The organism is Streptomyces iranensis (assembly GCF_017874715.1).
GTDB classification, from domain to species: Bacteria; Actinomycetota; Actinomycetes; order Streptomycetales; family Streptomycetaceae; genus Streptomyces; species Streptomyces iranensis.
On the sequence record NZ_JAGGLR010000007.1, the window covers coordinates 346029 to 402408 of the forward strand.

The following is a 56380-nucleotide window of genomic DNA, read 5'->3' on the forward strand; positions in this document are numbered from 1 at the left end:
CCGATCACAGGCTCGTTCCCCGGCGGTAGTGTGGGCAAGTACGCACTAAATAGTGCGTACTTACCTTGAGGTCAGTGGGGGCGGGCGGGGCTTTGGGAAAGCAGCCTTATGTCTGTGGTCTGGACGCGGCCGTAGATGTGATCGACGGAAAGTGGAAGGTCCTGATCATCTGGGCGCTCAATCACCAACGGTGCCGTTTCGGGGAATTGCGGCGGCTGGTTCCGGGCGTGAGCGAGAAGGTGCTGACGCAGCAGCTGAGGGAGTTGGAGGGGGACGGAATCGTCCACCGGGAGATCCACGACGTGAAGCCGCCGAAGGTGGAGTATTCGCTGACCGAGCTGGGCGACGAGCTGAATACGGCGCTGGGCCCGCTGGGCGCGTGGGGCAAGCGACGGATGGCGGCACTGGAGGAGGCGGGGCGGGGCTGACTCCCGTGCCGGACGGGCGGGTCGTATGCCTCCCGGCGGCGGGCCGTATGCGCCCGGCGGCGGGTCGTATGCCATCCGGCCGGGGCGGCCGTTCCGGCCGGATCGCGGCCCCACTGCGGAATCTCTTTTCCAACCGGCCCTCCACGGGGTAGTGGTGTGGAGATCACCCCGCTCACTTGGAGGCCCCGTGACCGACAGCGCTCCCCGGAGCCAACCACGCACTCCCTGGCGAGCCGTGTTCGGCGGCTCGATCGGAAATCTCGTCGAGTGGTACGACTGGTTCGTCTACGCCAGTTTCGCCACCTACTTCGCCGGAGCCTTCTTCCCCAAAGGCAACGACACGGCGCAGCTCCTCAACACCGCCGGAATCTTCGCGGTGGGCTTCTTCATGCGTCCCGTCGGCGGCTGGCTGCTGGGCCGGTTCGCCGACCGGCGCGGCCGCAAGGCGGCGCTCACCCTGACGGTGACGCTGATGTCGGCCAGCGCGCTGCTCATCGCCATCGCCCCGACCTATGACCAGGTCGGCTACTTCGGCGCGTTCGTGCTGCTGGTGGCGCGGCTGCTGCAGGGCCTGTCGGTGGGCGGTGAGTACGCGGCCAGCGCCACCTATCTCACCGAGGCGTCCCGGCCCGGCGGCCGCGGCTTCGTCTCCAGCTTCCAGTACGTGTCGATGACGGCGGGGCAGCTGATCGGCCTCGGTCTGCAGATCCTGCTGCAGCACACCATGTCCGATGACGCTCTGCACTCCTACGGCTGGCGCATTCCGTTCGTCGTCGGCGCCGTAGGGGCGGCCGTGGTCTTCTGGCTGCGGCGCAATCTGCTGGAGACCGAGGTCTACACGGAGGAGGACGCCCATCAGGGCCAGGAGCGGGGGACGATCGCCGAACTGCTGCGCCACCGCAAGGAGGCGGCGCTGGTCATCGCGCTGACCATGGGCGGCACGGTCGCGTACTACACGTACACCACCTATCTCACCAAGTACCTGTCGAACACGGCCGGGATGAGCAAGTCCGACGCCTCGCTGGTGAGCTTCTGTGCCCTATTCCTGTTCATGCTGTTGCAGCCGCTGGCCGGATCGCTCTCGGACCGGATCGGGCGCCGTCCGCTGCTGATCACCTTCGGCATCGGCTCAATGCTCTGCACCGTCCCCATCATGACCGCGCTCTCGCACGCCGACAGCTTCGCCGGGGCGCTGCTGCTCTCGCTCGCGGCGCTGGTCATCGTCACCGGCTACACCTCGATCAACGCCGTGGTGAAGGCCGAGCTGTTCCCCACCCATGTCCGGGCGCTCGGGGTGGCCCTGCCGTACGCGCTGGCCAACGCGCTGTTCGGCGGCACCGCCGAGTATGTGGCGCTGTGGTTCAAGAAGGGCGGTGCGGAGTCCGGGTACTACTGGTACGTCTCGGCGTGTGCCGCGGTCTCGCTCGTCGTCTACCTCACCATGCGGGAGACCCGGGACGCCGCCCTCTCCCGGGGCCGCGCCGACGACCCGGCCGCCCCGGGGAAGCAGCGGACGACGGCGGTGTGACGGGCCGAGGGGCCGGTCCCGGCGTCAGCGGCCGACGGTCACGCTCATCTGGGCCCAGACCACCCGTCCGCCGTTCACGCCCGGCCGGTCCCCCCACGCGTCGGCCAGGGCGCGGACCAGCGCGAGTCCGCGCCCGCACTCATCCTCCAGACCGGCCTCCCGCGGTGTGGGGACGGCCGGTCCGCCGCCCTGGTCGGCGACCTCGACATAGAACATCCGCCGCTCATGGGCGCGCAGCACACAGAGGATCTGCTCGCTCCCGGTGTGCACCAGGGCATTGGTGAACAGCTCGGACATGACCAGCTCGGCGGCCTCGCAGACATCCTCCGTAAAGCCCCACTCCGGCGCCCGGGACCGCACCCGGTGCCGGGCGATCGCGACCGAGGCGCCTCTGGCGGGCAGCTGGAACCTCTCCTGACGGAGGGCGGAGTCAACGCTCCCGGAGCTCGGGTGGTGGGCCATCGTCGAGCGCTGACGCAATGCCACGGCCATGTGCCTTCCGTCCGTCCTACCTGTGGGGGCGTGAATGCCGTACGTGAATGCCGCAAGTGCGCGACACAGCAGCCACGTTGGACCGGTCACACCCGTCACTATCGTTGCTGCGAGCATCAGTTGGCAAGGCGCGATCTGCAAAATGCAGAATAGCCAGCGCACTCTGTTGCCCCCACCTCGTACGTGGCACACTGATCCTGACAAGACCGTCCCAGGAGGTACGACGTGGGTGAAGCGCGGTCTGCCCCGACCGTCGGGCAGATGGTCCTCGGCATGCGGCTGAGGGACCTTCGCGAAAAAGCCGGCGTCAGTTACGACGTGGCTGCCAGGGCGCTGCACGTCAACCAGACCACGGTGCGCAGGATGGAGAAGGCCGAAGTCGGCCTGAAACTCCCCTACGTCGAGAAGCTGCTGCAGACCTACGGCGCCGGGCAGCAGGAGATCGACTCCTTCCTCGCGCTCGCCGAGGAGGCCAACCGGCCCGGCTGGTGGCACCGGTTCCGCGATGTGCTGCCGGACTGGTTCAGCCTCTATGTGAGCCTCGAGGGCGCCGCGAGCCGGATCCGCGCCTATGAGCCGCACTTCATACCCGGACTGCTGCAGACCGAGGACTACGCCCGCGCGCTGCTCTCCATCGGCTTCCCGCACGGGTCCGACCAGGAGCTCGAGCGCCGCGTGGCGCTGCGGATGGAGCGTCAGGAGCTGCTCAGCCGCCCGGACGCGCCGCATCTGTGGGTCGTGATGGACGAGACGGTGCTCCGTCTGTCCATCGGCGGGCCCGCGGTGATGCGCGCCCAGATCGACCATCTGATCGAAACGGTGCAAAGACCGAACATCACCCTTCAGGTGGTGCCGTTCTCCGCCGGCCCTCACCCGGGCATGGGCGGACCCTTCCAGCTCTTCCGGTTCCAGATCCCGGAACTGCCGGACATCGTCTATGCCGAGGGCCTGACCGGCGCCGGCTATCTCGACCAACGTTCCGATGTGGTCGCCTATCTGGAAGCCCTGGACCGCATGGGTACCCAGGCCACACCGGCGCGGCGGACGGAGAACTTTCTCCGTGGGATTCGCAAGGAGCTCTGACTGTGGATCAGGTACATGTGTACAACGGCATGCCCGCCAAACATTTGGGAACCGAAGGCTGGGCCAAGCCCTGGAGCGGCCCCAACGGCGGTGCCTGCGTGGAGGTCATGCGGCTGAACGACGGGCGGGTGGCCCTGCGTCAGTCGACCGATCCGGACGGCCCCGCCCTGATCTACACCCACCACGAAATCGAGAAGTTCATTCAGGGTGCCAAGGCCGGCGCCGCGGACTTCCTGCTCACACGCCCAGAAAACCTGACCACCTCGGCGGGTACCGCACCGGAACGGAGGGCCGCGTGACCGACAACGGGCTCGCCCCTGACCAGATCGACACCACCAAGCCGCACCCGGCTCGGATGTACGACTTCTACCTCAACGGCAAGGACCACTACGAGGTCGACGCGGAGGCCGCCGGGCGGGTGCTGGAGGTCTATCCGACGGTCCGGCTCAACGCCACCGTCAACCGGGCCTTCATCCACCGCGCCACCCGCTGGCTGGCCCGGGAGGCCGGGGTCCGGCAGTTCCTCGACATAGGCACCGGCATACCCACCGAGCCCAACCTCCACCAGGTGGCCCAGTCGGTCACCCCGGACGCCCGGGTGGTCTACACCGACTACGACCCCATCGTGCTGGCCTACGCCCAGGCGCTGCTCGTCGGCACCCCCGAGGGCCGTACGGCCTATGTGCAGTCGGATGTGCGCGATCCCCAGCGGATCATGAGCGCCCCCGAGCTGCATGAGACGCTGGACCTGGACCAGCCGGTGGCGATCTCCGTGAACGCGCTCTTCCACTTCATTCCGGAGCAGGACAAGCCGTACGAGATCATCCGCGAGCTGATGGCGCCGCTGGTCCCGGGCAGCTTTCTGATGCTGACCCACTCCACGCATGACTTCTCCGAGGAGACCTGGCGGAACGTCATCCGGGTCTACAAGGAGAGCGGGATCTCCTTCACCACCCGCTCCCAGAGCGAGGTCGGGGCCTTCTTCGACGGTCTGGAGCTGATCGACCCGGGTGTGTCGGAGCCCCACCACTGGAATCCGGACCCCGAGGACCGGCCGGAGGACATCCGCAGCGCGGACATCAACATGTGGGCGGGAGTGGCCCGCAAGCCGTAACGCCCGCGGCGGGCTGCTCCCCTCCCCGCCCCTTCCCACAACTGGGGCTCCGCCCCAGCCCCCGGGTCGGCCGACCCGGGTGTGCGCGGGGGCGGCCCGGCCATCCGCTGTGTCGGCGTGCCGATGGTGATCAGCACGCCGGTGCAGGTGTCCACGGCGACGGCGGTCGGCTCGTCGGCAGGGGGACGGCCGGGGCTTCGCGGCGTGGTGTTACGGCGCCTCGGTGGCGTCGCCGACCGTGAAGCCCAGTATCGCGCCCCCGCCCGGCCGCGGCCGGGCGAAGACGGTGCCGCGGTGTGCGAGGGCGACCTCGCGCACGATGGCCAGGCCCAGCCCCGAACCGGGCAGGCTGCGGGCGCCGGGCGCGCGGTAGAAGCGGTCGAAGACCCGCTCGCGGTCCTCCTCGGCGATGCCCGGACCCCGGTCGAGGACCTCCACCCGGCGGCCGCTGATCACCACTTCGACGGGCTCGGTGCCGCCCTGGTCGAACTTGGCGGCGTTCTCCACCAGATTGGAGACCGCCCGTTGCAGGGTGGCCGGGTGGCCCGTCAGCCGGGTGTCGCCCTCGGCCCGTACGGTGATCTCCCGGCCGGTCCGGCGCCGGGCGAGGGTCACGGCGGTGGTGGCCACCTCCTCCAGCGAGACCTCGGTACGGGGTTCGTCGTCCCGCTGCCCGGCCGCCAGGTCCACCAGCTCGTTGACGAGATCGGTCAGCTCCCGGGTCTCCCCCGCCAGATCCGCCAGCAGATCCTCGCGTGCGGGCCCCGGCAGTTCCTCGAAGCGGCGCAGCAGGGAGATGTTGGTGCGCAGCGAGGTGAGCGGGGTGCGCAGCTCGTGCCCGGCGTCCTGGACCAGCCGCCGCTGGTCGTCCTTGGAGCGCGCGAGCTGTCCGAGCATGCCGTCGAAGGCCCGGCCGAGGCGGCCCACCTCGTCGTCCCCGGCGACCGGCACCGCCACCTCCATCCGGCCGGTGGCGGCCACGCTCTCGGCGACCCGGGTCAGCCGCACCAGCCGCCGGGTGATCCGCCCGGCCAGCCACCAGCCGGCCAGCCCGGCTGCCAGGATGACGGCGACCACGAACAGCGCGGTGCGCTTCTGGAGCTCGCGCAGCAGATCCTCGGTGTCGCTGATCTGCTGGGCCACCTGGATCGCGCCGGTGCCGTCGCCCACGGCGACCGTGGCCATCCGGTACTGCTCCCCGCCGATGCCGATCTCGCGCCGTACGACGGTGCCCGGGGTACGGGAGGCGGCGGTCGTCCGGTCGTCGTCGACCACCGGCAGCGGGGGCTTGCCCGCGTCGTAGACCGTGCCCCGGCCGTTGATCACCTGGACGTCCATCCGGCTGATCCGGCGCAGATCGTCCCGCAGGTCGTACGGGACGGGCCCGACGGACTCCGAGGGGTACTGCCGCAGGATCACCTTCTCGCTGCGGACCTCGCCGCGCAGATCGCGGATGATGTCGTCGAACGCCGACTGCTGGTCCACCCGTACCAGCCCGGCGGCCGCGTCATAGCTGAGCCCGCCGACCAGGAGGGTGACCACGGTGGCCGCCGCCGAGAACGAGAGCGCGAAGGTGGTCCGCAGACTGGGCCGGCCACGGCGGAGCGGGGGGAGCCGCACCATCACTCCTCCCGCAGGCTGTATCCGACCCCGCGCACCGTGTGGATCAGCGGGGCACGCCCCTCCGGATCGACCTTGCGGCGCAGATAGCCGATGTAGACGGCGAGGTTCTTCGAGCCGGGGCCGAAGTCGTAGCCCCAGATGCGGGCGTAGATGGTGGTGTGGTCCAGGACGATGCCCGCGTTGCGGGCCAGCAGCTCCAGCAGGTCGAATTCGGTACGGGTCAGCTCCAGCTCCGTACCGCCGCGCCAGACCCGCCGGGCCGAGGAGTCCAGGCGCAGATCGGCGACCTCCAGCACCCCGTCGATGGCGGTGTCCTCCGGCGCGGCCGGTTCGGCGGGGGCGGCGCGGCGCAGCAGCGCGCGCAGCCGGGCGAAGACCTCCTCGATCTCGAAGGGCTTGGCCACATAGTCGTCCGCGCCGGCGTCGAGACCCTCGATCCGGTCGGCGGTCTCGACCCGCGCGGTGAGCATGAGGACGGGGGTGCGGTCCCCCTCGGCGCGCAGCACCCGGCATACCTGGAGTCCGTCCACGCCCGGCATCATCACGTCCAGTACGACCACGTCCGGGCGCTCGCGGTGGACGGCCGCCAGCGCCTCTATCCCGTCGGGCACGGCGGTGACGCGGTACCCCTCCAGGGTCAGGGCGCGTTCCAGGGCCTGGCGGATGGCACGGTCGTCCTCGGCGAGCAGCACGGTGTTCGTCACACCCCGAGTCTGCCAAGGCCACAGTGGTGCCCGCGGCGGGCGGGGGTCCTGAGCGGGGCTTCTTACCCCGCTCTCACCTTCTTCACGCGGTGGACTTACCGGACCTCGGCAAGGTGTCGACCAGCTTCCGGGGGAAACTCGCCCCGGCGACGCACCCGGCCGGAGAAAATACCGCATGAAGATCGCATTCCTGCTGCACAACGCCTACGGGATCGGCGGAACGATCCGGACGACCATGAACCTCGCGACGGCGCTCGCCGACCGCCACGAGGTCGAGATCGTCTCGATGATGCGGCACCGCGAGACGCCGCGTTTCGCCCTCGACCCGCGGGTGCGGCTGGTCCCCCTGGTGGACACGCGTCCGGAGAGCGCGGACGCGAAGAACCCGCTGTTCTTCGAGGCCAGCCGGGACTTCCCGGCCACCGAGAAGCGGATCAAGCAGTACAACCGGCTGATGGACACGCGGGCCGCGGAGTATCTGCGCGGCTGCGACGCCGATGTGATCGTCGGCACCCGGCCGGGGGTGAACGTCTACATCTCCCGCTTCGCCCCGCGTCGCGCCCTGCGCATCGCCCAGGAGCATCTGCGGTACGAGGCGCACAGCAAGAGGCTGCGGGCGGAGCTGGCCCCGTTCTACCGGGCACTGGACGCCGTGGTCACCACGACGGAGGCGGACGCCGCGGTCTACCGCAAGAAGATGCCGATGCCGGGGGTGCGGACCCTGGCGATACCCAACAGCGTCCCCGAGCCCGGCGTGGCCCCCTCCGCGGGCACCGAGCCGGTGATCGCGGCGGCCGGGCGGCTGGTCCGCGGCAAGCGCTTCGACCTGCTGATCGACGCCTTCGCGGAGATCTCGGTGAAGTTCCCGGCCTGGCGGCTGCGGATCTACGGCGGGGGCGCGGAGAAGGAGCGGCTCGCGGAGCACATCGAGCGGCTGGGCCTGTCCGGGAGCGCGGAGCTGATGGGGTCCCGCTCGCCCATCGAGGCGGAGTTCGCCAAGGCGTCGCTGGTCGCGGTCGCCTCGGACGCCGAGTCGTTCGGGATGACGATCGTGGAGGCCATGCGCTGCGGGGTGCCGGTGGTGAGCACCGACTGCCCGCTCGGCCCCGCCGAGATCATCAAGGACGGGGTCACCGGACGGCTCGTCCCCACCGGGGACAAGCACGCGCTGGCGAGCGCCCTGATGGAGCTGATGGGCGATGCCCCGGCCCGGCGGGCGATGGGCGCGGACGCCCTGGAGGGCTCCCGGATCTATGACCCGGAGCCGATCGCCCGGCGCTACGACCAGCTCTTCGAGGAGCTGCGCGCGAGCCGGTCCGCCCGCCTCTGGGATCGCTACCGGAGCGCCGCCCGCGCCCGTCTGCGGCGGCTGGCCCGGCGCTTCGGCCTCTCGCCCGCCCGCCGCACCCCGGCGGCGGGCCACAAGGCGAGCGCGTGACCCCGGGCCGGACCGCGCCGAGCCGGGCGCGGGGGTGCGCGCCCCGCCGTCCGGCGGTGCCCCGCCGTTACCAGGACGTCGGGGCGTAGTCCTTCAGGAAGCAGCCGAAGAGATCCTCGCCGTGCTCGCCCCGGACGATCGGGTCGTAGACCCGCGCCGCTCCGTCCACCAGGTCGAGGGGGGCGTGGAAGCCCTCGGCCGCCAGCCGCATCTTGTCCGGGTGCGGGCGCTCGTCGGTGATCCATCCGGTGTCGACGCTCGTCATCAGGATGGCGTCGGACTCGAACATCTCGCGTGCGCTGGTGCGGGTCAGCATGTTCAGCGCGGCCTTGGCCATATTGGTGTGCGGATGGCCCGCGCCCTTGTAGCCCCGGCCGAACTTGCCCTCCATCGCGGAGACGTTGACCACGTACTTGCGCCGGGCGGGCGAGGCGGCCATCGCCGGGCGCAACCGGCTGACCAGGATGAACGGCGCGGTCTCATTGCACAGCTGGACCTCGAGCATCTCGACCGGGTCCACCTCGTTCACCCGCTGCACCCAGGTGTTGCTCGGGTCCAGGTCCGGCACCAGCCCGCCCGCGTCGATCGCGGTCCCGGCCTCGATCCGGGCCGGTGACGCGGAGCCGCGGTTGAGGGCGAGGGCGGTGAGGTCCTGCGGGGTGAGGGCGCCGTCCCGGGGCGCGCGGGGCGCCGGCAGGGCCGCCTGGGCGCCGCTGCCGAAGGCTCCGAGGACCATGGACTCGGGGAGTGCCCCGGCGGGGAGCGGCGCGGACTCGCCCGCTATCAGCTCCGCGTACGCGTGCGGGGTGCGGCGGACGGTCTGGGCGGCGTTGTTGATCAGTATGTCCAGCGGGCCCGCGGCGCTCACCGCGTCGGCCAGCGCGATGACCTGGGCCGGGTCGCGCAGATCGATGCCGACGACCTTGAGCCGGTGCAGCCACTCCCCGCTGTCCGGCATGGTCTTGAAGCGGCGGATGGCGTCGACCGGGAAGCGGGTGGTGATGGTGGTGTGCGCGCCGTCACGCAGCAGCCGCAGCGCGATATACATGCCGATCTTCGCCCGGCCGCCGGTGAGCAGGGCACGGCGCCCGGTGAGATCGGTGCGGGCGTCGCGACGGGCCCGGTTCTCGGCGGCGCAGTCGCGGCACAGCTGGTGGTAGAAGGCGTCGACCTCGACAAACCGGGTCTTGCAGACGTAGCAGGAGCGGGGGCGCTCCAGGATGCCCGCGATCTCCGTGGTGACGGAGCTGGTGAGCGCGCGGCCCAGCGTCTCGTCGTCGATCCGGTCGGCGGCGCCGGTGGCGGTGGCCTCGGTCACGGCCTTGTCGTTCGCGGTCTTCGCGGCCCGCCGCTCCTGGCGCCTGCGCTGCTTCACGCTGCGGTAGATCCCGGAGGTGGCCCGGCGGACCATGACCGCGTCGGGGTGGTCGACCGGCAGCCGGTCGAGTTCCGCGAGGACGCTCAGACAGGTCGCCAGCCGCTCCGGGTCGATGCCCGGCTCCTCGGCCGGGGCACGCTCGGCCCGGCCTTCGTCAATCACCGTCATCGCCGCTGCCGCTTTCTGGTTCGCCTGTTCCCCTGGACAACGGCGAAACTTTACGGAAGCGGGGGCGTATGCGCCAAACCGCGCCCGGCCTCACCCTCCGGGCTTGCGGTACGCATAGCCGCCGGTCGGCGCCGGGGTGCCCGCTCCGGCCGGGTGCCCGGGGTCCGTCGTCAGCGCGCGGATCACACCGTGGTCCGGGGAGAGCGCACAGGCCGGGTCGGTGCGGGCGGCGTCGCCGGTCAGGGCGTACGCCTGGCAGCGGCAGCCGCCGAAGTCCTCCGCGCGGCGGGAGCAGGTGCGGCACGGCTCGCGCATCCAGTCCTCGCCCCGGTAGCGGTTGAAGGCGCCCGAGTGGTCCCAGATCCACTCCAGGGGGTGGTCGCGGACGTTGGGCGGGTCCAGGTCCGGCAGGCTCGCGGCGGCGGGGCAGGGCAGCACGGTCCCGTCGGGCGCGACGGTCAGCGAGACCGCGCCCCACCCGCCCATGCAGGGCTTGGCCACGCCGTCGAAGTAGTCGGGCACGACCCACACCAGGTCGGTGGCGCCGCCCAGCCGGTCCCGCCACCGCTGGACCGTGTCCCGTGCCCGGCCGAGCTGGTCGCGGGTGGGCAGCAGGGCGTCGCGGTTGCGCAGCGCCCAGCCGTAGAACTGGGTGTTGGCCAGCTCGATCCGGTCGGCGCCCCAGTCCAGGCCGCGTTCGATGATGGCGTCGAGCGCGTCGAGGTTGTCGCGGTGCAGGACGACGTTGATCCCGAGCGGCAGTCCGGCCGCGCGCACCAGCGCGGCGGCCCGTTCCTTGGCGGCGTACGAGCGGTGTCCGGCGATCCGGTCGGAGGCGGCCGGGTCGGCGTGCTGCAGGGACAGCTGGACACTGCGCAGCCCGGCGGCGGTCAGCGTGGCCAGCCGGGCGCCGTCCAGGCCCACTCCGCTGGTGACGAGCTGGGTGTAGATCCCGGCGGACTCGGCGGCGGTGACGATCCCGGCCAGATCGCCGCGCAGCAGCGGTTCCCCGCCGGAGAGATGGGTGTGCACCACGCCCAGCTCCCCCGCCTGGCGCATCACCTCCGTCCACTCGGCGGTGGACAGCTCCCGGGAGCGGCGGACCAGCTCCAGCGGGTTGGAGCAATAGGGGCAGTGCAGCGGGCAGCCGTGGGTGAGCTCGGCGAGCAGGGCCCAGGGGCGGGGCGCGGCGGTCATCGGACCCAGCCCTCCCCGCGCATCCGGTCGAGGAAGGCGGGGACGTCCTCGGCGACGGGCGCACCGGGGAAGCGGCTCCGGAGTTCCGCCACGATGGCGTCGAGGTCGCGGTCGCCGTCGCACAGCCGCAGGATCTTCGCGGCGCTGCCGCGCAGCACCACCACCCGTTCGGGCAGCAGCAGCAGATCGGCGTCCCGCACCCGGTCGTGGCGCAGGCTCACGGCGGAGGACAGCGCGGGCCGCCATCCGGCCGGGGCGGGTCCGGTGCCGGTGCCGGGGCCGGTCATGTGCCCTCCCCCTGGCCGTCCTTGGTGTCGGCGTGGTCGACCGCGTCCAGCAGCGACCACAGCACATCGCATTTGAAGGCGAGCGCCGCCACCGCGCGGTCCTCGTCCTCGGGGGTCCGTGCCCAGGTCAGGACCAGGTCGAGGGCCTCGGTGCTGTCCCGGCGCCCCTGGCCGACCCGGTTGCGGAAGTAGGCCAGGCCCGCGCGCTCGATCCAGGGGTAGTACCGCTCGAAGGCGTCGATCCGGGTGAGCATGATGCCGGGCGCGGACAGCTCGGTGAGCGAGGCGGCGACCGCTTCCAGCGGGCCGCGCAGCCGGCAGAAGTTGACATAGCCGTCGACCGCGAGCCGTACCCCGGGCACCACCTCATCACCCGACAGCAGCCGGTCCCGGTCCAGGCCGGCGGCCTCGCCGAGCCGCAGCCATCGCTCGATGCCGCCCTCGCCGTCGGTGGCGCCGTCGTGGTCCTGGATGCGCCGCAGCCACATCCGGCGCAGCCGTGAGGTGTCGAGCTTGGCGGTGATCAGCGCGTCCTTGACGGGGATGTGGCGCTGGTAGTGGAAGCGGTTGAGGATCCAGCGGCGCAGTTCGGCGGGGGTGAGCTCGCCCGCGTGCATCCGTACGTTGAAGGGGTGGCGGTCGTGGTAGCGCTCCTGCGCGACCGCGCGCAACCGCTCCTCGAGCCGTGTCCGTGGGGTGCTCACAGGTCGATCACCATCCCGTCGGCGGCCACCTCGACGCCCAGCCTCGCCAAGCCCGAGTGCTGGGGCGCGGCAGGGTCGTTGAGGGGGTTGGTGTTGTTGAGGTGGGTGTACAGGGTGCGCGCTCCGAGTGCGGCGAGCCGGTGCGCCGTGCCGTCCGGTCCGTCGATCGGCAGATGGCCCATGGCGGTGGCGGTACGCGAGCCGAAGCCGCTGGTGAGGGGCTCGTCATCGGACCAGAAGGTGCCGTCGACGATCACGCAGTCGGCTTCTTCGGCGGCGAGTTGGAAGGCGTCGGGCCAGGCGGCGAGCGCGGGGGCGTAGAGGAGGGAGCGGCCGGTCGCACGGTCGGTCAGCCGCAGGGCGACCACCCAGGCGTCGTCGTCCGGGGCGTCGAGTCCGGCCGCGTAGCGGGGGCGTTTGGCGGAGACGGGGACGGCGCCGACGGCGATGGGCGAGCCCTCGGCCAAGCGCTCCGCTGGAAGTGCCGCGATGCGTCGTTGGCCATCTGCGGCGCCGTCGTGGCTGGTCGCGCCCCGCGGCGGAGCCGGGTATCGATACGGCCCCGCGCCCCTTCGGGGCGCTGCCGAACCGTAGCGGACTTCCTCCGACCTGCTCAGCGGCCGGTCCCCGGGGCCGAGGGGGCGCCAGTCCAGCCGGGCGTAGGGGGTGAGGACCTCGCCCAGGTGGAGCCCGGTCAGCAGGGCGTGCCGCACCGGGGCGGTGGCCAGGATCTCGATGCCGTCCGCCTCGCGCAGCCGGGCGATGCCGAGGGTGTGGTCGAGTTCGGCGTCGGTGAGGATCACCCCGGCCAGCGGGGTCCGGCGCGGTTCGGGCCCGGGGTGCAGTTCGGGGCAGTCCTCGACCTGGTCGCCGAGGTCGGGGGTGGCGTTGACCAGATACCAGCGGCCTTCGTCGGCCTGGACGGCGAGCGAGGCATGGCGGCGGCGCCACCCCGGGTGGGCGCGTGCCCCGGAGCATCCGGGGCACGCGCAGTTCCACTGGGGTACGCCGCCACCCGCCGCGGTGCCGAGCACGCGCACGCGCATGGCGGGGAGCTCAGCGGGCGTTCAGCGAGTAGGCGGTGACCTCCAGCGCGGTCTCCACGACCACGTAGTCGGGCGTCTGCCAGGCGGTCTCGCCGGCCTCCGTACGGGTGCGGTCCGCCGCCTCGGGCGCCGTGCGCGGTGTGGTGTCGTTCATGGCTTCGGCCTGCCTTCCATCTGGGTGGGGGATAAATCAACGGGACGGGGCGGACGGGCCGTCAGCGGACGGTCCGGATCCGCGGTGCCCCGCCGTCGGTGGTGGTGCGGCCGCTCCCGGGGTGGGCGGATCCGATGCGCACCTCGTCCAGCGGCGGCTTGCGATGGTGCCTGGTGGTGTGGCGGCGCGATCTGCGGCCCATGAGGGCTCCTTCTCCGAGCTGTGAATGCCGAGGGAGGGATGGAGCGTGGTGATGTTCCGCTCTGTTGCAGGGTTACCAGCTGTCCGGGTGCGGTCAAGAAGCGTGCACCAAAAAGGTCATCCGACCTCTGATGGGTCGACAGCCCATGACGGGCGAAATCGACCACGTGGCCAACTTCCTGGCCCATACCAATCCTTGACGCCCCAAGAGACACCTCCTACCTTCCGCGATGCACTGGCTCCTCCCGCCGAATCTGTTGACGCATTTGGAAACCTTCCTTACAGTTCCCCGCATGTGAACGGGGATCAGACAGGAGAACGCGATGAAGAGGTACCGGAACACCGCCGCCCTGGCGGCCGCCACCGCACTCGCCGCCGGACTGCTGATCGGAACGGCCGGCACCGGAACCGCCGCCCCCGGGCGGGCCGATTCGGCTCCCTCGGACATCAAGACCGTCTCGTCCGGCTGGAGCATCCCCTGGGGGCTCAGCTGGCTGCCCGACGGCTCGGCGCTGATCACCGAGCGCGATTCGTATCTGCTCTACAAGCTCACCCAGTCGGGCACCAGGACGCAGGTCGGCACGGTGCCCAACGTGGTGACCACGGACGGTGAGGGCGGGCTGCTGGGCATCGCGGTCTCCCCGAACTGGAACACCGACCACGCCATCTACCTGATGCACACCGCGTCCGACGGCAACCGCGTCGCCAAGATGACCTACGACGGCTCCTCGCTGGGCGGCTACAAGGCGATCGTCACCGGCATCAAGAAGAACAAGTACCACAACGGCGGACGCCTCAAGTTCGGCCCGGACGGCTATCTCTACGCCACCACCGGCGAGGCGCAGACACCCGACCTCGCCCAGGACAAGAACTCCCTCAACGGGAAGATCCTGCGGATGACCACGGACGGCAAACCCGCCCCGGGCAATCCGTTCGGCACACTCGTCTACTCCTACGGCCACCGCAATCCGCAGGGCATCACCTGGGACCCGCAGGGCCGGCTGTGGGAGGCCGAGTTCGGCAACAGCAAGTACGACGAGCTCAACCTCATCGAACCGGGCAAGAACTACGGCTGGCCGATCTGCGAGGGCGAGTGCTCCACATCGGGGATGACCAGCCCCAAGCGCCAGTGGGCGACCGGCGACGCCTCGCCCAGCGGGGTCACCTACGCCGACGGCGCGATGTACCTGGCCGCGCTGCGCGGTGAGCGGCTGTGGCGGATCCCGGTGGACGGCACGAGCGCGGGCACCCCGAAGGCGTACTACACCAGCTCCTACGGGCGGCTGCGCACCGTGGAGACCGTACCGGGCAAGAACACGCTGTGGCTGTCCACGACGAACGCGGACAACAACGGCGGGGAGCCGGACGGCGCGGACAAGGTGTTCCAGGTCGAGTTGAAGTAGCGCCTTCGCGGGTGGGCACGGTCGCGGTCCGCCGGACCGCGACCGTACGCCCGTGTCAGTGCGCCCGTGTCAGTGCGCGAGCCGCTCGTTCATCAGCAGGAAGGCGCCCAGACCGTGGAGGTCGTTCGTATTGCGCTTGCGGCCGAGGTAGTAGGCCAGGTCCCCGACGTTGGTGCCCTCGCTGATGTCGGTGATGTTCGTCAGCCCGTCGGAGCCGACCGACACCTTCTTCAGTACGCCCTGATAGCCCCTGCGGACCGCCGAGGCGTATCCGCCGCCGCTGATCCAGCCGTGTTCCAGGGCGGCGTGCAGCATCAGGGTGTACATGCTGGAGGCGGAGGTCTCGGTCCAGTTGCCGGGGTCGCTCGCCTTGTCGACGACCTGGAACCAGCGGCCGGTGGCCGGGTCCTGGTAGCGCGCGAAGCCCTTCGCCAAGTGCCGTATGTTGCCCAGCAGTTCGGCGCGGCGCGGATGGTCCGCGGGGAGCAGCTCCAGCACCTCGACATGGGTCATCGCGGTCCAGCCGATGGCCCGTGCCCAGAAGTGGGCGGAGGTACCGGTGCTGGGGTCGGGCTTCCAGGGGGCGTCGCCGTCGGCGTCGTAGGCGTGGTAGATCAGGCCGTTGGCCGCCTTGAGGTGGCGGAAGTACGCCGAGAGGTTCCTGGTGACTTCCTCGTACGCGTAACGCTGGTCGCCGTAGGCGATGCCGTAGCGCAGCAGGAACGGCTGGGCCATGAAGACCCCGTCGCCCCACAGTTCGTTGGTCTTGCCGGTGGCGTGCCACATCCCGCCGTCGGCGGTGCGCGGATAGGTGGTGATCCGGTCCCGGATCTGGTCGGCGGCGGTCCGGTAGCGGGCGTCGCCGGTCTCCTGGTGGAGGATCAGCAGCAGATTGCCGGACTGCATCGCGTCCAGGTTGTCGAAGGTCCGGCTCATATGGCCGTCGGCGTCGACGAAGTTGTCCACCCACCCCTTGATGTACGCCAGGTACGAGGGCTCCTTGGTCCGCTGGTAGACGCGGTAGGCGCCGAGCAGGAACAGCCCTTGGGTGTAGCCCCAGCCGCCGAGGGTCTTGGGGTCCGGTTTGCGGGCGATGGTGGAGTCCACCACCGCCCGGGACCAGTCGGCGGGCGCCGCGTCGGCGCCCGCCGTCGGGAGGAGAAGGCCGCCGGTGATGCCCAGTGTGCTCGTGAGCAGGGTTCTGCGACTGACCACTGCAAGCTCCTTGGGTGTCAGGGCGCTTCAAAGAGCGCCATGTACACGCCAAGACTACCGCGAGTACCGACGAATGCTCCGTACCGGTGCAAAAGTGGAGGAAAGCCGAGGATCCGCCGCACCCGTCAGCAGCCCGGCCACCAGCCGGCCGGTGGCGGGCGCGAGCATCAGCCCGAGCATGTTGTGGCCGGTGGCCAGCAGCACCCGGGGATGGCCGGGCACCGGGCCGATCAGCGGCAGTCCGTCGGGGGTCATGGGCCGCGGCCCCACCCACTCCTCCTGGCGGTCGTCCCAGTCGGCATGGCGCAGATACGGGCGCGCGGCGGCCACGATGGCCTCGATGCGCCGCTGCCGGAACCGGTCGGCGTCGCGCTCGAACTCCATCGTCCCGGCGACCCGGACCCGCTTGCCCATCGGTGCGAGCACCACCTTGGCCGCGCCGAGGTGGACCAGGCGGGAGGGCGGCGGCTCGGCCGCCACCGAGAAGCTGTAGCCCTTGCCCGCCACCAGGTCGACGTCCTTGCCGAGCCCCCGCACCAGCTCCCGCGATCCGATGCCCGCGGCGATGACCACCGTGTCGGCGCGGAAGGTGCCCGCCGAGGTCCGGACCTCGGTCCGGCCGGAGCGGTCCACGACGGATGAGACACGCGCGCCCTCGACCAGCTCCACCCCGTCGCTCCGCAGCCGCTCGGCGAGCCGGTCCACGAAGAGCGAGGGGTCCAGGGACCACTGACGCTCCACCACGAACCCCGCCCGCGCGCCCTCGGTGAGCGAGGGCTCCGCCTCCGCGAGGCGGGCCCCCTCCAGCACACCGCCGGGCGCGATGGGCGCGTCCAGCCGGCGGAAGGCGGCGAGCGCCTCGGCGGCGTACTCCCGGGAGGGGAAGGCGAACAGGAAGCCGTCCTTGTGCGCCGCCCCGTCCACACCGGCCGCCTCCAGCTCCTCGAAGAGCCCGAAGGTGCCCCTCGCGAGGGCGCCGAGGGCGGCCGCCCCCCGCGCGTGGTGGCGCGAGGTGGCCCGCGTCCCGAACCGGACCAGGAACCGCAGCAGTTCGGCACCGGCCGGGGGGTGGATCGCCAGTGCGCCGTCCCGGCGGTGCAGCCCGCGCAGCGCCGTACCGATGACACCGGGCGCGGCCAGCGGTTCGACCAGGTCGGGGCAGACCTCCCCGGCGTTGCCGCGGGACGCGCCGCTGCCCACCCGGTCGCGTTCGACGACGGTGACCCGCAGCCCGGCGCCACTGAGGTAGTGGGCACAGGCCAGGCCGACTACTCCGCCGCCGACGATCGTGACCGTGGCGGGCGGGGTGTCCGGAAAGGTCATGAGGGCTCCTTCACCGCGGGGGACGGTGGGGTCGAAGTGGTGTCACGGCGGGCACGCGATCGCCCGCGGGGGCGGTGGTCCGTATCCGCCGCACTGGCGTCGGCGAGGGTGAGCCCGCTGGTCTCCGGGGCGAGGAGGTACGACGTTCCCCAGCCGATGGCGCAGATCACCGCGCCGAGGAGCATGGCCAGCCGGGTGCTGTGGTCGAGGACGACGGGCGCTCCCCAGGTGCCGATGGCGGCGCCGACGCGGCTGATGCCGGTGGCGAAGCCGTTGGCGGTGGCCCGGACCCCGGTCGGGAACAGCTCGGAGGGGTAGATGGCCTGGAGGCACTGGCTGGAGAAGCACGCCACGCCGAAGGCCGCGAAGAGGACGATCACGACGGCCGGTGAGGGGTGGGCGAGGGCCGCGAGGCCGAGCAGGGGGATCGCGGAGACGCCGAAGCTCCACAGGAGCAGGGTGCGCCGCCCCTTGTTGATGACCAGGATCCCCGAGAGCGAGCCGAGCACGAAGAAGATCTGCACCACGACCGAGCCGAGGTAGGAGTCGTTGCCGTCGGCCAGTCCGAAGGAGGACAGGATGGTGGGTTCGTAGGTGGTGATGGCGTAGATCGGCAGCAGCTGACACGCCCAGAAGACGCTGACGAAAACGGTCCGCCGCAGATAGGCGCCGCGGAAGATGTCGCCGTAGCGGGTGCGCGAGGCGGTGTCGGCCTCCAGGTCGTCCAGGCTCGCTCCGGGGCCGAGCATCTGCCTCAGCACGGCCTCCGCCTCCTGGCCGCGGCCCTTGCTGAGCAGCCAGCGCGGGGACTCGGGGGTGCCGAAGCGCAGCAGGAGGATGAGGACGGCGGGTATCGCACTGCTCGCGAGCATCCAGCGCCAGTCGTCATGGCCGGAGGACAGCATCGCCCAGCCGACGACGTACGCGACGGCGGCGCCGACCGACCACATGGTGACCATGATGACCAGCAGCGGTCCCCGGGAGTTTCGCGGCGCGAACTCGGAGGCGATGGTGCCCGCGATCGCGAAGTCGGCACCGATGGCGATGCCCATGAGGAAGCGCACCACGGTGAGCTGCCAGGGATCGGTGACGAAGAACTGGGCCGCGGAGAGCAGGATGAAGGCGGCGATGTCGAAGAGATAGACCTTCTGCCGCCCGACCCGGTCGGTGACATAGCCGAAGACCAGGCCACCGGCGAACATGCCGACCAGGGAGGCGGAGCCGATCACTCCGGCGTCGAAGGAGTCGAGGTGGTAGTCGGCGGTGAGGAGCGGAAGCGCGACGCCGATGATGCTGAGGATGTACCCGTCGCAGAACTCGCCGCCGCCGGCGTACAGCGTGATGAGCCAGTGCGTGCGGGTGGGGCGGGACTTCTCCAGGGATGCTGTGCTCATGGCCGTCTCCTGAGGAGGGCTCCTGGGGAGGAGGGGACGGATGGCCGGGCGGTGCGGGGCGCCCGGTGGTGTTGACGGAAGACGGTAGACAGCGACGGGCCCCCGGTCATCGTTCGAAGCGTACGAAGACATCGACCTGAAAACGGGTGGGTCTGTACGATCCGCCCATGGACCATCTTGGCGGCCCGCTCGGCGGCCCTCCCGTACTGACGCCGGAGCTGGCGCAGGAGATCGCCCGCGACATCGGGCGGATCACCGGTTTCAATGTACTGATCACCGATCCCGGGGCGGTCGTCATCGGCTGTGGCGACCTCGCGCGCGTCGGCACCGTCCACGAGGCGTCCCTGGAGGTGGTGCGCACCGGGCGCCCCGCCACCCACAGCGCCGAGCAGGCTGGCCGGATGCGGGGCGTACGGCCCGGGATGAGCCTGCCGATCACCGTCGGGGAGGAGGTGATCGGCACCGTCTGTCTGACCGGGGTGCCCGAGGAGGTGCACCGCTTCGGCCTGGTGGTGCGGCGGCAGACCGAGATCCTGCTGGAGGAGGCGGCGCTGCTGCGCTCGCGGATGCTCCATGAGCGGGCGGTCGACGACTTCGTCCGGGACATCGCGCTCTACGACCCCGAGGTGGTCGGCCCGGAGGCGGTGGCCGCCCGCGCGGTCGAGCTGGGGCTTATCCCCGGGGTGGCCCGGAGCGCGGTGCTGCTGGAGGTGCGTTCGGCGGGCGTCCCGGACCGGGCGGACGAGGGCCCCGCGCCGGTGTCCCGGCTGACGGTGCTGCGGACGGTGCGCGAGGTGTTCCGCGACCGCCAGGACGTGGCGGGCGAACAGACCGCGGGGCGGTACGCGGTGCTGGCCGCCGCGCACGAGGGGCGCGCGGCCCCGGAGCGGCTTCCCGAACGGTGCGAGCACCTGCTGACGCTGCTGGCGGAACGCCATGGTCTGGACGGCCGGATGGCCGTCGGCGAGCCGGCGGCCGGGGCGGCCGGGATGCACAACTCCTATCGCGACGCGGCGACGGCGCTGCGCACCGGACCGGCGGTCTTCCCCGGCGAGCGGGTCTTCGTCGCCTCGGAGCTGCGGGTGCCGCAGCTGCTCGGCTCGATACCGCCCCACGACCGGGCCCGGTTCACCGAGGCGGTGCTGGGGCGGCTGCGCGAGCAGCCGGACTGGCCGACGCTGCGGGAGACGCTGATCGGCTGGGCGGAAGGCGGCCTTTCGCTGGTCCGGGTCGCCGAGCGGCTGCACATCCACCGGAACACCCTGCTCTACCGGCTGGAGAAGATCGGGAAGTTGTCGGGCCGCCGGGTGCGCGAGCCCGGCCAGGCCATCGAGATGTATCTCGCCTCCCTCGCCGACACCCTCCGGGAGGGGGTCAGGTGACGTAGGCGGTCTCCGCTACGTGGCCGAAACCGGACGCCTCTGCGGGCGGGCCCACCCCCCTCGACGCCCCGGCCGGTCGTGTCAACCACCGACCGGCATAAGCCACCGTCACACCCCGTATGCGATCGGGACAATGCGTCACCACAAGACCGTCCGCAGGCAATAGTCTCGGCGTACAGGACGTGGCTGAGGAGGCGCCCATGGGGACCGGGGAACGCGAGCAGGCATACGCACGGGCACGGCAGGAGGCCGAGCGGCTCACCGCGAACGGCATCCAGGCCATCGCGCTGACCTGGGTGGACAACGCGGGTCTGACCCGGGTGAAGTCCGTGCCCACCGCGCGGCTGCCCCACGCGGCGCGGCGCGGGGTCGGGATGTCCCCCGTCTTCGACGTCTATCTCGTGGACGACTCCATGACCAACAGCCGCCATGTCGGCGGCCCGGACGGCGATCTGCGGCTCCTCCCCGACCTGGACCGGCTCACCCCGCTGGCCGCGCAGCCCGGCTGGGCCTGGGCCCCGGTCGACCGGTACGACCAGCGAGGCCGGGCGCACCCCGTCTGCCAGCGGCTGTTCGCCCGGCGGATGGCCGAGCGGGCGCGGGAGCGGGGGCTGACCGTGCGCATGGGGTTCGAGACCGAGTGGGTCGTCACCACGGGCGACCCGGACCAGGACCCGCCGCGGTACCCCACCGCGGGCCCCGCCTACGGCATGGCGCGGGTGGTCGACCTCGCCGACTACCTCGCCGATCTGCTCGGCGCGCTGGACGCGCAGCAGGCCGAGGTGCACCAGCTCCACCCCGAGTACTCCCCCGGGCAGTTCGAGGTGTCCCTGGCGCCCGCCGATCCGGTCGGCGCCGCCGATCTGGCCGTACTGGTACGGGAGACGATCCGGGCGTGCTCCGGGCGCGCCGGGCTCAACCCGATGTTCGGCCCGGTGGTGGACCCGGGCGGGGTCGGCAACGGCGCCCATCTCCATCTGAGCCTGTGGCAGGGGGACCGCAATCTGTGCCGGGACGGCGACGGGCCCGACGGCATGACCGCGACGGCCGAGGCGTTCCTCGCCGGGGTGCTGCGCGAGCTGCCCGCCCTGCTCGCCATCGGCGCCCCCACCCCCGCGAGCTACCTCCGGCTCGAACCCTCCCGCTGGGCCGGGGCGTACCAGTGCTGGGGCCTGGAGAACCGGGAGGCCGCGGTGCGCTTCATCACCGGCGCGCCGGACGACCCGGGCGCCTCCAACGCCGAGATCAAGTCCTTCGACCCGGCGGCCAACCCCTACCTGGTGGCGGGCGCGGTCATCGCCGCGGGCCTCGGCGGGCTGGACTCCGGGCTCTCCCTGCCCCCACCCGTCTCCGGGGACCCGGCCGTCGAGGGACGCGAGCGGCGGCTGCCCACCTCACTGCTGACGGCGCTGGAGCACTTCGAGGACTCGACCGTGCTGCGCGAGGCGCTGGGCGATCCGCTCTTCGAGTCCATCGCCGCGGTGCGCCGGGCGGAGTCCGCCCTGTTCGAGAAGTCGTCCCCGCGCGAGATCGCCATCGCGACCCGGAGGCGGTACTGACCGATGGAGGCCGCCGAGCAGACGGATCCGACCGAGCCGCCGCTGCCGCCCCTGGTGGACCACCACTGCCATGGGGTGGCCCGCTCCGAGCTGGGCTCGGCCGAATTCGAGGCGTTCCTGACCGAATCCGACGCGCCCGCCGCGCTCGGCACCACCTTCTTCGACAGCCAGCTGGGGTTCGCGGTGCGCCGCTGGTGTCCGCCGCTGCTGGACCTCGAACCGCACTGCCCGCCCGCCCCCTACCTCGCCCGGCGGCGCGAGCTGGGCGCACGGGAGGTGACCCGGCGGCTGCTGAGCGCCGCCGGGATCAGCGAGTTCCTGGTGGACACCGGGCTGCCCGGCAATCTGACCACCCCTCAGGAGCTGGCCCTCGCGGCGGGCGGCACCGCCCATGAGATCGTCCGTCTTGAGCAGCTGGCGGAGCGGATCGCGGACACCTCGCTGACCGCCGATGACTTCCTGACGGGGATGGCGGACGGGATCCGGGAGGCGGCCCGTACGGCGGCCGGTTTCAAGTCGGTGGCCGCCTACCGCTACGGCCTGGACTTCGAGCCCGATCCGCCGGGCCCCGGCGCCGTCCACACCGCCGCCGAGCACTGGCTCGCCCGGCGCGCCCAGGGCGGCACCGCCGCCGCCCGGGTCAGCGACCCCGTGCTGCTGCGCCATCTGCTGTGGTCGGCGGCGTACACCGGGCTGCCGCTGCAACTGCACACCGGGTTCGGCGATCCCGATCTGCGGCTGGACCGCTGCGATCCGCTCGCCCTCACCGACTTCATCCGCGCCGTGCGCCCCACGGGCTGCACGCTGATCCTGCTGCACGGCTATCCGTACCACCGCGGCGCCGCCTATCTGGCCGCCGTCTTCCCGCATGTGTACGCCGATGTGGGGCTGGCCCTGTCGCACACCGGGGCGCGGGCCGGGGCGGTGCTCGCCGAGATGCTGGAGCTCGCCCCGTTCGGCAAGGTGCTCTTCTCGACCGACGCCTACGGGCTGCCCGAACTGTATGTGGTGGGGGCGCGGCTCTTCCGGGAGGCGCTGACCGGGCTGCTGACCCACTGGGTGGCGGAGGGCGCCTGGTCCCGCCGCGACGCCCGCCGGGTGGCCGCGCTGCTGGGCGCGGACAACGCCCGCCGCGTCTACGGCCTGGGCACCCCGGCCCCCCGCGAGGGGTAAGCAGGTCAGAGGAAGTCCGCTACGGTTCGGGCGGCGCCCCGAAGGGGCGCGGGGCTGTGTCGATGTGCGGCTCCGCCGCGGGCGCGACCAGCCACGACGGCGCCGCAGTCGGCCGACGACGCATCGCGACACTTCCAGCGGAGCACTTGGCCGCCCCGGCCCCGCGGCTCACGTGCGCGGCCTGCCCGCCCTTGGCCCGGAGAGCAACGGGCCGCCGCCCCGCGCGGGTACGGGGTCAGCCGCCCATTCCCCCGGCCCCGCCCCGCGCCCGGACCCCGACCGCGACCCCGACCGCGACCGCGCCAAAACGCCCCACCCCCGCCCGGCGGCCGACCGGGCGCCGACGCGCACCCGGAGATGGCGGCCGACGCCAGACGCGGAGGCCGCCGCCGCGGGCCACACCCGCCGCACACCGCGTACGGACCGGGGCGCCCACGCCCCCACCCCCGGCAGGGCGCACACCCGTGCGCGCCCGAAAGGCAGCGGCCCAGAACGCGGCGGCCGACGCGAGGCGCGGGGCGGCCGACGCGCGACGCGGATGACGCCCGGCCCCGGGGCGCCGCGTCTGTACGCGGCGGAACCGGGGCCCATGCCATGCGCGGAGCGCGTACGCAGTACCGTGCCCGGAACGTACTCGACCGTAACCGGAGGAGATCGCATGCGGATCGCCGGCACGACCGTCCTGCTCACCGGGGCCACCGGCGGCATCGGCCAGACACTGGCCCGCGCGTTCGCGGCCAAGGGCGCCAAGCTGCTGCTCACCGGGCGCCGTGAGGAGGTGCTGCGGCCGCTGGCCGAGCGGCTGGGCGGCCGGGTGATCGTCGCCGATCTGGCCGAACAATCCGATGTGGAGCGGCTCGTCGAGGAGGCGGCGAACGCCCAGATCCTCATCGCCAACGCCGCGCTGCCCTCCAGCGGCCCGGTTCTGGACTACCGGCCCGAGGAGCTGGACCGCGCCCTCGATGTCAATCTGCGCGCGCCGATCCTGCTGTCGCGGCTGATGGCGCCGCGCATGGTGGAGGCGGGCTCCGGCCACCTGGTGATGATCGGCTCGCTGTCGGGCCGTACGGCCTCCCCCGGCGCGGCGCTCTACAACGCGGCCAAGTTCGGGCTGCGCGGTTTCACCCTCGGGCTGCGGCAGGACCTGCACGGCACGGGGGTCGGGGTCTCGCTGGTGCAACCCGGATTCGTGGGCGACGCCGGGATGTTCGCCGACGCGGGCACGTCCCTGCCCACCGGTGTCCGTACGATCTCCTCCCGGCGGGTGGCGGCCGCGACGATCCGGGCGATCGAGCGGAACCGGGCCGAGGTGAACGTGGCCCCGCTGGAGCTGCGCCTGGGCAGCGCCATCGGCGGGCTGTTCCCGAGCATCGCCGAGCGGGCGCAGCGGGGCGCGGGTGCCGGTGAGACGTCCCGTCAGCTCGCCGACGGGCAGCGCGACAAGCGATAGCGCCCCGCGCGCGCCCGCACACCACGGTTCTGTGCGCGGGCCCGGGGCTTCGCCCCCGACCCCCTGCTGTCCGTGGTCCAGGTTCACCCACACCGTCTCGTTCGACGGCCCGAGATCCGGTGTGCTCGGCGGCGCCGAGCTGCTCGGTGGCCCAGCGGAGGGCGATGAACCAGAAGGCCGGCTCGCCCTCGATCCGCGCCCCCGATCCGTCCGGCGCGGTCGGCCGCACCCAGCGGACATCGCGGTGTCATCGGCCTGTCCGTCAATGACCCGCCCGCGTACAGGTCATTGACACCGCCCAGCCCCCGTGCCAAAGTTTCGCGACCCTGGTCGACAACGTTGTCAGACGGAGGTGCGTCCCATGCGGTCGCTGATCGGTGGAATCCGTGCGCGCGCTGCGGGCACGCTCGCGGGCGTGATGACGGCGGCCCTGCTGGGCGGCGGTCTGCTGGGACCGCCGGGCGCCTCGGCCGCCGCGGCCGCGTCCCCTCCGGCCGACCCCACCTCGCTGGTCCATCCGTTCGTGGGCACCGAGAACTTCGGCAACACCTTCCCCGGGGCGAGCGCCCCGTTCGGCATGGTCCAGGTCAGCCCGGACACCGGCGGCCAGGGCGGCTACGACTACGACCAGAGCGCCATCCACGGCTTCAGCCAGACCCATCTGTCCGGTGTGGGCTGCGGGGTGGCGGGCGAGCTGCCCATCATGCCGACGACCGGCGCGGTCGACGACGTCGACCCGGAGCACTACCGCTCCACCTACAGCCATGACGACGAGGAGGCCACCCCGGGCTACTACCGGGTGGGACTGAAGTCCTACGGCATCGACGCCGAGCTGACCGCCACTCAGCGCACCGGCTGGCAGCGCTACACCTTCCCGGCCACCGGCGCGGCCAACGTGCTGTTCAACACCGGCAAGGCCAATCAGAAGGTCTTCGGCTCCGAGATCCGCGTGGTCGGCGACCGGACCGTCGAGGGCCGGGTGGAGGCCGGGAACTTCTGCGCCGGGAAGGACCGGCACACCGTCTACTTCACCGCCACCTTCGACCGCCCCTTCGCCTCCTACGGCACCTGGCGCGGCTCCACCCCCACCCCCGGCTCCCGCGAGGCGGCCGGCGAGGGCGGCAACGGCGCCTGGGCCACCTTCGACGCGACCCAGGACCGGGATGTGGTGGTCAAGGTCGGGCTGTCGTACACCGGCCCCGAGGGCGCCCGGAAGAACCTCGCGGCGGAGACCGGGGACTCCTACGACTTCGACGCCACCCGCGCCGCGCTGCACGACACCTGGCGGAAGAAGCTCGACGCGATCCGGGTCGGCGGCGGCACCGAGGAGCGGCAGCGCGCCTTCTACACCGCGCTGTACCACGCCCAGCTGCACCCCAATGTGGCGGGCGACGTGGACGGCCGCTACACCGGTTTCGACGGCGCGGCCCACACCGCCTCCGGCTACACCCCGTACCAGAACTTCTCGCTGTGGGACACCTATCGGCCGCAGAACCAGCTGCTGGAGATGGTGGAGCCCGGGGTGGCCCGCGATGTCGCGCTGTCGGTGGTCGCCATCGGCCGGGACGGCGGCTGGCTGCCGCGCTGGGCGCTGGCCAACAGCGAGACCAACATCATGACCGGTGACCCGGTGACCCCCTTCCTCGTCGAGGCGTGGTCCAAGGGTCTGCTGGCCGGGCACGAGGACGAGGCGTACGCGCTGCTGAAGAAGAACGCCACCAGCACCCCGCCCGCCGGCTCGCCCTACAACGGCCGCTCCGGAGTGGACTATTACCGCGAGCTGGGCTATGTCCCCTCGGGGCTGAAGCTCGGCACCGACTGCGCCGACAAGGGCGGCGACAACGACTGTGTCCACCCCGCCTCGGCCACCCTGGAGTACTCCGCCGCGGACTCCGCGCTCGCCCTGATGGCGCGCGGGCTCGGTCACCGCGCCGACGCCCGGATGTTCGCCGAGCGCGGCCAGACGTACCGCACGCTGTGGGACGACTCGATCGGGCAGTTCCGGCCGCGTACGGCCGACGGCGCGTGGGTGACCCCGTACGACCCGGTGGAGGCGGGCCGGCAGTTCCACGAGGGCGGCGCCTACCAGTACCAGTGGCTGGTGCCGCAGGACCCGGCCGGGCTGGTGGGACTGATGGGCGGCAGGAGCGCGACCGAGAAGCGGCTCGACGACTTCTTCGCCTACGGCAAGCTGCTCACCGACCCGGCGGGCACCGCCCGTGAGGACTGGATCTCCGCCCCGTACGACTACTACGGCAAGCCCACCTACAACCCCAACAACGAGCCCGATCTGCACGCCCCGTACATGTATCTGTGGGCGGGCGCGCCCGCGAAGGCGGCGACCGTGGTGCGGGCGGCCATGACCCTGTTCACCACCGGCCCGGACGGGATGACCGGCAATGACGACCTCGGCACCATGTCGGCCTGGTACGTCTTCTCCTCGCTGGGGCTGTACCCGACGATGAGCGGCGGGGACTTCCTCGCCCTGTCCAGCCCGCAGTTCTCCTCGGCCGTGGTCCGCGTCGGGCACTACGGCACCCGGCAGGGCGGCACGCTCACGGTCACCGCGCCGGGCGCGAGCGACGCCAAGCGGTATGTCCGCAGTGTGTCGCTGAACGGCCGGAACGTGGCGCGGACTTGGCTGGACTGGGACCAGGTGGCCCACGGCGGGAAGCTGGCCCACCGGCTGTCCACCGAGCCGTCGTCCTGGGGCACCGGCCGGGGCGCGGAGCCGCCGTCGGTGGGCGCCACCCGCAAGGGCTGATACCGGCCGGTTGTGGTGTAGGTTCTATGGCCCGCCTGGACACACGGGCCATGGGGGATGGTGGTCGAGCGAGGGAGCGGTGTCCATGCGTGCTGTGGTGTTCGACGAGTTCGGGCGCCGGCCCGAGGTCCGGAGCGTCGAGGACCCCGCTCCCTCCCCGCGCGGCGCGGTGATCCGCGTCGAGGCCACCGGACTGTGCCGCAGTGACTGGCACGGCTGGATGGGGCACGACCCGGACATCCGGCTGCCGCACGTCCCCGGCCATGAGCTGGCGGGGGTGATCGAGGAGGTCGGCCCCGACGTCCTCAACTGGCGCCCCGGGCAGCGGGTCACCGTGCCGTTCGTATGCGCCTGCGGGCGCTGTGCCGCCTGTGCGGAGGGCGCCCAGCAGGTGTGCGAGCGGCAGACGCAGCCGGGGTTCACCCACTGGGGCTCGTTCGCCGAGTACGTGGCGATCGAGAACGCCGATGTGAACCTGGTCGGGATCCGCAACGAGCTGTCGTTCACCACCGCCGCCGGTCTGGGCTGCCGCTTCGCGACCGCCTTCCGCGCCGTCGTCGCCCAGGGCCGGGTGGCGCCGGGCGAGTGGGTCGCGGTGCACGGCTGCGGTGGAGTGGGGCTGTCCGCGGTGATGATCGCCGCCGCGGCCGGGGCCCGGGTGGCGGCGGTCGACATCTCGCCGGAGGCGCTGGCCCTGGCGGAACGGTTCGGCGCGGCCGTGTGCGTGGATGTGGCGTCCACCCTGGGCTCGGTGGCGGAGGCGGTCGCGGACGCGACGGGCGGCGGCGCCCATGTCTCGCTCGACGCGCTCGGCTCCCCGCGGACCTGCGCGGCGTCCATCAAGAGCCTGCGCCGCCACGGCCGCCATGTCCAGGTCGGGCTGCTGCCCCCGGCCGCCGGGACCCCGATGATCCCGATGGACCGGGTCATCGCGCTGGAACTGCGGCTGCTGGGCAGCCATGGCATGGCCGCCCATGACTACGGTCCGATGATGGAGATGGTCGAGGCCGGTTCGCTGCGGCCGGATCTGCTGGTCACCGATGTCATCGGGCTGGGCGCGGTCCCGGAGGCGCTGTCCACGATGGCCTCCGGGGGCAGGGGCGGGGTCACGGTCATCGAACCGCACCGCCCGCCCCTGGCCGGGAGCTGACGGGCCGCCCTGGCCGGGGCCGTCGCGGCGGAGCCGCCAGGCCGGAGCCCGCAGGCCGGGGCCGCCAGGCCGGGGCCGTCGCCACAAGGGTCAGAGCGGCAGGGCGCCCGTCGCGAGGGCGGCGGCGGTCATCACGAGCGTGGTTCCGAAGGCCCAGCGGAAGAGGAAGCGCTGGTGCTCCCCGAGCTGTACGCCGCTCATGCTGAGGAGGATGAAGGTCGCGGCGGTGAGCGGGCTCAGCGGGAAGCCGGTGGTCATCTGGCCGAGGACGGCCGCGCGGGCGATCTCGGCGTGATCGGTGCCGAAGGCGTCGGCGGTCCCGGCGAGCACCGGCAGCACCCCGAAGTAGTAGGCGTCCGGGGTGAGGACGAGGCTCAGCGGCATGCTGGTGACGGCCACGAGCAGCGGCAGATGGCCGCCGAGCCCGTCGGGGATGATGTCGACCAGCGCCTCGGCCATCTTCCCGATCATCCCGGTGCCGCCGAGGATGCCGGTGAACACCCCGGCCGCGAAGATCATGGTGATGACGAGCACCACGTTCTTGCCGTGCTTCTCCAGCAGCTCCTGCTGGTCCTCCCAGCGGGGGTGGTTGACCAGCAGCGCGAGGACGAAGGCGAAGACGAAGAGCACGGGCAGCGGCATGGCCTCCAGCACCAGGCAGACCAGCAGGGCCACGGTGAGCAGCAGATTGAAGACGGTGAGCGCGAGACCGGGGCGGGCGGCGACCCGGGGTGTGCCGGGGCCGTCCCCGGCCGCCACCTCGGCGCGCGGCGCGGGCTCGAGTGCGCCGAGCCGCCGCCGCTCACGGCGTCCGATGAGATACGCGGCGAGCAGCACCCAGGCGATACCGGCGGCGAGGGCGGGCAGCAGTGGCGTGATGATGTCGGAGGTGTCGATCTTCAGGGCCGCGGCGGCGCGGGCCGTCGGCCCGCCCCACGGGATCATGTTCATCACGCCCGCGCCCAGACCGACCACCCCGGCGAGCACCAACCGGCTCATCCCCAGCCGCTGATAGACGGGGAGCAGCGCGGAGATGGTGATGAGGAAGGTGGAGGCGCCGTCGCCGTCGAGCCCGACGCATACGGTCAGAACGGCGGTGCCGACCGTGATCCGTACCGGGTCGTTCCTGGTGGCGCGCAGAATGCCGCGGATCAGCGGTTCGAAGAGGCCCGCGTCGATCATCAGGCTGAAGTAGAGCACCGCGAAGGCGATCATGATGCCGGTCGGGGCGACCTTGGACAGCCCGTCGAGCGCCATCGGGCCCAAGTCGTCGCCGTATCCGCCGATGACCGCGGTGGCCACGGGCATGAGGACGAGGGCCACCAGCACCGAGACCCGTTTGAACATGGTGAGCAGCAGGAAGCCGCCGATCGTGCAGAACCCCAGTGCTGCCAGCATGGCCGCTCGCTTCCTCGTCCGGTCGGGTGCTGCCGAAGAGTTTCCGAGCGGGGAAAGATCCGCGTCCAGCATTGAACACAGATCTATCCATGCGTTTCGCGCAACAGTTCCCCTGCCCGGCCGCCCCGCCTACGCTCACGGACCATGGACGTCACCCTGCGCCAGCTGACCGCGTACGCCGCGGTCGCGCGCGCCGTGAGCTTCACCGCGGCCGCCGCCGAACTGCATGTGTCCCAGTCGTCGCTGAGCCGTGCGGTCGCCGATCTGGAACGGACGCTGGGGATGCGGCTGCTGGAGCGGGACACCCGCAATGTGCGGCTCACCCCGGCGGGCGCCGAGGCGCTGCGGATCGCCGACCAGATCCTCTCCGCGCACCGCGCGGGCCTGGCCCAGCTGGGTCGCTACGGCGCCGGTGAGCGCGGTGCGGTGGCCCTGGCGACCCTGCCCTCGGTCGCGGCCGTGCTGCTGCCGCCGGTGATCTCCGCCTTCCGCGCCCGGCGCCCGGAGATGACCGTACGGCTGCTGGACGGGCTGGAGCGCTCGGTGCTGGACCGGGTGATCGACGGGGACGCCGACTTCGCGGTCAGCACGGTGGCCCGGCGCGCCCCGGGCATCACGCTGCGGCCGCTGGTGCGGGACCGCTTCGACGCGGTGCTCCCGGAGCACCATCCGCTGGCCGAGCGGGCGGAGGTGACCTGGGAGGAGCTGGGGCGGGAGCCGTTCCTCGCGGTGGGCACCGACTCCAGCGTGCGCCGGATGACCGACGCGGCCTTCGCCCAGGCCGGGATGGAGGCGAACCCGGCGACCGAGGCGTCGAACGTGGCCACGGTGGGCGGTCTCGTGGCGGCCGGGCTCGGCGTCTCCGCGCTGCCCGCCCTGGTCCATCCGCTGGTGGGGCCGGGCCGGCTGGTGCGGCGCCCGCTGGTGGGGCCGGTGGTGGAGCGCCGGCTGTACGTCGTCCTGCCGACGCGCCGCACGCTTCCGCCGGGGGCGCGCCGCTTCCTGGAGCAGCTGGAGGAGTTCCGCTCCGCGGCGGACGCCCTGCCGGCGGGGGTGATGTGGGAGGAGGCGAGCGAGGACCGGTGAGACCCCGGGGCGCCGCCCCCGGCTCATGCGGGTCCGGCGATCCTTGCGAGATCCGCATGAATTGATCCCCTTTCATTGCTGGACGCGCATACGCCCCGCCCCGCAGCCTGGCCGCATGGAGGACCAGACCAGCACAGGGCAGGGACAGCTCACAGGGCAGGGACAGCTCACAGGGCAGGGACAGCTCACAGGGCTGAAGGTGGTGGAGTTCGCGCATGTGGTGGCGGGCCCCCTCGCCGGGGGGATGCTCGCCGACCAGGGCGCGGACGTCGTCCACGTGGAGCCGCCGGGCTCAGGTGACGCGGCGCGGGCGATGGGCCCGCGGCGCGACGGCGTACCGCTCTGGTTCAAGGTGGCGGGCCGCAACAAGCGCTCGGTGACCCTGGATCTGCACCACGAGGAGGGCCGGGAGGTCGCCCGGGAGCTGATCGCCTGGGCCGATGTGGTGATCGTGACGCTCCGGGCGGGCCGGCTGCGCGCCTGGGGCCTGGACTGGGAGGCCGTCCACGCGCTCAACCCCACCGCGATCCTGCTGCAGATCTCCGGTTTCGGCGCCACCTCCTCGCGGGCCGACGCCCCCGGCTTCGGGAAGATGGGCGAGGCCCGCAGCGGGGTGGTCCATCTGACCGGCTTCCCCGAAGGCCCGCCCGTGCACACCGGCTTCTCGCACGGGGACGCGGTCACCGGGCTGATGGGCGCGTTCGCGGTCCTGGCCGCGCTGCACCGCCGTGACACCGATCCGGACTCCTTCGACGGCGAGTGGATCGACCTGGCTCTGTTCGAGCCGCTGTACCGCCTGGTGGAGTGGCAGATCATCGCGTACGACCAGCTCGGTACGGCCCCCGAGCGGGCGGGCAACCAGCTGGCCGTCGCCCCGGCCGCCGTCATCAACACCTACCGCAGCGCCGACGGCGACTGGCTCACCGTCACCTCCGCCACCACCCGGTCGGTGCGCAATGTGGTGCGGCTGCTGGGCCTGCCCGACGAGGAGTTCACCACCGTGGAGCAGCAGCACGCGGGGCGCGAGCGGCTCGACACGGCGCTGCGGGAGTGGGTGGCGGCGCGCCCGGCGGCCGAGTGCCTGGCGGCGTTCGAGCGGGCCGAGGTGGTGGCCTCGCGGGTGTTCACCGCCGCCGACATCGTCGCCGACCCGGTCTACGCCGAACGCGAGGACATCATCTCGGTGGACGACCCCGACCTCGGCCCGGTGCGGATGCAGGCGGTGATCCCGCGCTTCCACCGCTCCCCCGGCGCGGTATGGCGGACCGGCCCCGCGCTCGGCGCGGACAACGCGCTGGTCTACGGGGAGTGGCTGGGCATCGACGGCGGGCGGCTGGCGAAGCTGGAGGCAGAGGGTGTCATCTGACGGCACGACGGCTCCCCGTATCCCCCTGCGCTCCCTGCTCTTCGTGCCCGGCAGCCGCACCGGCTGGCTGCCCAAGGCGGAGGCGGCGGGCGCCGACGCGGCCATCCTCGACCTGGAGGACGCCGTCCCGGAGGACGGCAAGGCGGCGGCGCGGGAGGCGGTGGCCTCGGCCGTCGACCGGGCGGCCGGAACGGCCGGTCCCATGCGGCTGCTCGTACGGATCAACGCGCTGGACCGCGCGGCCGGCTGGCAGGGCGCCGACGAGCTGCGGGCAGTCGCCCGACCCGGGCTCTACGGCATCGTGCTGCCCAAGGTGAGCGGCCCCGAGGACGTGACCACCGCCGACCGGCTGCTGGCCTGGTGCGAGCGCGAACACGGCCTGCCCGATGGCCATTTCGCCCTGCTGCCGCTGCTGGAGACGGCACGCGGGCTGCGCGAGGCATACGCCATCGGCCGGGCCGCCGCCCGGATCGCCCACCTGGGCGCGGTGACCGCGCCGGGCGGGGACGTGGAGCGGGCGGTCGGCTACCGCTGGAGCCCGGAGGGCGAGGAGACCCGCGAGCTACGGGCCCGGGTGCTCCTAGACGCCCGCGCCGCGGACCGCCCCCATCCGGTGGCCGGGCTGTGGGCGGACGTGGCGGACCTCACGGGGCTACGGCGCTTCGCCGAGCGGAACCGTGCCCTGGGGTACGAGGGGATGGCCGTGATCCACCCGTCGCATGTGCCGGTGGTCAACGAGGTGTTCTCGCCGGACGCGGAGGAGCTGGCCCGCTGCCGACGGCTGATCGCGGCGGTGGAGCGGGCGCAGGCGGAGGGGACGGGGGCGGTGCGCTTCGAGGGCCGGATGGTGGACGAGGCGATGGCGGCCACGGCCCGCCGGACCCTGGCCCGCCACGACGGGGGCTGAGGGCCGCTGCCCCCATGCGCCCCGGCCGCAACCGATGAGTTTCGCCGTGGTCCGGAGTCATAGACAGGCACCGAGCGAAAAAGCGAGACCGCGAGTCCGCGGGACGGGAGTGTCATGAGGATCGTCGTTATCAGCCACGTCACCCTGGACGGTGTCACGCAAGGGCCCGGACGGGCCGATGAGGACACTCGCGATGGGTTCGTGCATGGCGGCTGGGCCGCTGAGCGGGGTGGGGACGAGGCCGTCGGGAGGGCGTGGGGGCGGCGGCTGGCCGCGAGCAGTGGGTATCTCCTGGGGCGCCGCACCTACCAGGAGGTTCTGGGCCACTGGAACACTCAGGACAGCCCGTTCCGCGACGCCCTCAACAACGCCCCCAAGTACGTCGCGTCCAACACCCTGGCCGAGCCCCTTCCGTGGCCCAATTCCACACTGCTCAGTGGCGACATCCCCGCGGCGGTCGCCGAGCTCAAGAAGACCCCGGGCAACGACCTGCACATCATGGGCAGCGGCGCGTTGATCCAGTCACTTTCCCCGCTGGGTCTCGTCGACGAATATCTGCTCTGCGTCCACCCGCTCGTCCTGGGCGCCGGGCGCCGTCTGTTCGCCGACGGCTTCGGGCCCGTCGCGTTCCGTCTCGCCGACGCGACCCCGACGGCCACCGGCATCGTCATCGCCACCTATCGGCCCCTCGGAGAGTACGCCTGACCGTCCGACGCCCCGGCGGCGAGCAGCAGTTTCGCCGCCACCGTCGTCCCGTCGGTGCGCATCCTGCCCGCCACGGCCCTCGACCGGGCCCGGGTCCCGGGGGTCAGGGCCGTCTTCACGCGGCCGGCAGGGAGTCGAGGGTCGGGGCCGGACCGTCGCGTGCCGCGCCGATGCCCAGCTCGGCTGCCGTCCGGACGAAGTCGTCCATGTGGGCGCCGAGGAGATCGGCGATGGCCGCCAGCAAGTCGACCGGGGGCGTCGACCGGCCGTTCTCGTACATCGAGATCGAGGTGAAGTCGCGGCCGATCGCGGCGGCGAGCTTCCGCTGAGTCACACCACGCTCGCGCCGGATCTGGCACAACGGGTCAGGGCTGAATGTGCGTGCAGGGGTTCCCGTCGTCGGCATTGCCTCGGGTGCCGAACACGGCGGGGAACCTGGGGCCGCACCGCCGAAGCGGGGCCCTGGCCGAGGGCTGTGCCACCCGGCTACTTCCCGGCCAGCGAGCTCCCGGGGCCTCAACATGACGCCCGGCAGTCCGGCGCTCCGGCCAGCGGGCACGGGCATACATAGTCCAAGTCTCCCGTGGGGCCTCCGGCGGCCTCTCTTACCCGCGCGGGACGTCCGGCCGTACCCGCCAGCACAAGCCCCCCCGAAGACGCCGTCCCGGGCCTTCAGTTCGTCGAACCGCCCGGCTCTATCTCCTTCTTCGGCTGCTCCGGAAGCAGCCGGTTGACCATCATTTCCGGGGCCGCGTCCATGCCGAGTGCTTTCATGGCGGCAGCAGAGTTGAGATCGTCCCTTTGCTTCGAGTCTGCAACCCGGTCGATGAACGTCGTCGCGATTTCGAGCTTGTGATCGATGTCGATCTTCTTCTCGTTGTCCTCGGCCGCCTTCGTCAGGTTGGCCATGGTTCGCTTCGAGTGGAGCGCCAGCGCACCGCCGCCGACCGTGATCAGTGCTCCCGTCAGGCTCGTCACCAACGGCAGGTAGCTGAGGTCAGGGTTACCGGCATGAACCAGCGCCAGCACTCCCCCCGCAAGGATGATTAAGGAGCCGCCAGTCATGAACAACACGCTCAGGCGGAACGTCCACTCTGCCTGCTTCAGCGTGTGGTTCAGGAAGTCGAAGTGGAACTTCTGTCGCCGTTCGGGATACCGGAGTGGGTCCCTGCTCTCGATGACGGCTGACCTCAGAAGGGCACGCCAGCGCGCTTGGCCAGCCGCGTAAGCCTCGGGTTGCTGCGTCGGTGCAGCGACGTGAACACACGCATCAGCTCTTGTCTGGTCGGATGGACACGGGCCATCTCCGGGGCGACGTCCCAAGCCGCTTCGAGCGATTCGAGAGCCCCGTCACGGTCCCCCAGGGCGAGCTTTGACCGGCTGATGTTCATGTGCAGCGGGCCAACGCGCGTGGCCGGAAGCGTCACCCCGCCCCGGATCAGGTCGTCCGCCGTATTGAGAGACTCGCGGTAGTCCTCCATGTCAGAGGCCGTCGAAATGGCATGCACAGCGGTGTTCTCGGGCCCGAAGTGGATGCCATGGTCTTCGACGTCCTCAGGGAACTCCTCGGCCACCTGCCACGCTGCCGCGATGTGCCGTTGGGCGGTTGCCTTGTCCTTGATCCGACCGGCCAGCGTCACCCCGCGCAGGTGCAGGATGCCCAGGCCATAGGCGCGGTCATGGCCTCGCAAGGTCGACTCGGCCTCAACAACGGCACGGTCCACAATCGCCAACCCGCCCGCGAAGTCTCCGGAGTTCAGGAAGGCTCCGGCCTCGTCCCGGGCGGCCACCGTGGCCGCGATGGGGTGCGCACGTTCGGCGGCCAGCCGCTGCTTCATGACGGCCAGCTCGGCGAGGTGCATCCAGCGGTGTCGGGCGGCCAGCCAGTAGACCACCGAATATGTGTCGGCGACACGGGTCCAGGCGTCGGGCGACTGGGTGGCGTGCGCGTAGTTCGTCGCGTCTGCCAGCACGCCCGGGAGCTTCTGCAACACCGCCGACAGCTCGGTCCGGTACCGGTGCTCGTTCAGTTCGGCCAGTTCTCGCGGAAGGTCCTCGAGGTGTGACGGCGGCGTGTCGGGGATGTCGAACCGCCGAATGGCGTGATTGAGGGCAGCAAGACTCTTCTCGTCGGTGCGCTCGACGGGGGCCGTGCCCAGCAGCTCATCCAGCGTCAGCCCCATTGCCTGAGCGAGAGCGGCGGCAATGCCCTGGGTCAGCGCGCGGTCGCCTACCTCGATCTTGCTGAGCAGCGAAACCGACACGTCAGCACGCCGGGCAAGGGCTACCTGGCTGAAGCCGCGCGCCTTGCGGCAAACGGCCACATTCGCACCGGGTCCGGGAATCTTGGTCACGCTCATGGTGTGCGTCTTCCCCGCTCGACTGGCGTTACCTCTGATCCATCTTCTCACTCTCAGCACTCACGCGCTTGCGCCTTGTGCAAGAGGTGTGCAAGTTCGCTTTGCACGGGGCAGTTCTCTTGTGTGAGCCACATCAGAAGCCGCCGACGGTGCTCAGCCACGGCGATCTGCCGTATCCAAAGGGCACACTCGTCGAAGACCCCGAGACCGGTCAGACGGGCGAGCTGCAAGGCGTGATCGAGGAGCGCGTCAAGGGCACCGGAAAGCTGTTCAGCCAAACAGCGTTCATGCGACCGAGGGGAGGTGGCCTTGAGTGGGAAGCCCCTTTGGACCGCATCAGGCCCGACGACAAGAACGGTTAAGCCTGCCCACCAAGTGCGCTGCCCTGATCGGCCCGGGTGACGTGATCGGCTACGACGGCAAGTGGCGCACGGTCAAGGAGGCGTCGACCGCCCAAGGGCCGATGGGCGGGTTAGCCACAATTGGGGTGGGGCTCAGCTGTGCCTTGACACTCTCCTTAGCGCGGTGCGCCAAAGTGGACGTATTCAGAGGTGGGAAGACCTCCTGCCTGAGAACATTTGCGCTTTTGCGCGTCAGCGCGGGTGTCTCGATCCAAGCCGAAAGGGTTTGCGGTTCCCGGGCAACGGTCGGCCGACCACGACGACGAGCCGGGTGTCGGCGTCGATGACGACCTGGTGGTTGGTGGAGAAGCGATAGTTCTTCGACCGGTGAACGGGGCTATCCAGGACGGCTGCGACGCCGTGATTACACCAGTCACGGCGCGAGCCTCACATGGATCCCCCAGGTGTCAGCGTTCAGACGAGAACCTATCCTGCCCAGATTTCTGGCCCCTGCTTGACGATGACAAGTCCATGAGCCCGGTCGGATGGCCAGAGATCTACCTGATATAGGAAGTGGTCACCGGGGCCGCCATTGGTGTCGGACGCCGGTGGTCCGGCTGGAACGTAGGAGACCCGAACGCGTAGCAATCCACCGGGAACAGTCAGGCTCGGCCCGTCGCCGGGATCGGTCCCAGGGCTGGACATGGTGAGCTGACCGGTTGGCGCGTCAAGGTCGGTCTCCACGATGTGCTCGGCCGTCGAGTCCGTCGTCGGCGCGGAGGTGTGAACGGTGATCAGCGACTCGACCATGTCGTCCCGAGCTGTGCCGACGGAGATCGAGTGCGGTTCAACGCCGATGCGATGGACGTAGACCGCTTCTTTCGTCCAGCCGGCGGGTGCCAGATCCGGGTCCGTCGCGTGTTCGGCGATCCACGCGTCGTAGGGGTCAAGGTCCTGGACGTAGAACTGCCCGTGATCGGCGTCGATCACGAATCTCAGTGAAGCATCAGCCACTAGCGCAGACTATCGCTGAGGAATGCCCTGCGCATGATCCCCGCTCGGTCACCTGATCTGAAAGGTACCGTGTCAGTTGGACGGAGACATAACGCTCGCCATCCTCGGCGCATTCGGCATTGTGTCGATCGTGCTCTTCGCCCTCAAGGGCTTCATCGATCAGTTGCCCGAACCCTTTGCTTCCATCCGGCGTGCTTGGGAGGCGTGGCAGGAGTTGAAGCGTGCCCGGAGGGAGGCAGTTGGAAACCGGACCCCACCGAGCCGTCAGGCGGCGATGGCCAGCCGGAACCGGATCGGAGCCAGAGCGGTGGGTCCGGAAAGAGGTCCGGGCACGTTGATTCAGTCACTTTCCCCGGCGGGCCTCACCGACGAATACCTGCTCTGCGTCCACCCGCTCGTCCTGGGCGCCGCGCGCCGCCGGAACACGGGTCCTCCGGGTCCGGAGCACGGCGAGCGACCGTGCGGCGATCACCACTGTGGAGGCCAGGGCGGCCGCGGCCGACCAGATGACGAGGGCGGGCCAGGCGTAGCCGAGCTGGGCCAGGGTTCCCTCGCGGTTCATGAACAGACCTGCCAGGTCGGTGAGTTGGGCGAACAGGACGATCGGGACGGCACAGGGCAGCATGCGCAAGCCCACTCGCCACAGCGGCCGGTCCGCGGTGCGCCGTGCCCAGCGGCGTGACCGAACGGCCCCGAGCACGCCGAGGGCGATCGCCAGCAGGGTCAGCACGGCGAGGACGTAGTCGGCCTTCATCGTGAACGGAGTGCGCACCGTCGGCGGCTTGCCCTGGGCCAGATCGACCAGTCCGTCGAGCATGACGGCGGCGTCGTCCCCGGAGATCATGCCGGTGTTGGTCACGATCGCGATGCCGGTCCGACTGTCGGGCAGCAGCGTCTGGATGGCGTTGTGGGTCAGGAGTTGCCCGGTGTGCCGGATCTGCCGGGGCTTTTCACCGGACGGGCTGAGCGACCAGCCCATCGCGTACTCGCGGCCCTTCGGCGGGGTGTGCATGACGTCGACGCTCCGTGCGGAGACGACGCGCCGCCCCGCCGCGGACACGCCCTGGTCGTTCTGGGCGATCAGCCACTGGGAGAGGTCGTCCGCCGTGGTCACCACGCCGTGGCCGCCGGCCGTGAACCAGCGGGGGTGGGAGCGCGGGAACAGCATGCCGTAGGCGCGGACGTAGCCCCGGGCGTGATCGGGCATGTCATCGGTGGTGTCGACCGACTCGGTGTGGGTCATGCCCAGCGGCCGGAACACCTGGGCGGCCAGGTAGTCCGCGAAGGGCCGTCCGCTGACGACCTCGACCAGCCGTGCGGCGACGAAGTAGTTGGGGTTGTGGTAGTTCCACTCGGTGCCCGGCCGCGCGGCGAGCCGGGCGCCGCGCATGTCCGCGACCGCCTCGGTGAGCGTATGCGCCTGGGGCCGGGTGAGGTCGGGGTAGGCGGAGTCGGCCATGCCCGATGTCTGGTTCAGCAGCTGCCGTACGGTGATCTTCCCGGCCCGCCGGTCGGCCATCGTGAACTCGGGCAGATAGCGATGGACCGGCTGGTCGAGGTCGACTCGGCCCGCCTCGACCAGCCGCATGACGGCCAGCGCGGTCATGGACTTGGAGAGCGAGGCCACGGGCACCGGTGTCCGCGCGGTCATGGCCTTCCCGGCCGCGGTGTGCCCGTATCCGGCCGCGTGGACGACCTGGTCGCCCCGGGTGACCGCCACCACGGCGCCCGGCAGATCGGTCCGCTCCATATAGGCCTTGACGTAGGCGTCGATCGAGGCGGCGTTCAGCGTGGGGTGGGTGGGGGTGGCGGCGTGCGCGGTCGCCGGGCGCCCCACCGCCGTCCAGGCGATGAGCAGGGCGATCGCCAGGCGGAAGAGACGTCTGTATCCATGGATCGGCATGGCGCTCATCCCATCGGGGGCGGGGTGGGCACCGCATTGGTGTGCGTACGAGATCAGAGGTAGTGCGCGCACTACCGACCGGGGACGGACGGCTCGCATACCTTCTGCGGGTGACTTCTCGAACAGCCTGGCAGGCTCTCGCTCAGCATCCGTTGGGGTTCCTGGCCTCGGCCTGGCCCTGGCGGGCGTTGGCCTATCTGTTGTCCGGGGTCGTCTTCGGCGCGATCGCCATGGTCACGCTGCTGATCATGGCCGCGGCCGGGCTGGTGTCGCTGATCGTGGGGGTGGGCGCCGTCCTCCTCCTCGCCGTGGCGCTGTCCGGCATCGTCGTCACCCGGATCGAACGCCGGCGGCTGCGGCTGGTGGACCCGGACCCGGCGCCGGATCCGCACCGGGCCCCTGAGCGCCCCGGGCTGCGCGGGTGGCTGGAGACCCGGCTGCGGGAGCCCGCGACCTGGCGGGAGCTGAGCTTCACGGCGGTGTCGATGACCGCCCTGTGGTGGATGGATCTGCTCGTCCTGGCTTTCGCCCTCGCCCTGCCCGTCCTGCTCATGACGTCGCCGATGGATGACCCCAGCGCCTGGCCGTGGCTGGTCATCGGCCTGTGCCTGCTGCCCGCGGCGCCGTACACCATCACCGCCTGGGCCGGCGCCCGCGCCGCGCTGACGCGTCTGATCCTGGCGCCGCGCGACGGCGAACTGGGCCGGGAGCTCACCGAGGTCCGGGCCTCCCGGGCACGTCTGGTGGACGCCTTCGACGCGGAGCGCCGACGGATCGAGCGGGACCTGCACGACGGCGCCCAGCAGCGGCTGGTCTCCATCAATGTCATGCTCGGCCTGGCCGGTCTTGACGCGGAGCCGGGCTCGCCGGTGGCCCGGCAGCTCGCGCTGGCCCAGGGCGAAGTCACCCTCGCCGTGGACGAGTTGCGTGAACTCAGCCGGGGTGTGCACCCCAAGGCCCTCACCGACCATGGCCTCGCCGCGGCCGTCGGCAACCTCACCACCCGCTCCGCCCTCCCCGTCGCCGTCGACATCCGGCTTCCGTACCGCCTGCCCGCCACCGTGGAGAGCACGGGTTACTTCGTCGTCGCCGAGGCCCTGGCCAACGCCAGCAAGCACAGCCGGGCCACCCGGGCCGAGGTCCACGCCCGGCTGGACGCGGATGTCCTGACCTTGTCGGTCCGGGACAACGGCGTCGGCGGGGCGGACCCGGCCGCGGGCACCGGTCTTGTCGGCCTCGCCGACCGCGTCGCCGCGGCCGACGGCAGACTGCGGATATCCAGCCCGGCGGGCGGCCCTACACTGCTGTGCGTGGAGCTCCCGTGCCGCTGAACATCGTGCTCGCCGAAGACTCACCGCTGTTGCGGGACGGCCTGGTCAGCGTGGTCACCCGCTTCGGCCACCGGGTGTCGGCGGCCGTCGGCGACGCCGACGCCCTGATCGCCGCGGCCCATGAGCACGACCCCGACATCGTCATCACCGATGTGCGGATGCCCCCGGGCAACGCCGACGACGGCCTCCGCGCCGCGGTCGCGCTGCGCGGCCACCGCCCCGGTCTGCCCGTTCTGGTGCTCAGCCAGTACATCGAGCAGTCCTACGCCACCCACCTGCTCGACCTGGGCAGCGAGAGCGGCATCGGCTATCTGCTCAAGGACCGGGTCAGCGCCGTCACCCACTTCGCGGGCGCGGTCGAGCAGGTGGCCGCCGGGGCGACGGTCATGGACCCCGAGGTGGTGCGCCAGCTCCTGCGACGGCGGCAGGACCCGCTGCGGCGGCTCACGCCGCGGGAGCGCGAGGTCCTCTCCCTCATGGCCGAGGGACGCTCCAATACCGAGATCGCCCGCGACCTCTATGTCACCGAGGCCGCGGTCAACAAGCATGTCAGCTCCATCCTCCAGAAGCTCGACCTCCGCCTGGACGGCCACGGACACCGGCGCGTCCTCGCGGTGCTCACCTACCTGCGCGCCTGACCGTCCGCCGCCCCGGCGTCGAGGAGCAGTTTCGCGGCCACCGTCGCCCCATCGGTGGGCATCCTGCCCGCCACGGCCCCCGCCCGTGCCCGGGTCTCGCGGGTCAGGGCCGCTTTCAGCGCCGCCGACAGGGAGTCGAGGGTCGGGGCCGGACCGTCGTGTGCCGTGCCGATGCCCAGCTCGGCCACCCGGGCGGCCCAGTGCGGCTGATCCGCGATCTGGGGGACCACCACCTGAGGCGCGCCCGCCCTGGCGGCCGTCGTCGTGGTGCCCGCGCCACCGTGGTGGACGACCGCGGCCACCCGGGCGAACAGCGCCTGATGATTGACCTCGCCCACGGCGAAGCAGTCGTCCCGGTCGTCGATCGGGGCCAGTCCGGCCCAGCCGCGGGCGAGGAGCACCCGGTGGCCCTGCGCGCGGACCGCCTCGACGGCCACCCGGGCGAGGTCGGTCGAGGTGTGCATGGCCATGCTGCCGAAGCCCACGTACACCGGAGGTTCACCGGCGTCCAGGAACGCCTCGAGGTCATCCGGGAGCGGACGTTCGTCCGGCAGGGTCCAGGCGCCGGTCTGGACGAGGTCGAGTTCCGTCATGTGCTGCCACGGGCCCAGGACCGGGTCCGCCGCCAGCAACGCCCGGTCGGTGAAGACGTAATCGCGGACGTTGTCCACCGGCGGCAGGCCGATCGCCGCCCGGTGGCGGTTCTCCGCCTCGCCGTACAGCTCGTTCACGCGCTGGGCGTCCTGGTCCCACAGCACCTTGAGGTCGGTCTCCTCCTTCGGGGACGGTGTGCCGGGCCGCCTTCCCGGACGGAAGTGCCGCGAGGGCAGTCCGAACGGATGGAAGCACGCGAACACATAGCGGATGCCCAGCTTCTCGGCCACCGAGCGGGCGCCGGCCGGCATCAGGCCGGTCGCGAGGAGTACGTCACTTCCCTCGGCCGCCGCGGTGAGCGTGTCGAACCGCGCGGCGACCAGCTCGGGCGCGAGCCGGAACGCGGCCTGCGCCGACGGCGGCCGCTCGCCGGTCACCACCGAGCGCACCGTCGGGCCGAGCGGCACCAGCTCCACGCCGACACCGGCGAGCAGCGCCGCGAACTCCTCGTCCGGCGGGGCGCACACCCGCGCCTCCGCGCCGAGTTCCCGCAGTCGCACCGCGAGTCCCGCCAGCGGTTCGACGTCCCCGCGCGACCCCCATGTCGACAACACCACACGCATATCGCAAACCCCCCGTTTCCCCAGGTACTGGCATCGGCCGCCCATCCTGAGGCAGACCCCGGGTCTTGCCGCAAGCCCCCCGGTGCGCTATAGGTTGATAGTGGTAGGGAGGAGCATCTCCCTGCCTTCGCTGTTTCATCAGCCCAGGCCCGCCGGTCCAGGCCTGTCAGTCCAGGCCCGTCAGGTCGAGCCCGCTCAGCCGCTCGGGGTCGGCCAGGATGTCGATCGCCACGATCCTGCCGTCCGCGACCGTGAAGGCCAGCACCGAGTACGGCCGCCCCTCCCGCGAACTGACCACGCCCACGGCCCCGTTGACGAGCGCGGACCGGGCGTGGAGCCCCGGGCCGCTGAGGCGGGAAAAGGTGAGCGCCTGGTCCGCCACGGCCGCGGCGCCGTGCACCTCGCGCGGGGCGGGGGCGGGCGCGGGGCCGTAGTCGGCGCGCAGCACGACATCCGGGTCGAGCACGGCGATCAGCCCCTCGAAGTCGCCGTCGCGCGCGGCGGCGAGGAAGGCGCCCACGACCTCGCGCTGCCGGGCGAGGTCCGCGTCGGGGACCGGGGCCGCTCCCCGCACCCGGCGGCGGGCGCGGCTGGCGAGCTGACGGGCGGCGGCCGGGGTGCGGTCGACGATGGGTGCGATCTCGTCGAACGGCACGGCGAACAGATCGTGCAGTACGAAGGCCAGCCGTTCGGCGGGGGCCAGCGTCTCCAGGACGACCAGCAGGGCGAGGCCGACCGAGTCGGCGAGCAGCGCCTGATCCTCGGGTCCGGGCCCGCTCTCCCGGCTGATGACCGGGTCGGGGAGGCGCACGCCCAGGGGCTCCTCGCGCCGGGCGGTGCGCGAGCGCAGCATGTCCAGGCAGACCCGGCCGACGACGGTGGTCAGCCAGCCGCCCAGGTTCTCCACCGCCCCGGTGTCGGAGCGGCTGAGCCGCAGCCATGCCTCCTGGACGGCGTCGTCCGCCTCGCTCAGCGAGCCGAGCATGCGGTAGGCCACCGCGCGCAGATGGCCGCGGTGGGCCTCGAAACCCTCCGCCAGAAGGTGGTTCTCGTCCATCGTTCACATCCCCTTGTCCGGACCGCACCGTCGCAGGCCACACCGTGCTGACGGATGGGCCGGGCGCGATGTGACAGAGGGGGCGGGATGGACCGTGCACCCGTCCAGTCCCTTGACGCACTGCGATCACATCATTACACAAGTTGGGAGCGCTCCCATGCCTCCCACTCCCCAGGAGAGTCCCTCATGTCCCTGCCCCTGTTACGCCGTCCGCGCGGTGCGCGGGCCGCCACCGCGCTGCTCACCGGCGCGCTGCTGCTGATCACCGCCCAGTCCGCGCCCGCCGGAGCCGACTCCCCCGCCGCGCCCTCGGCCTCCGCAGCGCCCTCCGCCGTCCAGGTCAATCAGCTGGGGTATCTGCCGGACGGCCCCAAACGCGCCACCGCCGTCAGCACGAGCACCACCGCCCTGCCCTGGCAGCTGCGCGATGCCGCGGGGCGGACGGCCGCCTCGGGCACCACCACCGTACGGGGCGCGGACACCGCCTCCGGGCAGTCGGCCCATCTGGCGGACTTCTCCTCGTACCAGGGGACGGGCACCGGCTACACGCTCACCGTGGACGGGCGGAGCAGCCACCCCTTCGACATCCGCGCGAACCTCTACGACGGGCTGCGCGCGGACGCGATGTCCTTCTTCTACCAGCAGCGCAGCGGTATCCCCATCGAGGCGTCGCTCGCCGGCTCCGCCTACGCGCGCCCGGCCGGCCATCTGGGCGTCGCCCCCAACCGGGGCGACACCGCCGTGCCCTGCGTCAGCGGGGTGTGCGACTACACCCGGGATGTGCGCGGCGGCTGGTACGACGCCGGTGACCAGGGCAAATACGTGGTCAACGGCGGACTCGCGGTCTGGCAGCTGGTCAACTCCTTCGAGCGCGCGAAGCGTGCGGGGCACGCGGCCGCGCTCGGGGATTCCACGCTGCGCGTCCCCGAGCGCGGCAACAAGATCCCCGATGTGCTCGACGAGGCGCGCTGGGAGCTGGAGTTCCTGATGCGTATGCAGATCCCGGAGGGCAAACCGCGGGCGGGCATGGCCTTCCACAAGGTCCATGACGCCGCCTGGACCGGGCTGCCCACCCGACCGGAGCAGGACGCCGAGCCGCGTGAGCTGCACGCGCCGTCCACCGCCGCCACTCTCAACCTGGCCGCCGCGGCGGCCCAGTGCGCCCGGGTCTACGCCCCGTACGACGCCGCCTTCGCCGCCCGCTGCCTGGACTCCGCGCACCGCGCCTGGGCCGCCGCACGGGCGAACCCCGGTGTGCTCGCACCGACCGCCGACTCCACCGGCGGCGGGGCGTACGACGACAGCGAGGTGGGCGACGAGTTCTACTGGGCGGCGGCGGAGCTGTACGCGACCACCGGGGAGGCGCGGTACCGGGACGCGGTCACCTCCTCGCCGTATCACACCGCGAGCGATGTGTTCACCCCGCACGGCTTCAGCTGGCAGGACACCGGGCCCCTCGGGCGGATCGTCCTGGCCACCGTCCCCAACGGCCTGCCCGCCACCGACCTCGCCCGCGTCCGCGCCTCCGTGGTGTCCGCGGCCGACGCCCGCTTGAGCACGATGGCCGGCCAGGGCTACGCGGTGCCGCTGCCGGCGGACGGCTACGTATGGGGCTCCAACGGCCAAGTGGCCAACAACGGGGCCGTCATGGCCGTCGCCCACGAGCTCACCAAGCAGCGGCGGTACCGCACCGGGGCGCTGGAGACGCTGGACTATCTGCTCGGCCGGAACGCGCTCGGCCAGTCGTATGTCACCGGCTATGGCGAGCACGCCTCCCAGAACCAGCACCACCGCTTCTGGGCGCATCAGTACGACGCCTCGCTGCCGAACCCGCCCGCCGGATCGATCGCGGGCGGCGCGAACTCGGGGCTGCAGGATCCGGTGGCGCAGGAGAAGCTCCCGGGCTGCGCGCCCGCGGCGTGCTACATCGACGACATCGGCTCGTACTCCACGAATGAGGTGGCGATCAACTGGAACGCGCCGCTGGCGTGGCTGGCCGCGTTTGCCGCGGAACGCGGCTGACCGGGCGGGCGAGGGGCCGCCCGGCCCCTCGCCCCACCCGCTTCCCCGCACCTCACCGGGGCAGCTGCGCCTCGATCGCCGCGACGACGTCGTCCGCCTCCGGCTCGGTCCGCGGCCGGAACCGGCCCACGACCTCACCGTCCGGCGAGATCAGGAACTTCTCGAAGTTCCACTGCACGTCCCCCGCCTCGCCCTGCGCGTCCGGCGTCCCCGTCAGCTCGGCGTAGAGCGGATGCCGCTGCTCGCCGTTGACATCGGCCTTCTCCAGCAGCGGGAAGGACACCCCGTAGGTCGTCGAGCAGAACGTCTGGATCTCCTCGCTCGTCCCCGGCTCCTGCCCCGCGAACTGATTGCACGGAACCCCCAGCACGGTGAACCCGCGCCCGGCATAGCGCTGCTGCAGCCGCTCGAGCCCCTCGTACTGCGGGGTCAGACCGCACTTGGACGCCACATTGACCACCAACAGCGCCGCACCCCGATGCTCACCGAGCGAGGTCGGCTCGCCGGTGAGGGTGCGCAGGGGGATGTCGTACAGGCTCATGAGATCTACCGCCTTCGTCGTTCGGTGGGTGAGCCCAATCTATGCGCTGACCACCGCCTCTCACTTCATCACAACTTGACCACATCTCCCACACAAGCTCTTCAGCTTTCAACGAGTGAGGTTACGGTCAACGCTCCGTGTATCAGTCAAGGGGGGCTCATGTCTCGGAATAACCGTCCATCACGGGGTGAGGGACGAAACAAGAAGGAGACGGCACTTGGCTGTGGATGTCTCGGCCTGCTGAGTCTGCTGGTAATCGGAGGGATCGGAGCGGCGTTCGACGACGGCGACTCGTCGAAGAAGGACGACAAGCCGACCACCGTCGTCGCCAAGAGCGGCTCACCGTCGACATCACCCAGCGCCTCACCCACCCCGGCGCACACCACCGCGTCCCCGGCCGCGCCGAAAACCTCCGCTCCGACCGTGGTGAAGGTGAAGCTGCCCGACTTCACCGGCCGGGGCCTGCAGGACGCCCAGGACGCGGCGCAGGAGCTGGGGCTCTACCGTCTGCGCAGCCACGACCTGACCGGGCACGGCCGATTTCAGGTCTGGGACCGCAACTGGCGGGTGTGCTCACAGGACCCCAGCCCCGGCCGCGTCGACGAGGACAGCACGATCACCTTCAACGTGGTGAAGAACGACGAATCGTGCTCCTACCGGGCCGACGCCTCGACGGGCGGCACCGATGATGAGGACGACTCGTCCTCATCCACCAGCGGTGGCGGCACGTCATCCGGCGGCACCTCGTCCGGCGGCTCGTCCTCATCGAGTTCCGGCGGCTCGTCATCCAGCAGCACGGGGGGATCCAGCAGCGGGGCCACGGCACTCTGCAACGACGGCAGCTACTCCTACGCCGCCCACCACCAGGGGGCGTGCTCGCATCACGGTGGTGTCGCGGTCTTCTACCGGTGATCCGACACGGCGATGGGGGCGGGCCGCCGGGCCCGCCCCCATCGGTAACCGAGTGGCCGCCTACTCCGGCGGGGTCGGCGTGTTGTGGCTGCGGTACATCGCCTGGATGTCGAGTTCCAGCTTGACCGTGGGGCCGACCACCGCGATGCCGCGGGCGAGCATATTGCGCCAGTTCAGCGTGTAGTCCTCGCGGTGGAGTTCGGCCGTGGCGAGGGCGGCGCAGCGCAGTTCCTGTTCGTAGCCGCCGTTGACGGCGCCGAGGTACGTGGTGTCCAGGGTCACCGAGCGGCTCACGCCGTGCATCGTGAGGGGGCCCTGGATGGTCCATTTGGGGCCGCTGCGCCAGGTGAAGCGGTTGCTGGCGAAGTGGATCTCCGGGAAGTTGTCGACGTCGAGGAAGTCGGCCGAGCGCAGGTGGGCGTCGCGGGTGTTGTTGCCGGTGTTGATGCTGGAGGCGTCGATGACGACCTCGACGCGGGAGTCCTCCATCCGCTCGGCGATGTGGATGCCGCCCCGGAAGCGGGTGAAGCGGCCGTGCACATTGGCCATGCCGACGTGGCGGGCGATGAAGCGGATCGCGGTGTGCGGAGGGTCGAAGAGCCAGGTGCCGGGCGGGGGGAGTTCCAGCTGCTGGGAGGGCTCCATCTGCACCCGGCGGGGAGGTTCGCTCTGGCCGGGGGCGATGTCGACGGTGAGGCGGTTGGGCTGCAGACCGCTTCCGGTGAGCAGCACCGTGTACCGCCCCGGCTCGAGCGTGGCGAGGAACAGCCCATGCGGATCGGTGGTGGCCTTGGCCACCGTACGGGCGGCGCCACGCGTCTCGGTGACGGTGACCTCCACGCCGCCCAGGGCCTGGCCGACGGGGTCCATGATCTCGCAGCTGAAGGCTCCGGCACCCACGGGCAGGGGGATTCTCAGTCCTGATCCGCGGTCCGGACGCTTGGTGCGCATGCGCCGGAGCAGTGCGAGGGGCATTGCAGTCATCTCACTAACGGTTTCTCTGGGGATGGGGGCATGTCCATGATGAAGCCCCAGGTCGGGCTCCGGACGCTTGGGGGGTGGGTGTCAGCCGTGGCCGAGGATCTTCCGTAGCGCGCCGAGCAGCAACTCCGCCGCCTGCGGGGACGCTTCGGCATGGCGGAAGCCGATGTGGCTGTCGGGGGTCGCCGATCAACTTTGATGATCTTGTTCCAGAACCCGGACCCCGAGGTGTCTCATTTCGAAACACTGGCGGCGTATACGGTGGTGATGCTGTGACGACCACCGACGACACCCCCGCCGACCCGGCCCTCTCGTCGCTGCGCCGGGCGCGGGACCGGTTCTTCAGCGGACGGCCACCGGGCGACGGGATCCCCGAGGACCTCGCCCAAGCCTGGCGGCGGGCGCGGTTCTTCGGCGTACCGCGCGATCTGGCGGCCCCGCCCAGGGTCCGGCCGCCGGTGGACTCACCGCTGCTGGCCGCCGCGCACCCCGTGCTGGACCGCGTGGCGCCGGCGCTGAGCGGTGCGATGGGGCTGGTGCTGGTCGACTCCCGCTGCCGGGCGCTGTGGTCGGGCGGCGGCCGTTACGCCGGTACGCCCGCGCCCGCGCCCACGCCCGACGGGATGGCCGGTCTCGATCTGTCGGAGAAGGCGGTCGGGCACAACAGCGCCGCGCTCGCGCTGCGTACGGGACGCCGGGCCGAGGTCCACGGCCCCGAGCACTTCCTCGACCTGTGGCAGGAGGTGTCGGCGGTCAGCGTTCCGCTGTACGAACCGACGGCGGGCCGCCCGGCCGGCACCGTCACCGTGGTGGTCCCGCTGGACGAGAGCCGCACCGCCCATCCGGGCGCGGCGCTCGCCGAGGCCACCGCGTACGCGATCGAGACGGAGCTACGGGGCCGGGCGCGCCCGCCGGAGCGGGTGCTGCTCGACGCGTATCTGCGGCAGCGGGCCGAGGGGGCGGCGGTGGTGGCGCTCGACGGCAGCAGCCGCCTCGTCAGCCCGGAGGCCGCGCGGCTGCTGTCGCACGAGACGCTGGCGCGGCTGGAGCGGCATGCCACGGCCCTCCTCAGGGACGCGGATACGGGACCGGCCACGGGACCGGAGGAGCACGCACCGGAGGAGATCCCCGTATCGGACGGCGAGATCCCCGTACCGGACGGCGCCGGGCGCACCGTAAAGATGACGCGCCTGGTGCACGGGGGCGAGGTCATCGGGGCCATGGCCACGGTGTGCACGGCGGCCCGGCGGGCGCGGTCGGCGGAGCGGCGGGGCCATGACCGGCTTCCGGGGCTCGTGGGCACGTCCCGGCCCTGGCGGCTGACCGTCTCCCGGGCGACGGAGCTGGCGCGGGCCGTGCAGCCGCTGCTGCTGATCGGCGAGCCGGGCGTGGGCAAGACCGCGCTGGCCCGCGCCCTGCTCGGCCTGCGGGGCGCCGCCGCGCCGCGTGTCGTCGACGCCGCCGAGCAGGTGCCCGGCGAGGTCCCGCGCTGGTGTCACGCACTCGCTGAGCCACCGGAGCCGGAGGGGGGCGGCGGCGCGCCGCCGCTGCTCCTGCGCCACGCCGAGCGGCTGGGCCAGTCCGATGTGGCGGCGCTGCTCTCGCTGCTGGAAGAGCGGCCCGCGGCACCGCTGGTGGCGACGCACACCCCGGGGGCGCCCACCGGCCCGTGTCTGAGCCGGCTGCTGGACATCCTCGCGGCCCGGTCGGTGACGCTGCCGCCACTGCGGGAACGCGTCGAGGACATCCCGGCGCTGCTGGCGGGCCTCGCCCGGCGCCCCTCCCCCGGACGTCCCCCGCTGACCTGGAGCCTGGACGCCCGCCGGGCGCTGGAGCAGCACACCTGGCCGGGCAATGTGGCCGAACTCGCCCATGTCGTACGGGAGGTGGCCGAGCGCCGCCGCGCCACCGGGCCGGTGCGGCGCGAGGAGCTGCCGTACGGGCTGCGGGTGCCACCGGCCACCCGTCGGCTGAGCGGTATCGAACGGGCGGAGCGCACCGCGATCCTGGAGGCACTGCGCCGGCACGGGGACAACAAGGTGCGGGCCGCCGAGTCCCTGGGCATCGGCCGGGCCACGTTGTACCGGAAGTTGCGGGCGTACGGAATGGACCAGGCGTAGCGGCGGAAACAGTCACCAGGGGGCCGGTCGCACCGGAGCCGGTCATGGGCCGCGGAGGGGGCACGGTGACGCGAGACAACAGCGCCGAGAGCGAGGCGGTCACGGGCAGGCTGCTGATCCTGGAGTACGAGCAGGTGAAGGAGGAGCAGCGGGCCCGGATCGGGTTCCGCGACAATCTGCTCTACGCGACGCTGGCGGCGATGGCGGCCATCATCACCTTCTCCCTGCAGAGCCATGGGCGCCCGGAGCTGCTGTTGCTGCTGCCCCCGGCGTCGGCGCTGCTGGGCTGGGCGTATCTGGTCAACGACGAGAAGATATCGGCCATCGGCCGGTATGTCCGGGAGGATCTGGGGCCCCGGCTGACGGCGCTCGCCCCGGGCCGGCCACCGGTGTTCGGCTGGGAGCGGGCCCACCGCGACGACGGCCGCCGGGTCTCCCGCAAGCGGCTGCAGCTCGCGGCGGATCTGCTGCTGTTCACGGTGGCGCCGATCGCCGCGCTCATCGTGTACTGGACGTCGGAGCCGGTGCGGGCGGTGCTGCTGGCGGTGTCGGTGGCGGAGGTGGCGCTGGTCCTCGTACTGGCGGTGCAGATCGTGCTGTACGCGGATCTGCACCGGCCGTGATGTGGGAAGACCCGTGGGAGTTCATCGGGCTCCGTAAGGTGTCGGCAAGGGCAGTCCTAGGGGGATTCCGTGGGTGCTGAGGTCAATGGGGGTACGGCGCGGGCCGATGTGGTGGTCCTGACGGCGCTGGAGGTCGAGTACCGGGCGGTGCGCGCCCATCTGGAGGATCCGCGTCCGGTCCAGGCGGAGCGGGGAGCGGTGTTCGAGCTGGGCGTGTTCCGCGCGGAGTCCGGGGAGCGGACGGTCGCCATCCATATGACGGGGCCGGGGAATCCGGGCGCCGCGGCCTCGGTCGAGCGGGCGGCGGCGCTGTTCGCGCCCCGGGCGGTGCTGTTCGTGGGGGTTGCGGGTGGCCGTAAGGATGTCGCGCTGGGCGATGTGGTGGCCGCCGACGCGGTGTACGACTACGAGACCGGCAAGGACACCGAGACGGGGTTCCTGCCCCGGCAGAAGACCTATCAGTCCGCGTACGGGCTGGTGCAGCTGGCCCGGCTGGCGGCGGCGGGCGACGCGTGGCAGCGGCGGATCCGCCCCGGGGGCGACGCGCCGCGCCCCCGGGCCCATGTGAAGCCCCTCGCGGCGGGTGGCCGGGTGGTGGCACACCACCGCTCGGACGCCGGGCTCAGGCTCGCGGCCAGTGCGGGCGACGCGCTCGCGGTGGACATGGAGGGCTTCGGCTTCCTCGCGGGCGCGTATGTCAATCAGCAGCTGGACGCGCTGGTGATCCGCGGCATCTCGGATCTGCTCGGGGACAAGGGCGAGGCGCACGACGAGCGCTGGCAGCCGGTGGCCTCCAGGAACGCGGCCGCCTTCGCCTTCGAACTGATCGGCCGCATCCCGGTCGCGGCGGACGCCCCGACAACGACCCGACCACTCGCCGCCGGTACGCCGCCCCTTGATGCCGGTACGCCACCCCTTACCGCCGGTACGCCGCCCGAGGGCCCCCGGCGGCGCAGGCTGACCATCCGTGACCTCGGCGTACTCGCGGACACCCTGCTGGCCGTGCCCGGGATGACCTCCCCCGCGCACTGGCAGCAGCTGCTCGACGAACTGCCCACCGTCGGCACCGCGGTGGGCCGTCAGTCGGCGAGCCGCGCGGAGGCTCTGTCCCTGCTGCGCGTCTGCGAGGCGCGGCGGGCGATGGGCGAACTGGTGGAGGTGGTCGCGGTGCTCGCGCCGGACGATCCGGCGGCCGCCGAACTCGCCCGGCGCGTCGAGGAACTAGGATTGGAGTGACCCTCCTCACCCTGCCGGCCCGGCGGGCGAGGGCCCCGGGCCGCCCTCCCCCGCACCCGCTCCGAGCCACCCCGGGAGGGCGCCCCCGCGCGAGCTCACCGGAACCGTCCAGGTGGGCCCCTGAGGAGGACGGCCCTCCGCCTCGCGGTCGCCGCGGGCTCGGGCTCCCCGGTCCGCCGCCGGGAGGTGTCCCTGCCCGCGGCGGGGCCCGCCCCGGGCGCGGGGGACGGTGCCACGGACATACTCGCAAGGGGTGTCACGAGAGGCTCGCGGGGCATACAAGTTGTCCCGGAGTCCCGGCGGGTGGCACCCGCGTGTGGCAGGGTCTCCGGCGGGATCATCGGCGGCGGGGACCGATGATGCGGCCTCGGGGGAGGGCACGGCATGGCGGCCATGGGGGAAGGTGGCCTGAAATCGGTCGGCAACCTCGTCACGGCGTTGAAGGAGTTCCGCTGTCTGACGGATCCGGATCTGCGCACGCTGTGTCTGGATCTGGTCGCCATGGAGCTGGAGATGACCAGCGTCCCCGTGCGCACCCACCGGGTGACCGACTACTTCCTGGTGGAGCTGGCCCGCGAATGCCTGGAAAACGTGCGGATCATGCACGCGCTACGCGCGTCCCTCGCGGTGATGGCGGCGGCGGACGAGGACGCGATCAAGCGGCTCGACTCGGTCATGGAGCAGATGACGGCCCGTCCGGCGCTGCCCGAGACCGCCATCGCGAAGCTGCGGTCGCTGCTGGAGGAGCTGGAGATCGAGCAGTTGGGCCAGTTGTGCCGTACCGCGGCGGGCCCGCTGCAGGACGTCCCCGCGGTCACCGGCCCCTGGCACGCCTTCGAGGTGCTCAGCCGGATGAACGCACAGCCGGGCGGGCTGCCGCCGGGGCTCGCCCTGGTGGAGTACCTCGCGGCGGCGGCGCGTCCGCTGCAGAGGGCCGACGCGCTGCGCGACTGGGCCGATGATCAGGCTCGGGAGCTGGGCCTGACGCCCCAGCTGCGGTCGCTGCGGCAGCAGGTGGGCCATGCCGCCCCGGCCGGTCCGGTGGACGCCTATCTGGTGATCCGGCTGCTGCCGCGGGAGGAGGCCGGGGCTTACGAGCTCTCGTCCTGGCACCAGTACGACCCCACCGGCTGGCATCCGGTCCGCGGCCCGGTCACCCAGGTCACCGCGGAGACCGCGGAGCGGGCGGTCCAGACGCTGGTGTACCAGGCGGCCGAGGAGTGGGACGACGCCCGCGCGATCCACGTCGAGTTCATGCTCGGCCCGGATGACCTGAATCTGCCGGTCCACCGCTGGCGTCTGGAGCTCGACAGCGAGCTGCCCATCCCGCTGTACATGCACTACCCGGTGGTCGTACGGAGCCTGGAGCGGAGCCGGACCAGGCGCTGGCACCGGGAGTGGAAGCACCGCTGGAACCTCCTCGACCAGCAGCCCGAGCGCGCCAAGCAGCTCGTCGTGGACGGCGAGGACCCGGACAGCCCGCGCTCCGGCGACCCCACCGCCCTGCTGGCCCGGCTCAAGGCCGATCCGCAGGTGGTGGCCCTGGTCCTGACCTCGCCCCCGGGCATCACTCCCGAGGGCACCTCGGAGGCGCTGACCGCCTGGCGGGCCGGGATTCCGGTGGTCGCCTGGGACGGCCGGGCGACCCGGGCCCCCGGCTTCGTCCAGCAGCTGAGACAAAATCAGGCCGACGCCAGCGGGAACCTGGCACGGCTCCGCGAAGCCGTGACAGAGTTACGTCTGGACGCCCATACGATCGACTCCGCGGAGCGGGAGCATCACCTGGGGCAGCATGTGGTGCTCGTTTGGGACGACCCGACCCGTCCCGTGGAACCGCAAGGGCGCATTACGGGGCCGGACGAGGGGGTGGGTGGTCGATGAGCGACGAAGAGTCTGCGCGGCGCCACAACGGACGGATCCACCAGGATTCCGGTTCCGCCTCGGCCGCCCTGCCGTCCGGAATACCGCGCCCCTGGTGGATCTACCAGGGCACCGGGCGCCCGCTGCACGACGTAAGCCTGGAGGAGATCCTTCCGCCGCCGCCCCCGTGGCGCGCCTTCGGCGGGGTCTCGGCCGGTCCGGTCGAGGGCGACGGCCGGTCCGGCGCGTTATCGGACGCGGACGACGCCCCGACCGAGCCCCCGGCGCCGCCGGAGGACGAGCAGGACGCCGCCCGGCGGCTGGGCGCGACTCCCCTCGGGGTGCGCTCCGACCCGGAGGAGGCCGATCTCGTCAACGCGGCGCTGATCCTCAGACGTCCCCTTCTGGTCACCGGCCGTCCGGGCACCGGCAAGTCCACGCTGGCGTACCGCATCAGCCGGGAGTTGGGCCTGGGCCGGGTGCTGCGCTGGCCGATCACCACGCGTTCGACCCTGCGGTCCGGGCTTTACGGCTACGATGCCGTCGGCCGTGTGCACGCCGCCGCGGCCGGCCAGGCGTCGGAGGGGGACGCGCACGAACCCGGACCGGAGGACATCGGCGACTTCCTCCAACTCGGGCCGCTGGGCACGGCGATGCTCCCGCACCGCCTGCCGCGCGTCCTGCTCATCGACGAATTCGACAAGAGCGATATCGATCTGCCCAATGACCTCCTCGACATCTTCGAGGCCGGCGAGTACGCCATCCCCGAGCTGGTGCGCATCCGCAGACGCCGCCCGGCCGTATCGGTCCTCACCGACGACCCGGAGCGCAGTACCGTCATCGCATCGGGGCGGGTGCGCTGCCGCGCCTTCCCCGTCGTCGTCATCACCAGCAACGGCGAGCGGGAGTTCCCGCCCGCGTTCCTGCGGCGCTGTCTCCAGCTGCGGCTGCCCGACCCGGACGCGGACCGGCTCGCCGCGATCGTGGCCGCGCATCTGGGGCGGGCCGACGATCCGCGTGCGCGGGAGCTGATCCAGATGTTCCTCGAGCGCAGCGAGCGCGAAGGCGGCCTCGCCGCCGACCAGTTGCTCAACGCGGTGTATCTGGTGACGTCCCAGTCACATGTTCCGGGGCCCGAGTGGGAGGAGCTACTGCAGGCCGTCTGGCATCGGCTGGACAGCGCAGCGGGCTCGACATGACACACGACCCAGGCGGCAGGTCCGCCGGGCCGGGCCCGCGGGACCTCGACTGGCGGCAGCTCGCCGACGCCCTGTGGCTGGCGGTCTGCAAGGCCGAGACGGACCGTGGCCCCGGGCCGCCGGACCCCGGCCCCCTCCCCGGGGCACCGGAGGCGGACGCCCCGCCGCCCGGTGAGGAGCCGCCGGACGAGCCGCGGCAGGACCGGCAGGGGGAGCGCCCCTCGTCCGGGCCCGAGGCGGCGCCCGCGGCGTCGGAACCACTGCTCCCCGCGGAGCTGGTCGGCGGCTCCGCGCCGCCCGGCGAGGCGGAGCCGGCGACCGTCGCGGAGGCCTTCGTGCCCGCGCGCCGGCCGTCCGCCGACGGGCCGCCGCTGCCCGAGCGCGCCCTGTCCCGGGCGCTGCGGCCGCTCAAGCGCACCGCGCCCTCGCCGGTCGAGACGGAGGTCGACGAGGAGGCCACGGCCGAGCGCGCGGCGCGCGAGGGGCTGTGGGTGCCCGATCTGGTGCCCGTGCGCGAGCGCTGGATGGACGCCGTCCTGGTGGTGGACTGCGGCAGTTCGATGGTGGTGTGGCGGCGGACGGCCGCGCATCTGGTCACCGTGTTGCAACGCACCGGCGCCTTCCGGGATGTGCGGGTGCACCGGGTGAACACCGACCATCCGTTACCCGAAGCGGACCGGTCGCCGGTGGCGGGGATGCCGCCGCGCGGCAAGCGGACGGTGCTGGTGCTGACCGACGGCATCGGCGCGGCCTGGGGCGACGAGAGCGCCCAGCGCGCGCTGGCCGGCTGGGCGCGGCAGGCGTCGGTCGCGCTGCTGCACGTCTTGCACCAGGGCCGCTGGCACCACACCGGGGTGGCCCCGGAGCGGGTGCGGGTGCGGATCCCCGAACCGGGCGCCCCCAACGGCAGCTGGCGGCGGGCGGACGGCGGCTCCTGGCCGGGCGGCGCGCCGCCGGTCCCGGTGCTGGAGCTGAACGCGCGGTGGATGGCCAACTGGGCCCGGCTGGTGGCCCGCCCGTCGGCGCGCGGCGAGGACACGATGGCGCTGCTGCCCGGGGCGCCCGCCGAGCGCTGGGACCCCGAACCGGAACCGAGCGCCTGGGACCGCGTCTTCCGGTTCCGCGCCACCGCCTCGCCGAGCGCCTTCCGGCTGGCGTCCCGGCTGGCCGCGGCCCCGTTGAACATTCCCGTGATGGAGTTCGTG

The 56380-nt window shown here is 72.0% G+C and carries 51 protein-coding genes and 1 pseudogene (1 of these 52 running past the window's edge); 28 read left to right on the top strand and 24 right to left on the bottom strand.

Annotation, left to right across the window (positions count from 1 at the left end):
- Positions 1-92: 92 nt before the first annotated feature.
- Both J2Z30_RS15000 and J2Z30_RS15005 read left to right on the top strand, forming a co-directional pair.
- The gene (locus tag J2Z30_RS15000) at positions 93-428 is read left to right on the top strand and encodes a winged helix-turn-helix transcriptional regulator (RefSeq protein ID WP_044567942.1); all 336 of its coding nucleotides are present in this window, start codon (positions 93-95) and stop codon (positions 426-428) included.
- A 187-nt stretch (positions 429-615) separates the two neighbouring features.
- A complete protein-coding gene (locus tag J2Z30_RS15005) occupies positions 616-1956 on the top strand; it encodes an MFS transporter (RefSeq protein ID WP_044567943.1) in 1341 nt (446 codons plus the stop codon).
- 24 nt (positions 1957-1980) lie between these two features.
- Here J2Z30_RS15005 and J2Z30_RS15010 read toward each other — a convergent pair whose 3' ends face one another.
- On the bottom strand, positions 1981-2448 hold the full coding sequence (locus J2Z30_RS15010) for an ATP-binding protein (protein ID WP_044567944.1): 468 nt from the start codon (positions 2446-2448) through the stop codon (positions 1981-1983).
- A gap of 225 nt (positions 2449-2673) precedes the next feature.
- Here J2Z30_RS15010 and J2Z30_RS15015 point away from each other — a divergent pair, with 225 nt between their 5' ends.
- From J2Z30_RS15015 to J2Z30_RS15025, 3 genes are read left to right on the top strand one after another with little or no spacing between them, the layout of a single operon-like run.
- Complete coding sequence (locus J2Z30_RS15015) at positions 2674-3531, top strand: Sco1979 family transcriptional regulator (protein WP_044567945.1); 858 nt, start codon at positions 2674-2676, stop codon at positions 3529-3531.
- 2 nt (positions 3532-3533) lie between these two features.
- A complete protein-coding gene (locus tag J2Z30_RS15020; protein ID WP_020866365.1) occupies positions 3534-3830 on the top strand; it encodes a DUF397 domain-containing protein in 297 nt (98 codons plus the stop codon).
- A complete protein-coding gene (locus tag J2Z30_RS15025; RefSeq protein ID WP_078956482.1) occupies positions 3827-4645 on the top strand; it encodes an SAM-dependent methyltransferase in 819 nt (272 codons plus the stop codon). Before J2Z30_RS15020 ends, J2Z30_RS15025 begins: the two co-directional genes overlap by 4 nt.
- Positions 4646-4855: 210 nt before the next feature.
- On the opposite strand, the gene J2Z30_RS15030 is transcribed toward J2Z30_RS15025, so the two are convergent.
- Together J2Z30_RS15030 and J2Z30_RS15035 are read right to left on the bottom strand one after the other, a co-directional pair.
- Positions 4856-6268, bottom strand: a complete 1413-nt coding sequence (locus J2Z30_RS15030; protein WP_044567946.1) for a sensor histidine kinase — start codon at positions 6266-6268, stop codon at positions 4856-4858.
- Positions 6268-6972 carry a response regulator transcription factor gene (locus tag J2Z30_RS15035; protein ID WP_044567947.1) on the bottom strand — a complete coding sequence of 235 codons (705 nt, stop codon included), beginning with the start codon at positions 6970-6972 and terminating at the stop codon, positions 6268-6270. The genes J2Z30_RS15030 and J2Z30_RS15035 overlap by 1 nt, the downstream gene beginning before the upstream one ends.
- Positions 6973-7147: 175 nt before the next feature.
- Between J2Z30_RS15035 and J2Z30_RS15040 the strand changes: the two genes are divergently transcribed.
- On the top strand, positions 7148-8410 hold the full coding sequence (locus tag J2Z30_RS15040) for a glycosyltransferase family 4 protein (protein WP_044567948.1): 1263 nt from the start codon (positions 7148-7150) through the stop codon (positions 8408-8410).
- A 67-nt stretch (positions 8411-8477) separates the two neighbouring features.
- Here the strand turns inward: J2Z30_RS15040 and J2Z30_RS15045 are convergent, their stop codons facing one another.
- From J2Z30_RS15045 to J2Z30_RS15075, 7 genes are all read right to left on the bottom strand, one after another.
- Positions 8478-9956 carry an SDR family NAD(P)-dependent oxidoreductase gene (locus tag J2Z30_RS15045; protein ID WP_044567949.1) on the bottom strand — a complete coding sequence of 493 codons (1479 nt, stop codon included), beginning with the start codon at positions 9954-9956 and terminating at the stop codon, positions 8478-8480.
- Positions 9957-10046: 90 nt separating this feature from the next.
- Complete coding sequence (gene pqqE, locus J2Z30_RS15050; protein ID WP_044567950.1) at positions 10047-11153, bottom strand: pyrroloquinoline quinone biosynthesis protein PqqE; 1107 nt, start codon at positions 11151-11153, stop codon at positions 10047-10049.
- Positions 11150-11440 carry a pyrroloquinoline quinone biosynthesis peptide chaperone PqqD gene (pqqD, locus tag J2Z30_RS15055; RefSeq protein WP_044567951.1) on the bottom strand — a complete coding sequence of 97 codons (291 nt, stop codon included), beginning with the start codon at positions 11438-11440 and terminating at the stop codon, positions 11150-11152. Before pqqD ends, pqqE begins: the two co-directional genes overlap by 4 nt.
- Positions 11437-12144 (bottom strand): pyrroloquinoline-quinone synthase PqqC, encoded by a 708-nt coding sequence (gene pqqC, locus J2Z30_RS15060; RefSeq protein ID WP_044567952.1) that lies wholly within the window; start codon positions 12142-12144, stop codon positions 11437-11439. Before pqqC ends, pqqD begins: the two co-directional genes overlap by 4 nt.
- Positions 12141-13190 (bottom strand): MBL fold metallo-hydrolase, encoded by a 1050-nt coding sequence (locus J2Z30_RS15065; protein WP_044567953.1) that lies wholly within the window; start codon positions 13188-13190, stop codon positions 12141-12143. Before J2Z30_RS15065 ends, pqqC begins: the two co-directional genes overlap by 4 nt.
- A gap of 10 nt (positions 13191-13200) precedes the next feature.
- Positions 13201-13344, bottom strand: a complete 144-nt coding sequence (gene pqqA, locus J2Z30_RS15070; RefSeq protein WP_044567954.1) for a pyrroloquinoline quinone precursor peptide PqqA — start codon at positions 13342-13344, stop codon at positions 13201-13203.
- A 61-nt stretch (positions 13345-13405) separates the two neighbouring features.
- Positions 13406-13546: a hypothetical protein gene (locus J2Z30_RS15075; protein ID WP_209468682.1), complete on the bottom strand. Its 141-nt coding sequence runs from the start codon at positions 13544-13546 to the stop codon at positions 13406-13408.
- 322 nt (positions 13547-13868) lie between these two features.
- Between J2Z30_RS15075 and J2Z30_RS15080 the strand changes: the two genes are divergently transcribed.
- Entirely contained in the window at positions 13869-14948 is a 1080-nt protein-coding gene (locus J2Z30_RS15080; protein ID WP_044567955.1) for a PQQ-dependent sugar dehydrogenase, read from the top strand.
- A 69-nt stretch (positions 14949-15017) separates the two neighbouring features.
- On the opposite strand, the gene J2Z30_RS15085 is transcribed toward J2Z30_RS15080, so the two are convergent.
- The 3 genes from J2Z30_RS15085 to J2Z30_RS15095 are packed head-to-tail and all read right to left on the bottom strand — an operon-like array spanning position 15018 to position 18880.
- Positions 15018-16163: a glycoside hydrolase family 88/105 protein gene (locus J2Z30_RS15085; RefSeq protein WP_044567956.1), complete on the bottom strand. Its 1146-nt coding sequence runs from the start codon at positions 16161-16163 to the stop codon at positions 15018-15020.
- A 54-nt stretch (positions 16164-16217) separates the two neighbouring features.
- Positions 16218-17486 carry an NAD(P)/FAD-dependent oxidoreductase gene (locus tag J2Z30_RS15090; protein WP_052701204.1) on the bottom strand — a complete coding sequence of 423 codons (1269 nt, stop codon included), beginning with the start codon at positions 17484-17486 and terminating at the stop codon, positions 16218-16220.
- Positions 17483-18880, bottom strand: a complete 1398-nt coding sequence (locus tag J2Z30_RS15095) for an MFS transporter (protein ID WP_044567957.1) — start codon at positions 18878-18880, stop codon at positions 17483-17485. Before J2Z30_RS15095 ends, J2Z30_RS15090 begins: the two co-directional genes overlap by 4 nt.
- 167 nt (positions 18881-19047) lie before the next feature.
- Here J2Z30_RS15095 and J2Z30_RS15100 point away from each other — a divergent pair, with 167 nt between their 5' ends.
- The 6 genes from J2Z30_RS15100 (at position 19048) to J2Z30_RS15125 (ending at position 28358) form a co-directional block, all read left to right on the top strand.
- Entirely contained in the window at positions 19048-20262 is a 1215-nt protein-coding gene (locus tag J2Z30_RS15100) for a CdaR family transcriptional regulator (RefSeq protein ID WP_044580945.1), read from the top strand.
- Between the two features lie 200 nt (positions 20263-20462).
- Positions 20463-21821, top strand: coding sequence for a glutamine synthetase (locus J2Z30_RS15105; protein WP_044567958.1), 1359 nt, complete (start codon positions 20463-20465; stop codon positions 21819-21821).
- A gap of 3 nt (positions 21822-21824) precedes the next feature.
- Positions 21825-22994 carry an amidohydrolase family protein gene (locus J2Z30_RS15110; RefSeq protein WP_044567959.1) on the top strand — a complete coding sequence of 390 codons (1170 nt, stop codon included), beginning with the start codon at positions 21825-21827 and terminating at the stop codon, positions 22992-22994.
- Between the two features lie 658 nt (positions 22995-23652).
- On the top strand, positions 23653-24444 hold the full coding sequence (locus tag J2Z30_RS15115) for an SDR family NAD(P)-dependent oxidoreductase (protein WP_044567960.1): 792 nt from the start codon (positions 23653-23655) through the stop codon (positions 24442-24444).
- Between the two features lie 361 nt (positions 24445-24805).
- Complete coding sequence (locus tag J2Z30_RS15120) at positions 24806-27208, top strand: GH92 family glycosyl hydrolase (RefSeq protein ID WP_052701205.1); 2403 nt, start codon at positions 24806-24808, stop codon at positions 27206-27208.
- Between the two features lie 85 nt (positions 27209-27293).
- Entirely contained in the window at positions 27294-28358 is a 1065-nt protein-coding gene (locus J2Z30_RS15125) for a zinc-dependent alcohol dehydrogenase family protein (protein WP_044567961.1), read from the top strand.
- A 90-nt stretch (positions 28359-28448) separates the two neighbouring features.
- On the opposite strand, the gene J2Z30_RS15130 is transcribed toward J2Z30_RS15125, so the two are convergent.
- Positions 28449-29756 (bottom strand): CitMHS family transporter, encoded by a 1308-nt coding sequence (locus tag J2Z30_RS15130; protein WP_044567962.1) that lies wholly within the window; start codon positions 29754-29756, stop codon positions 28449-28451.
- A gap of 144 nt (positions 29757-29900) precedes the next feature.
- On the opposite strand from J2Z30_RS15130, the gene J2Z30_RS15135 reads away from it, so the two are divergent.
- The 4 genes from J2Z30_RS15135 (at position 29901) to J2Z30_RS15150 (ending at position 33820) form a co-directional block, all read left to right on the top strand.
- A complete protein-coding gene (locus J2Z30_RS15135; protein ID WP_044567963.1) occupies positions 29901-30842 on the top strand; it encodes a LysR family transcriptional regulator in 942 nt (313 codons plus the stop codon).
- Positions 30843-30957: 115 nt separating this feature from the next.
- Positions 30958-32208, top strand: a complete 1251-nt coding sequence (locus tag J2Z30_RS15140; RefSeq protein ID WP_052701206.1) for a CaiB/BaiF CoA transferase family protein — start codon at positions 30958-30960, stop codon at positions 32206-32208.
- A complete protein-coding gene (locus tag J2Z30_RS15145; protein WP_044567964.1) occupies positions 32198-33115 on the top strand; it encodes an HpcH/HpaI aldolase/citrate lyase family protein in 918 nt (305 codons plus the stop codon). Before J2Z30_RS15140 ends, J2Z30_RS15145 begins: the two co-directional genes overlap by 11 nt.
- A 114-nt stretch (positions 33116-33229) precedes the next feature.
- Positions 33230-33820, top strand: a complete 591-nt coding sequence (locus J2Z30_RS15150; protein ID WP_044567965.1) for a dihydrofolate reductase family protein — start codon at positions 33230-33232, stop codon at positions 33818-33820.
- A gap of 115 nt (positions 33821-33935) precedes the next feature.
- Here the strand turns inward: J2Z30_RS15150 and J2Z30_RS51345 are convergent, their stop codons facing one another.
- The 3 genes from J2Z30_RS51345 to J2Z30_RS15165 form a co-directional block, all read right to left on the bottom strand.
- Entirely contained in the window at positions 33936-34385 is a 450-nt protein-coding gene (locus tag J2Z30_RS51345) for a helix-turn-helix domain-containing protein (protein WP_372453278.1), read from the bottom strand.
- 107 nt (positions 34386-34492) lie between these two features.
- The gene (locus tag J2Z30_RS15160) at positions 34493-35014 is read right to left on the bottom strand and encodes a TRADD-N-associated membrane domain-containing protein (protein ID WP_044580949.1); all 522 of its coding nucleotides are present in this window, start codon (positions 35012-35014) and stop codon (positions 34493-34495) included.
- Positions 35011-36180, bottom strand: a complete 1170-nt coding sequence (locus tag J2Z30_RS15165; RefSeq protein ID WP_044567967.1) for a helix-turn-helix domain-containing protein — start codon at positions 36178-36180, stop codon at positions 35011-35013. The genes J2Z30_RS15160 and J2Z30_RS15165 overlap by 4 nt, the downstream gene beginning before the upstream one ends.
- Positions 36181-36329: 149 nt before the next feature.
- Between J2Z30_RS15165 and J2Z30_RS15170 the strand changes: the two genes are divergently transcribed.
- Positions 36330-36542: a hypothetical protein gene (locus J2Z30_RS15170; RefSeq protein WP_308279933.1), complete on the top strand. Its 213-nt coding sequence runs from the start codon at positions 36330-36332 to the stop codon at positions 36540-36542.
- A 267-nt stretch (positions 36543-36809) separates the two neighbouring features.
- Here J2Z30_RS15170 and J2Z30_RS15175 read toward each other — a convergent pair.
- The 3 genes and pseudogenes from J2Z30_RS15175 to J2Z30_RS15185 form a co-directional block, all read right to left on the bottom strand.
- Positions 36810-36908, bottom strand: a pseudogene (locus tag J2Z30_RS15175) (IS5/IS1182 family transposase); the annotation flags it as partial.
- A 99-nt stretch (positions 36909-37007) separates the two neighbouring features.
- A complete protein-coding gene (locus J2Z30_RS15180) occupies positions 37008-37511 on the bottom strand; it encodes a hypothetical protein (protein WP_052701207.1) in 504 nt (167 codons plus the stop codon).
- 367 nt (positions 37512-37878) lie between these two features.
- Entirely contained in the window at positions 37879-39438 is a 1560-nt protein-coding gene (locus J2Z30_RS15185) for a serine hydrolase domain-containing protein (RefSeq protein ID WP_063790858.1), read from the bottom strand.
- 110 nt (positions 39439-39548) lie between these two features.
- Between J2Z30_RS15185 and J2Z30_RS15190 the strand changes: the two genes are divergently transcribed.
- Positions 39549-40769 carry a sensor histidine kinase gene (locus J2Z30_RS15190; protein ID WP_044580952.1) on the top strand — a complete coding sequence of 407 codons (1221 nt, stop codon included), beginning with the start codon at positions 39549-39551 and terminating at the stop codon, positions 40767-40769.
- Positions 40760-41407 (top strand): response regulator, encoded by a 648-nt coding sequence (locus tag J2Z30_RS15195; RefSeq protein ID WP_044567969.1) that lies wholly within the window; start codon positions 40760-40762, stop codon positions 41405-41407. The genes J2Z30_RS15190 and J2Z30_RS15195 overlap by 10 nt, the downstream gene beginning before the upstream one ends.
- Here J2Z30_RS15195 and J2Z30_RS15200 read toward each other — a convergent pair.
- Entirely contained in the window at positions 41392-42624 is a 1233-nt protein-coding gene (locus tag J2Z30_RS15200; protein WP_044567970.1) for a glycosyltransferase, read from the bottom strand. The two genes, J2Z30_RS15195 and J2Z30_RS15200, sit on opposite strands and share 16 nt — an antisense overlap.
- 166 nt (positions 42625-42790) lie before the next feature.
- Positions 42791-43681 carry an RNA polymerase sigma factor SigJ gene (gene sigJ, locus J2Z30_RS15205; RefSeq protein WP_044567971.1) on the bottom strand — a complete coding sequence of 297 codons (891 nt, stop codon included), beginning with the start codon at positions 43679-43681 and terminating at the stop codon, positions 42791-42793.
- Between the two features lie 186 nt (positions 43682-43867).
- Here sigJ and J2Z30_RS15210 point away from each other — a divergent pair, with 186 nt between their 5' ends.
- The gene (locus J2Z30_RS15210) at positions 43868-45703 is read left to right on the top strand and encodes a glycoside hydrolase family 9 protein (RefSeq protein WP_044567972.1); all 1836 of its coding nucleotides are present in this window, start codon (positions 43868-43870) and stop codon (positions 45701-45703) included.
- Between the two features lie 52 nt (positions 45704-45755).
- On the opposite strand, the gene J2Z30_RS15215 is transcribed toward J2Z30_RS15210, so the two are convergent.
- Positions 45756-46244: a glutathione peroxidase gene (locus J2Z30_RS15215; protein ID WP_044567973.1), complete on the bottom strand. Its 489-nt coding sequence runs from the start codon at positions 46242-46244 to the stop codon at positions 45756-45758.
- Between the two features lie 159 nt (positions 46245-46403).
- Here J2Z30_RS15215 and J2Z30_RS49580 point away from each other — a divergent pair, with 159 nt between their 5' ends.
- Entirely contained in the window at positions 46404-47156 is a 753-nt protein-coding gene (locus tag J2Z30_RS49580) for a DUF3761 domain-containing protein (RefSeq protein ID WP_044567974.1), read from the top strand.
- A gap of 60 nt (positions 47157-47216) precedes the next feature.
- Here the strand turns inward: J2Z30_RS49580 and J2Z30_RS15225 are convergent, their stop codons facing one another.
- Positions 47217-48131: a YceI family protein gene (locus J2Z30_RS15225; protein ID WP_044567975.1), complete on the bottom strand. Its 915-nt coding sequence runs from the start codon at positions 48129-48131 to the stop codon at positions 47217-47219.
- Positions 48132-48409: 278 nt separating this feature from the next.
- On the opposite strand from J2Z30_RS15225, the gene J2Z30_RS15230 reads away from it, so the two are divergent.
- The 6 genes from J2Z30_RS15230 to fxsT form a co-directional block, all read left to right on the top strand.
- Positions 48410-50257 (top strand): sigma-54-dependent Fis family transcriptional regulator, encoded by a 1848-nt coding sequence (locus J2Z30_RS15230; protein ID WP_044567976.1) that lies wholly within the window; start codon positions 48410-48412, stop codon positions 50255-50257.
- Positions 50258-50322: 65 nt separating this feature from the next.
- The gene (locus J2Z30_RS15235) at positions 50323-50880 is read left to right on the top strand and encodes a hypothetical protein (RefSeq protein WP_107073487.1); all 558 of its coding nucleotides are present in this window, start codon (positions 50323-50325) and stop codon (positions 50878-50880) included.
- 69 nt (positions 50881-50949) lie between these two features.
- On the top strand, positions 50950-52116 hold the full coding sequence (locus tag J2Z30_RS15240) for a phosphorylase family protein (RefSeq protein WP_078956486.1): 1167 nt from the start codon (positions 50950-50952) through the stop codon (positions 52114-52116).
- Positions 52117-52500: 384 nt separating this feature from the next.
- Positions 52501-53997 (top strand): VMAP-C domain-containing protein, encoded by a 1497-nt coding sequence (locus J2Z30_RS15245; RefSeq protein ID WP_044567979.1) that lies wholly within the window; start codon positions 52501-52503, stop codon positions 53995-53997.
- Complete coding sequence (locus J2Z30_RS15250) at positions 53994-55175, top strand: AAA family ATPase (protein WP_107073243.1); 1182 nt, start codon at positions 53994-53996, stop codon at positions 55173-55175. The genes J2Z30_RS15245 and J2Z30_RS15250 overlap by 4 nt, the downstream gene beginning before the upstream one ends.
- A protein-coding gene (gene fxsT, locus J2Z30_RS15255) for an FxSxx-COOH system tetratricopeptide repeat protein (RefSeq protein WP_044567980.1) crosses the window boundary here: on the top strand, positions 55172-56380 show its 5' end (the start). The gene runs 3156 nt beyond the window's last position; the window shows 1209 of its 4365 coding nt (coding positions 1-1209); its start codon is at positions 55172-55174; its stop codon lies beyond the right edge, outside the window. Before J2Z30_RS15250 ends, fxsT begins: the two co-directional genes overlap by 4 nt.

Excerpts from the sequence above, each read along its gene's own strand:
- pqqD (WP_044567951.1), bottom strand. The coding sequence starts at position 11,440 with ATGACCGGCCCCGGCACCGGCACCGGACCCGCCCCGGCCGGATGGCGG.
- J2Z30_RS15130 (WP_044567962.1), bottom strand. The coding sequence starts at position 29,756 with ATGCTGGCAGCACTGGGGTTCTGCACGATCGGCGGCTTCCTGCTGCTC.
- J2Z30_RS15250 (WP_107073243.1), top strand. The coding sequence starts at position 53,994 with ATGAGCGACGAAGAGTCTGCGCGGCGCCACAACGGACGGATCCACCAG.
- J2Z30_RS15105 (WP_044567958.1), top strand. The coding sequence starts at position 20,463 with ATGGGGACCGGGGAACGCGAGCAGGCATACGCACGGGCACGGCAGGAG.
- J2Z30_RS15010 (WP_044567944.1), bottom strand. The coding sequence starts at position 2,448 with ATGGCCGTGGCATTGCGTCAGCGCTCGACGATGGCCCACCACCCGAGC.
- J2Z30_RS15135 (WP_044567963.1), top strand. The coding sequence starts at position 29,901 with ATGGACGTCACCCTGCGCCAGCTGACCGCGTACGCCGCGGTCGCGCGC.
- J2Z30_RS15215 (WP_044567973.1), bottom strand. The coding sequence starts at position 46,244 with ATGAGCCTGTACGACATCCCCCTGCGCACCCTCACCGGCGAGCCGACC.
- J2Z30_RS15150 (WP_044567965.1), top strand. The coding sequence starts at position 33,230 with ATGAGGATCGTCGTTATCAGCCACGTCACCCTGGACGGTGTCACGCAA.
- J2Z30_RS15120 (WP_052701205.1), top strand. The coding sequence starts at position 24,806 with ATGCGGTCGCTGATCGGTGGAATCCGTGCGCGCGCTGCGGGCACGCTC.
- pqqE (WP_044567950.1), bottom strand. The coding sequence starts at position 11,153 with ATGACCGCCGCGCCCCGCCCCTGGGCCCTGCTCGCCGAGCTCACCCAC.
- J2Z30_RS15115 (WP_044567960.1), top strand. The coding sequence starts at position 23,653 with ATGCGGATCGCCGGCACGACCGTCCTGCTCACCGGGGCCACCGGCGGC.
- J2Z30_RS15245 (WP_044567979.1), top strand. The coding sequence starts at position 52,501 with ATGGCGGCCATGGGGGAAGGTGGCCTGAAATCGGTCGGCAACCTCGTC.
- J2Z30_RS15090 (WP_052701204.1), bottom strand. The coding sequence starts at position 17,486 with ATGACCTTTCCGGACACCCCGCCCGCCACGGTCACGATCGTCGGCGGC.
- J2Z30_RS15080 (WP_044567955.1), top strand. The coding sequence starts at position 13,869 with ATGAAGAGGTACCGGAACACCGCCGCCCTGGCGGCCGCCACCGCACTC.
- J2Z30_RS15200 (WP_044567970.1), bottom strand. The coding sequence starts at position 42,624 with ATGCGTGTGGTGTTGTCGACATGGGGGTCGCGCGGGGACGTCGAACCG.
- J2Z30_RS51345 (WP_372453278.1), bottom strand. The coding sequence starts at position 34,385 with ATGCCCGTGCCCGCTGGCCGGAGCGCCGGACTGCCGGGCGTCATGTTG.
- J2Z30_RS15125 (WP_044567961.1), top strand. The coding sequence starts at position 27,294 with ATGCGTGCTGTGGTGTTCGACGAGTTCGGGCGCCGGCCCGAGGTCCGG.
- J2Z30_RS15110 (WP_044567959.1), top strand. The coding sequence starts at position 21,825 with ATGGAGGCCGCCGAGCAGACGGATCCGACCGAGCCGCCGCTGCCGCCC.
- J2Z30_RS15045 (WP_044567949.1), bottom strand. The coding sequence starts at position 9,956 with ATGACGGTGATTGACGAAGGCCGGGCCGAGCGTGCCCCGGCCGAGGAG.
- J2Z30_RS15210 (WP_044567972.1), top strand. The coding sequence starts at position 43,868 with ATGTCCCTGCCCCTGTTACGCCGTCCGCGCGGTGCGCGGGCCGCCACC.
- J2Z30_RS15065 (WP_044567953.1), bottom strand. The coding sequence starts at position 13,190 with ATGCGCGTGCGCGTGCTCGGCACCGCGGCGGGTGGCGGCGTACCCCAG.
- J2Z30_RS15140 (WP_052701206.1), top strand. The coding sequence starts at position 30,958 with ATGGAGGACCAGACCAGCACAGGGCAGGGACAGCTCACAGGGCAGGGA.
- J2Z30_RS15225 (WP_044567975.1), bottom strand. The coding sequence starts at position 48,131 with ATGCCCCTCGCACTGCTCCGGCGCATGCGCACCAAGCGTCCGGACCGC.
- J2Z30_RS15030 (WP_044567946.1), bottom strand. The coding sequence starts at position 6,268 with ATGGTGCGGCTCCCCCCGCTCCGCCGTGGCCGGCCCAGTCTGCGGACC.
- J2Z30_RS15165 (WP_044567967.1), bottom strand. The coding sequence starts at position 36,180 with ATGAGCGTGACCAAGATTCCCGGACCCGGTGCGAATGTGGCCGTTTGC.
- J2Z30_RS15185 (WP_063790858.1), bottom strand. The coding sequence starts at position 39,438 with ATGCCGATCCATGGATACAGACGTCTCTTCCGCCTGGCGATCGCCCTG.
- J2Z30_RS49580 (WP_044567974.1), top strand. The coding sequence starts at position 46,404 with ATGTCTCGGAATAACCGTCCATCACGGGGTGAGGGACGAAACAAGAAG.
- J2Z30_RS15100 (WP_044580945.1), top strand. The coding sequence starts at position 19,048 with ATGGACCATCTTGGCGGCCCGCTCGGCGGCCCTCCCGTACTGACGCCG.
- sigJ (WP_044567971.1), bottom strand. The coding sequence starts at position 43,681 with ATGGACGAGAACCACCTTCTGGCGGAGGGTTTCGAGGCCCACCGCGGC.
- pqqA (WP_044567954.1), bottom strand. The coding sequence starts at position 13,344 with ATGAACGACACCACACCGCGCACGGCGCCCGAGGCGGCGGACCGCACC.
- J2Z30_RS15095 (WP_044567957.1), bottom strand. The coding sequence starts at position 18,880 with ATGAGCACAGCATCCCTGGAGAAGTCCCGCCCCACCCGCACGCACTGG.
- J2Z30_RS15040 (WP_044567948.1), top strand. The coding sequence starts at position 7,148 with ATGAAGATCGCATTCCTGCTGCACAACGCCTACGGGATCGGCGGAACG.
- J2Z30_RS15075 (WP_209468682.1), bottom strand. The coding sequence starts at position 13,546 with ATGGGCCGCAGATCGCGCCGCCACACCACCAGGCACCATCGCAAGCCG.